Genomic DNA, 57074 nt, shown 5'->3' on the forward strand with positions numbered 1-57074 from the left:
GCCCCATGGTCAGAGGGCCTGACCCCCCTGGACGCCCCACTCCACCACCTGTCCGCCCTCCCCGAAGCAGTCACCACAACCATCTCCGCCCTGACCACCACCACCTGACCCACTCAAGGGCACAGGCAAGTCGCGAACGAGCCCAGCCACAGGCAGTCAAGAGCGGCCCCACGGGCGACGGCAGGCGCAAGGCACACGAAGGCCGTCACACACCCAGACACCCACAGCAAGCCCACTCACCGCACAGGGAGCCGCCGACAAGGCCAGCCGCAGGCAGCCGAGAGCGGCACGGCAGGCGCAAGGCACGCTCAAAAGGCCGTCACACACGCGGACACCCACAGCGAGCCCACTCAAGGGCGCGGGTCGTCAAGAGGCGGGCAGGAGGCACGGGCCGCCGAGGGCGCGGGCAGGGGGCGCGGGCAGGGGGCGCGGGCTGCCGAGAGGGCATGCAGGGGACGCGGGTCGCCGAGGGGGCGGACAAGGGGCGCCGGTCGCCGAGGGGGTGGGCAGTCGAGGGTCGGAAACGGCCTGGTCAGGTGGCGGCGACGATACGGCCCTGGACGACCCGCCCCAAACCGTCGAGCGCCACAAGAGCGGTGACAAGGTCCTGCGCAGGCGCCGTCCCTCCGGCCCAGCTCACCGTCACGTAGTGCCCCATCGCCCGCGCCTGGGCCCGACTCCCAGCGGGCTCGAACGCGATGTCCTGCCGCACGAACCCGTCCTTACCCAGCGCCGACACCAGCGCATCAGCCGCCCGCCCGTCACTCAGGTTGAAGATGACGAACTGACCCGCCACCGCACTCCCCTTGTACGTCGCCTGGAGCGCCTGCGTGCAGCCCGTCGCCGAGACCCCCGAGAGGACCTCATCACAGTCGCTGAACTGCCGCGTGGCGTCCAGGCGCATGGCGCCCAGGGTCTGGGTGGTGGGGGTGAAGACCTCGTTCAGGGTGAGGGGCGCGGCGTCATTCTGGCGGGTGTCGATAGCGGCGTAGAAGGCGGAGGTGGGCTCAGCGTGGAAATTGGCAGGTCTGGGATCCTCACGCCGCAACCACAACCACCCGGCCACCGCGACAACCGCCACGACAGCGACCACAACGGGAATGACAACACGACGCGACATCAGCAGGCCACCTCCGGATCCGCGACGACGCCCCGAGTCCTCAGCCGACCACCCTCCACAATCGCCACAACATCCCCAGCCCTCAAGCGGCCACCCTCGATGCTCGCGACGACACTCCCGGCCCCCGAGCGACCGCGTTCCGCGATCACCACAACGCCCTCGGACCCCGAACAACCACCCTCAGGGATCGTGACGACGTCACGGAACGTCTCGCCACGACCCACCGCGCCCGGACGTGACGCCGTCAGCCGGTGCGAGCGCCAGCCAACGACTGGACCTGGTGTTGCGGCAGGTGTGAAGCAGCCGACACCCCGGTCGGGTCGGCTCAGCCGGCTCGACCAGCTTGGACGACTTGTGCCCGCTGGGCCGGTTGGGCCGGTTGGGTGGCGCCGGGTGTGGGCGTGGTTCGGGGGCTTGTGGTTCGGCATCAGGAGGACGGTCCTGTGATCGTGGCGACGCGGCGGTAGACGGCCTTCTCCGCCCCACGCATCGCCAGAGTGAGCGAGACGAAGTCGTCCTTGGCGCCGGGATCCGTGCCGTCGACCTTGCCCAACCACACCAGGCCGACGTAGTGGCCGAGGGCGTAGCCGCCCGCCTCCGAGTAGCCGCCCGCGGGGAACGTGGCCTTGGCGGACTCCAGGGGGCGCGTCCAACCGCCCCGGTAAAGCGTCTTCAATTGCTCCACCAGGTCGGCGGCCGACTTGCCGTCCTTGAGGTTGAGCAGCGTGTACTGGCCGACGTACCTGCCGTCGGAGGTCGTGTAGAGCCCTCGGGCGGCTTGGGTGCATTCGGCGTCCGACACCAGTTCGAGGAGGTTCTTGCCCCAAAGCACCGCCGAGCAGTCGGTGTCGAGTTTCTTGGCCACGAGCTTGAGCTTTAGCTTCTTGGACACGACGAGCTCGCTCTGGCCGAACACCTCCTTCTCGGTCAACGCCCGCTGGTCCTTGGCCCTGTCCGTCACAGGGTCGAACAGCTTGGGCGAGCCCCAGCCTCTGAAGATGCGCGGGAGCGCCGTCTCCGGCGCGATCACCGCGGCGCTGGTCCGCTGCTCCGGGGAGTAGTCGCCGATGGAGTTGATGGCGACGACCAGCCCGGTCCCGCCCGCCAGCACGCCGATGATCGTGGCGATGATGACGATCAGCCGCTGCTGCTTGGGTTGCAATCCCATGCCGGTGAGCAGCGGGAACTGCCAGTCAGAACGCGGTGGACGCCGTCGCGTACGCGAGAACTTCCCCGGCCGTCCGCCGTCATCGGACTCCCGCTCGCGAGCCTCGGAAGCCGAAACACCATCATCGGCCCCGAACCCGAACCGGCCATCGTCGGCGAACCGATCGTCCTCACCCTCGACCACCGACCAACCGCCGTCGGCCCCGGCCACCAATCGGCCACCCTCGACCCCGGCCACCGAGCGACCGCCGTCGCTCTCAGCCGCCGAACGGCCGCCATCCGCCCCGGCCGCCGAACGGCCACCTTTGGCCCCACCCGCCGCGCGACGACCGCGGCCTCCGGATGCCGAACGACCCCCGTCGGTCTCAGCCGCCGAACGACGGCCACCGGATCGGCGGGACCCGGTCCCGTCGGTGACGGACCGCATACCGCTGACCGTCCAGTCGCCACCGACCGCATCAGCCGCGGAATCGTCACCTTCGGCCGCCCAGTTGCCACGGCCGGCGTCGCCCGCCGACCGGTCATCGGCACTGTGGCTCGCCTTCGCTCGCCTTCGCCCGGCACGCTTCTCACCACCGTTGCCGGATGGCAGACGACCGCCACCGGTCGCCTCAGCCAACAGCCGACCGTCGTCGCCAGACTGCCACTCCCCAGCACCCGCACCAGCGCCGCCAGCACCAGCCCCGCCAACTCCAGTGCCACCCGCTCCGGCACCAGCAGCAGCACCGCCAGTGGATCCAACACCAGTACCGCCAATGGCCCCAGCACCAGCAACGGCGCCACCGGTGGCCCCAGGGCTGGCATCGGCACCAGCGCCGGGCCTGCCCTCGTTGCCGCCATGTCGACCACCCGCACCGGCTGTCGGCTGACCGCCGCCGCCCGACTGCCAGCCGCCGTCCGCGCCTGCCGCCGACCAGCCGCCGGCTGCGTGGCCGCCACCCTCCGGGCCTGCGGACGACCGAGTGTGACCGCCCCGCCCGGCGTCGTCCGTGCCCGCCGACCGGCGACCACCGGCACGACGAGTGCCCCGCGCCTCCGAGGCGGGCTGGCCACCAGCCCGGCCGGCGTCATCCGAACCGGATCCCCGGCGCCCACCAGCACCACCGGTGTCCTGGACATCTCGCGCAGGCCAGCTACCACCCGCGTCCCGCATATCCCGCGCAGGCCAACTACCACCCGCATCCTGAACATCACGTGCCGGCCAGCTACCTCCAGCTCGGCCCGCTCCATCCGAGCCTGACGCCCGGCGCCCACCAGCACCACCGGTGTCCTGGACATCCCGAGCGGGCCAACTGCCGCTCGCGCCCTGGGCCTCCCGGGCCGGCCAGCTACCGCCCGCGTCCCGCATATCCCGCGCAGGCCAACTACCACCCGCATCCTGAACATCACGGGCCGGCCAGCTACCTCCAGCTCGGCCCGCTCCATCCGAGCCTGACGCCCGGCGCCCACCAGCACCACCGGTGTCCTGGACATCCCGAGCGGGCCAACTGCCGCTCGCGCCCTGGGCCTCCCGGGCCGGCCAGCTACCGCCCGCATCCCGCATATCCCGCGCAGGCCAACTACCACCGGCGTCCTGGACATCACGGGCCGGCCAACTTCCGCCTGTGTCCCGCACATCCCGCGCGGGCCAGCTACCACCCGCGTCCTGGACATCCCGTGCAGGCCAGCTGCCACTCGCGCGGCCGCCGGTGGTGTCGGCTGGGGGCCAGGCGTCGCTGTCCGGGCCTGGCGTCGGCTGGCCGGTGCCTTGGGGGGCGGAGGTGTCCTTGTCTCTGCCGGCCGAGCGGCCGCCGCGGGTGCGGCCCGTGCCGTCCTGGCCGGAGGAGGATCTGCCGTGTCCGCCCGATCCGGCTCTCCTGCGGGCCATCACAGGCCCGCCGCGCCGATCAGGTTGCCGAGGCCGAACGTGACCCCCGCGGCGACCACGCCCACCACGAGCTGGCGCAGCCCTGAGTACCACCAGCTCCGCGCTGTCACCGCCGAGACCAGCGCCCCCGCCGCGAACAGGGCCACGCAGGACACCGCGGCCGACAGCGCCAGGTCCCTGGCACCCAACAGGAATGGCAGCAGGGGCAGCAACGCCCCCAGGCTGAACGACAGGAACGACGACACCGCCGCCAGGGTCGGTGAGGGCAGGTCGCCGGGGGCGACGCCCAGCTCCTGCTGGGCGTGGATCTCCAGCGCCCGGTCCGGGTTGCGGGAGATCTGCCTGGACACCTCGGCGGCCAGGTGGGGCTCCACACCCTTGTCGACGAACGTCTGTGCCAGCTCCGCTTGCTCGTCGTCAGGGTGGCGGGCGATCTCGCGCCGTTCCACGGCGATCTCGGCCTGGGCCAGCTCGCGCTGGCTGGAGACCGAGACGTACTCGCCGCCCGCCATGGACAGCGCGCCGGCGGCGAGCCCGGCGACGCCTCCGAGGGCGATGACCTTCGTGTTGGTCGTGCCGCCCGCGACACCCGCGATGAGCGCGAAGTTCGACACCAGGCCGTCCATCGCGCCGAACACCGAGGGCCGCAACCAGCCCCCGGTGACGTCGCGATGCTGGTGGTGGATCTCCGCGCGACCGCTCATCGCGAGTTCTTCTCCTTCTTCACGACTTCGGCATCGGATGCCTCTACCCCGTCGGCGGGGGGCACATCATCCGCCGGAGTCGAGTCGCCGGCCGGAGCTGAGTCGCCCGCCGCAGTCGGGTCGCCAGCCGGGGCCGGGGCCGGGTCATCCGCCGCTTCGCCGTCCTCCGCCTTCTCGGACGCCGCTTTCTCGACCGCCGCCTTCCCGGTTGTGGCCTTCTCGGACGCCGGTGAGTCGTCCGCGGGGCCGTCGGAATCCGCAGGGCCGTCGGGCTCGGCCTTCTGGTCTGCGGTTTCGCCGTCCTTGGACGCTGCGTCCGCGACCTCGCCGTCCTTGGACCTCTCGTCCGGTGGTCGGGTGTCCTCGCCGTCGTCGGTCGAGGTGGCCGTCTCGCCGGGCCCGTCCTCCGACGACCCCTCCGAGCCCGCATCCGGCGGGCCGTCAGGGGACACGACGATCTCGACGGTGTCCTTGTTCCTGGCCAGCCAGAAGTACGCCAGCGCCGCCACGAACAGCACGATCGACGTCCACTGGTTGATCCGCAGCCCGAGGAGCGTCACCGCGTGGTCCACGCCGCCGACCGGGTCGATGCGCAGCCCCTCGATCCAGAAGCGGCCCAGCGTGTAGCCGGCGACGTAGAGGGCGAACAGCCGCCCGTGGCGCAGGGCGAAGCGCCGGCCCATGAAGAGGAGCACGAAGCCGAGCGCCACGTCCCACAGCGACTCGTACAGGAAGGTCGGGTGGTAGAGCACCCCCGGCTCGCCCCCGTGGTCGGCGTCGATCTCCAGACCCCACGGCAGCGTGGTCGGCGAGCCGTAGAGCTCCTGGTTGAACCAGTTGCCCCAGCGGCCGATGGCCTGGGCGAAGATGATGCCGGGCGCGACCGTGTCGGCGACGGCGCTCATGGAGATGCCGCGTTTGCGCACGGCGAACCAGACGCCGAGCGCGCCGAGCGCGACCGCGCCCCAGATGCCGAGGCCGCCCTCCCAGATGAACAGCGCCTGGATGGGCTCCTTGATCGCGCGGCTGCCGAAATAGGTCTGCCAGTCGGTGATGACGTGGTAGAGGCGGCCGCCGATCAGGCCGAAGATGACCGCGGGGACCGCGATGTCGACGATCGTCCCCTTCTGGCCACCGCGGGCTTGCCAGCGCCGCTCGCTCAGCCAGACGGCGACGATGACGCCGAGCACGATGCATAGCGCATAAGCCCGGATCGGGATGATTCCGAGATACCAGACCCCCTGAGAAGGGCTGGGAATCGAGGCAAGGGGCATGTCAGGTGAGGGTAGCGGAAGAGAAGCTACTTGGCCGCCTTCGTAATCTCTTCGCGAAGATCCTGCGGGCTGAACAGTACGGGATTGTCGATTTCCTGGCCGTTCAGTTTCACCGTCGGCGTATGGTTGATCTTCTGCGCCTCGATGACCTTCTTGCTGAACGCGAGCTGCGCGTCGGCGTTCTTCCCCGAGGTGACGCACTGGTCGAAGCCGGGCGCGGTCACCCCTGCTTCCTTGCCCCAGCTCTTCAGCTGGTCGGGCGTGAAGCCGGCCTCGGTCTCGGACGGCTGGTTCTGGTAGAGCAGGTCGTGGAAGGCCAGCCACTGCTTGCCGTCGGCGACGCACCGGGCGGCGCTGCCCGCGCGTACGGAGTTGGACTTGGTCGGCTCCTGCGAGAAGATCGTGATCGGGTGGTAGACGACCTTGGCCTTGCCCTCGGCGGCGAGGTTCTTGAAGGTCTGGCCGCTGACCCGCTCCAGCTCCTTGCAGGCGGGGCACTGGAAGTCCTCGTAGATGTCGACCACGGGCTTGGTGACGCCCTGGTTGGCCATCACGACCGAGCCGTCGGGCTGCACCGTGACCGACGCGAGCGCGCCGGCGGCCTCCTCCGACTGCGAGTTGCTGGCCGCGTACAACCAGCCGAGCCCGACGGCGGCCACCGCGACCGCCGACGCGGTCACGTACGTGGCGATGCGCCGGCGCCTGTCGCGCAGGCGGGCCTCGGCCTGCTGTTCCCTGATCTTCTCGCGCGCCGACTTCGTCTTGGTGCGCTCAGCCTTGCTCATCGTCGTCATCCCCTTCATCACGATTATCGCCCCCCAGTCCGAGGGCCCCGTCGAGCGCGAACCGGCCCGGCGGGAAACGCGTAGCCCAGGCGCCGAGCAGCACGAGCCCGAAGTCGCGCAGGATGTCGAGCAAGTACGTCGGCTCCTCCCCTACCCCTAGCTGGCCCCCGCCACCGAAGCAGCCGCAGTCGATCCGCAGGCCGTGCGCCCAGGCCCAGGCGATGCCGAAGACGAAGGCGAACATGAGCAGCCCGGCGATCACCGCGGCCACCCTGGTCAGCAGACCGACGACCAGCAGCAGGCCGACGACGATCTCCAGGATCGGCAGGGTGTAGCCCACCGTGACGGCGATCGACTCGGGCAGCAGCTGGTAAGCCTTGACCGCCACGACCGAGTCGGCCGGGTTGCCGATCTTCAGCCCACCCGCCGCGATCAGCACCCCGCCCAGGACCAGCCGGGCGACGGTCGTCACCCAGGGTATCGCCGAAATCTCTCTGCGTGACGATAGTGACGCGTCCACACGCCATCTCCTCTTTCTCCGTGCCGGGATGGGCACAGTACCGGGAATCCATCTGACCACGCGGCGGATAAGCATCGGCTAAGCCGTGTTTCTTGCGGGAATTACACACCCAAGTTAAAGTTTACTCATGCAGGTAACTGTCACGGGCTCTGCCAGAAGGGCGCAGATCGTGACGGCCACCATCGCCACGATCGCCGAGCTCGGCTACCACCAGGCGTCGTTCGCCCGGATCGCCGAGCGTGCCGGGCTCAGCAGCACGCGCCTGATCTCGTACCACTTCGAGGGCAAGGACGAGCTGATCGGCCAGGTGATCGCGACGATCCACGAGCGGCTCTCGGCGTTCATCACCGAGCGGGTGAGCGGCCGGCGCACGGCCGGCGCGGCGCTGGAGACGTACATCCGCTCGATGGTGGACTACATCGGCGAGCACCGCGCCGAGATGCGCGCCGCCACGGAGATCTTCCACAACTCGGCCACCGGCCCGCCGGCGCCGTCCCCCGTCGAGCGGCTGCTGGCGTGGGGGCAGGAGAGCGGCGAGTTCGGGACGTTCCACGTGCGGGTGACCGCGATGGCGGTCCAGCGGGCGCTGGACGGGCTGCCGTCCCTGTTGGAGACCGACCCGGACGCCGACCTGGCCGAGTACGCCGACGAGCTGGCCGGGCTGTTCGCCAGGGCGGTGCGGGCATGAGCGAGCCGGGTTCACGAGGGTGACGGGCCCGAGTCGGGTTCACGACGGTGACGGGCCCACGACGCACGTGAATCTGGCCTCGCCCCAGTCGGCGTGGTCGTTGCCGTTCCCGTCGCCGCCGTCCCCGGCCACCAGGTCCACGTAACGGGCGCCCGACAGGTCGGCGCTCAGCTCGTACGGCGCGTCGGCGGCCCGCAGGACCGGGCTGCGCGCCTTCTCCACACCGTCAGCCACCACGGCGAACTGCACCGACCCCCGCGTGGCCTGCACGTCGTCGACCCCGACGAACGCCGTGAACCCCGTACACGCGCCACCCAGGTAGAACCGGACTTCGGCCGGCGCGTGCGTGCCCAGGCCCTTGGCGAACGTCCGCCCGCCGACGACGATCGGCCCGCCGTCGGCCTCGCCGGTGTCGCCGTTGGACCGGTCGCGCTCCACCGGCCCCCAGCCGTTGACCGCGCTGACCCACTCCAGGTCGCTCGCGTAGGCGTCCCCGCCCGGCGGCGGGGGCAGGGTGCGCACGGTCGCGGACGCGGTGAGCCGCTTGGCCACCCCGCCGGCGGTGTAGCCGGCGGCGGCCCCGAGCGGGAAGCCGCCGAAGGCGTCGGCAGGCGGGGTGACCTGCCAGGTCGTGGTCAGCTTCCCGCCGGGCGCGACGGTGCCGCTCCCGTCGCCGGCGGCCGTCCACCCGTCCGGGACGTCCAGTGTCACCCGCACGTCCGTGGCCGGCGTGTCCTCGAGGTTCGTGAACGTGGTGACGACCTCGTTGGCCCTCCCCTGCTCGAACACGGCGGCGGGCGCCACGTCCAGCGACGCGCACGCCTGCGCCTCCGGGGCGGCGCCGAGGTCGGTCACGGAGAAGTCGTCGAGCACGAAGTCGGCCCCGGCCTGCTCGGCCTTGAGCGAGCGCAGCCCGACCCACACGTCGCCGCACCCGGCGATCACCCGCTCCTTGAACGTCGCCGTGCTCCGCCGCTCGGGGATGGGCGTGCGCCGGGTCTCGACGCCGGCGCCGCCCTTGTCGTAGCCGGTGACCCACGCGTACGTGCCCGCCTGCGCGCTCTGGTAGGCGAAGGACACCTCGTACGCGTGCCCCGGCTCGAACCGGGCGGTCCACGGCAGCGTGCGGTAGATCAGCCCCTGGCGCTCCTCGTGCGCCTTCAGCGACCAGTCGCCGCTGAGCACGTCGTCGATCGTCTTGCCGTTCCACCCGGCCTGCGTGTACGGCTCGTGCCGCTCGGACAGGTGCGTGCGCGCGTCGAACGACCCGCCCGCCTCCCCCTTCACGAACGGCCCCCAGCCGGGCTCGGCCGACTCGAACGTCTCGACCGCGCCGGCCGGCTCCCGCTCGAACACCCGCACGTCGTCCACCCGCACGTCCCCGTCGGCGGCGGCGGCCGTGATCCGCAGGGTGGCCGACGTGCCGGGCGCGGTGAAGGTCACCCCGGCCCGCTGGAAGAAGGTGTCGTGCTTCTCGTCGGAGGCGATGTAGTTCCTGGCCGTGGACCGGCTGACCGTCACCGCCCGCCCGGCGACCTCCAGGGTGGTCTCGCGGGTCCTGCCCGGCTCGACCTCGACGAAGGCGGAGGCGGAGTACGTGCGGCCGGGCCGCAGGCCGGTCAGCCGCTGCTCCAGCACCGCCCGCGCCCCGCCGGCGAGCAGCGCCACCCGCTGGCCCAGGTCGTTCCGTCGGACGCTCACGGGGCCCGTGGCGGTCCATCCGGCGAGCCGGTCGCCGTTGAAACCGGGGTCGCGCACGCCGCCGCCCTGCCCCCAGCCCGGGTCCGCCTGCCGGGGCGCCCCGCCGGGGTAGAGCACGTACGGCACGCCCGCCTCCGCCCGCAACGTGATCTTCCCGTGGTCCGGGGTGACCGTGCCGGCGGCCACGCGGCCCTGGTCGGTGAGCCGGTAGACGGTCATCGGCCGGTCGGCGTCCCAGGTCGTGACCCCTCCGGCCGGGTTGTAGTGGTAGTACTTGCCCTGCCACGGCAGCAGGTAGGCGCCCCCGTCGAGCACCTTGTGCCCGCCGGCGAACAGCTCGCGCCTGCCGTCGCGGTACGTGCCCCGCACGCCGCCGGTGAAGACGATCTCGTCCGGGTTCCAGTCCATGATCTTGTAGTGCTGCAGGAACTTGGCCGGCAGGTTGTGCTCCCAGATGTTGCGGTAGAACGCGGTGAAGTCGTTCTTCGCCTGCCAGCCCTCGAACTCGACGATGCGGGCGTTGCCCAGGATCGGGTGGGCGTTCCAGACGTCCTTCTCGTCGTTGCGGATGAACCGGATGATCTGCGAGTTCAGCCCCTTGTTGGTGACCCCGCCGTAGTTGAGGTCATTGGCCCAGTGCGACCACAGGGACGAGCGTTCCAGCTTGTCCGACCACTCGGTGCTCACCTGCCAGCCCTGCTCGCGCAGCTCGGCCAGCGTGCGGTCGGCGACCCAGCCGAACGGCCTGAACACGTCCACGTACAGCACCGCGAGGTTGCGGTCGGTCTCGGCGCGAAGCTGCGCGAAGCGCCTGGCCAGGGTGCCCCTGGTGAGGTCGCCGCGCTGGTCGATCAGGTACGCCTGGTCGAGCCAGTTCCAGCCTTTGGCGGCCTTGTCGACGAGCTGCTCGCTGAAGTTCCCGGCCTCGGGGTAGGACTCGGTGGCGTTGACGTGGGCGCCGAACGTGGCGTTCCAGCCCTTGCCGGCCTTGAGCAGCGTGTTCAGGTCCTTCAGCCCGCCCGCGCGCCGGTTGTAGTTGCCGCCGTAGTCGGGGTGCGCCGCGTCGTGGCCCTCCGACTGGTAGCCCTTGAGCAGCGCGAGCTGCCCGAGGCCGTCGGTGGCCAGGGAGATGCGCTTGACGTCGTCCAGGGTGCGCAGGAACGGGTGCGTGGCCTGGCTGGAGAAGTTGAAGGGGATGTGCGTGACCACGCGGTCCCCGGTCTGCTCGGCGCCGGGCGCCCTGACGGCGATGCTCCTGAACGCCACCGCGCCGTCCTGCCAGTCCAGCGTCCCGTCGCCGTTGGCGTCGGGCGTGACCACGACCTTGGCCCAGGGCGGCTCCTCGGTGAACGGCGACCCGGTCGCGCGGTGCGTCCACTGGCCGCTCCACACGCCCACGGTGACCGTGCCGGCGGCGTCCTTCCTGGCCTGGTGCCAGATCCTGGCGGCGTCCCGGTCGGTGACGCCCGAGGGGCGGTCGTAGGTGGAGTTCGTCTCGACCGCGGCGGCCAGCCGGTCGGTGTTCACGATCGCGTACGTGGCCCCGACCGGGTTCGCGTCGGGCGCCGTGCCCGGGGTGACCTGGGCGAAGACGTCGGCGGTGCGGGTCGAGTCGGGATCCAGCCGGGTGAACGCGCCCGCCGCGCCCGGCTGCGCGCTCGACACCGAGACCAGGTCGTGGCCGGGCAGGTCGATGGTGTTGACCCGGAACGCCTCGGTGTCGGCCACCGAGTCGATCCTGAACGTCGTCACCCGGTCCTTGACCCCGATGCTCGCCCCGAGCGCGACGCCGTCGAGGCCGGGGAAGGTCAGCCGGTAGCGGGCGCTCGCGCCGTCGCTCCCGGTCAGCGCCACGGTCGCGGCCCGTGCCTGGCCGTTGAGCACGACGGCGGGCACGCCCGCGCCGCCGCCGAGCGTGGCGCCGCTCGCCCGGTCGGTGTAGCTCAGGACGCGCGGGAAGTCCGGGTCGAGCTCCACGCGCAGCGCCGGCGACGAGATCGCGATCGAGCGGGCCACGCGCGCCGGCCTGGGCGGCTCGTTCTGCGCGGTGGGCGCGGGCGGTGGAGCGCCGGTCGAGGGCGCCTGCGGGGAAGGTAGCTCGTACGTCGGGGTGGTCGCCGGTTCGGGATCGTCGGCGGAGGCCGGTGCGGTCATGGCCGTGACCGCGAGTGCGAGGGCCGCTGCGAAGGTGACGGGACTGGGACGCATCGGTGTCCTTTCGGGGTCATGCGTCACACCGCTTCGGGGCCCCGATCATCACCCGCCCCGGACCGCACGCCAAGGACTTTTCGCGCCAGATCCTGAAATTTCGTCAAATAAGCGGTAAAGCTCGTTGGACCTTCCCCGACGTACGCCGGCGAAGGTCCTTTTGAGCTGTCTCAGCGGCGGACCCCACGGGCCATGTCCCCGGCCAGAGCGGCGATGGCGGCGCGGCCCTCGGCCTCGTCGGGCGCGTCGAGGATGCGGCGGATGAACGCCGACCCCACGATGACCCCGTCGGCGTAGGTCGCCACCTCGGCCGCCTGCGCGCCCGTGCCCACGCCGAGGCCGACGCACACCGGCAGGTCCGTGTGTGCCCGGGTCCGCTCGACCAGGCCCTCGGCGGCGACGTTGACGCTCTCCCTGGCGCCGGTGACGCCCATCAGCGAGGCCGCGTACACGAAGCCCGTGCAGCAGTCGACGACGGCCTTGATGCGCTGCTCGGTCGAGCTGGGCGCGACCAGGAACACCGTGTCGATGCCCGCGGACGCCGACGCCGCCCGCCACGGCTCCGACTCCTCGGGCGTCAGGTCGGGCGTGATGGTGCCCACGCCGCCCGCGTCGGCGAGGTCGCGGGCGAAGCGCTCGGCGCCGTACTTGTCGATCGGGTTCCAGTACGTCATGACGAGCGTGGCGGCGCCGGTGGCCGCGACGCCCTCGACCGTCCGCAGCACGTCGGCGATGCGCGTGCCGTTGACCAGCGAGCGGTGCACCGCGTCCTGGATCGTCGGCCCGTCCATGAGCGGGTCGGAGTAGGGCAGGCCGATCTCGATGACGTCGCAGCCGGCCTCCACCAGGGCCGCGGCCGCGGCGACGTCGCCTCCCTTGGAGGGGAAGCCCGCGGGCAGGTAGCCGACGAGCGCGGCCCGGTTGTCCGCCTTCGCCTTGGCGAAAACCGTCTGAAGAGTCGTCATGTCTGTCCGTTTCGAAGGTCGAGTCCCACCTGTTATCCCCCGGCGCGAGGCCCCGCGCCGGGGTGGTGGCTCGTCAGAGGTTGAAGTATTTCATCGCCGTGCCCATGTCTTTGTCGCCCCGCCCGGAGAGGTTGACCAGGATGGTGGCCTCGGGGCCGAGCTCGCGGCCCAGCTCCAGCGCGCCCGCCAGGGCGTGGGAGGACTCGATGGCCGGGATGATGCCCTCGGTCCTGGCCAGCAGCGAGAACGCGGCCATCGCCTGGTCGTCGGTGACGCCGTGGTAGGTAGCGCGGCCCGAGTCCTTCAGCCAGGCGTGCTCGGGGCCGACGCCCGGGTAGTCGAGCCCGGCCGAGATCGAGTGGGACTCGATGGTCTGGCCCTCGTCGTCCTGCAGCACGTAGGTGCGCGAGCCGTGCAGCACGCCGACCGAGCCGGCGGTGAGCGTGAGCGCGTGCTCGCCGGACTCCAGGCCGTGCCCGGCGGCCTCGTAGCCGTGCAGCTGCACGCCCTCGTCGCCGATGAACGCGTGGAAGATGCCGATCGCGTTGCTGCCGCCGCCGACCGCCGCGCACACCGCGTCGGGCAGGCCGCCGGTCAGCTCCTGGATCTGGCGGCGGGCCTCGACGCCGATGATGCGCGCGAAGTCGCGCACGATCTCGGGGAACGGGTGGGGCCCGGCGACCGTGCCGAACAGGTAGTGGGTGGTGTCGACGTTGGTCACCCAGTCGCGGAACGCCTCGTTGATGGCGTCTTTCAGCGTCTGGGAGCCGTTGGTCACCGGCACCACGGTGGCGCCGAGCAGCTTCATCCTGGCGACGTTGAGCGCCTGGCGCTCGCAGTCGACCTCGCCCATGTAGATCACGCACTCCAGGCCGAGCAGGGCGGCCGCGGTGGCGGTGGCCACGCCGTGCTGGCCCGCGCCGGTCTCGGCGATCACGCGCTTCTTGCCCAGCCGCTTGGTCAGCAGGGCCTGGCCGAGCACGTTGTTGATCTTGTGGGCGCCGGTGTGGGTGAGATCTTCGCGCTTGAGCACGATCCGGGCGCCGCCGGCCTGCTCGCTGAAGCGCGGCACGTCGGTCAGCGTGGTGGGCCGGCCCGCGTACGTGCGCAGCAGATGGTCGAACTCGCGCAGGAACTCCGCGTCGTTCTTGGCCTTCTCGTAGACCGCGGCCACCTCGTCGAGCGCCGGGATGAGCGCCTCGGGGACGAACCGGCCACCGAAGATGCCGAACTTGCCGTGCACGTCGGGGTCGTCGCCGTGCGGGCCGTTGCCCGCCAGGTCGGCGGCGGTCAGGATGGAGCCTTCGTGTGCCACTGCTATCCCTCTGCTGAGTGGTCGGGGCGCGTCGACGGATGGGCGCCGGCGGTCACCAGGGCCTCCACTGCCTTGCGCGGGTCCTTGCCGGTGACCAGGCTCTCCCCCACCAGGACGGCGTCGGCGCCGGCCCTGGCGTAGGCGAGCAGGTCATGCGGGCCACGCACGCCCGACTCGGCAACCTTGATCACATTATCGGGGATCTTGGGCGCCAGCTTCGTGAAGACCTCGCGGTCGACCTCGAGTGTCTTCAGGTTGCGGGCGTTGATCCCGATGACCCGGGCGCCGGCGGCGACCGCCCGCTCGAGCTCCTCGTCGGTGTGCACCTCGACCAGCGGGGTGAGCCCGATCGACTCGGCCCGCTCGATCAGCGACACCAGCGCCTCCTGCTCCAGGCAGACGACCATCAGCAGCGCCAGGTCGGCGCCGTGGGCCCTGGCCTCCCAGAGCTGGTAAGAGGTGAGGATGAAGTCTTTACGCAGGATCGGGATGTCGACCCGGGCGCGCACCGCCGCCAGGTCGTCGAGGCTGCCGCCGAACTTGCGGCGCTCGGTCAGCACGCTGATGACGTGGGCGCCGCCCTCTTCGTAGTCGGCCGCCAGCGCGGCCGGGTCGGCGATCGCGGCCAGCGCGCCCTTGGACGGGCTCGACCGCTTGACCTCGGCGATCACCGAGATCCTGTCGCCCCCGAGCGCGGCCATGGCGTCTCTGGGGGCGTGGGCGCGCTCGGCCCGCCGCTTGAGCTCCTCAATGGACACGGCCTGCTGTCGTGCGGCGAGGTCGGCGCGCACCCCGTCGAGGATGTCGTCGAGGACACTCGGCCCTTCCGTCCGCTCACTCACGCGCTTGAGGTCCCTCCGGTCGACTGTGGGGGCGGCGGAGAGTTCGCGTCGCGTCCGCTCTCTGCCTTGTCCTGCGATGGTATCGGCCCACACGGGGTCACCTCACCACAGGCCCCCCGAGTGGCAGGCCCTACGGAGCGAGGAACGCCCCGAACGGCAGGTTACGGACGACCCAGTAGACCATGACGAGGGTGAGGAACGCCCACAGCCACGCCGGATGGGCGAGCGTGGTGCGTCTCGGCCGGCCCTGCCAGGCGCGTAGGACCCATCTCCCCCACCAGAACAGCAGGAACGGCATCATGGCCACGGCAAGAGGGTTCATCCCGAGCGCGGTGGCCGGGTCGAGATGGGCGAGCGCGTGGATGGTCCGCAGCGTGCCGCAGCCCGGGCAGTAGAGGTGGGTGATCGCCAGGAACGGGCAGGTCGGGTAGTGGCCCGGCTGGTTGGGGTCCACCATCCCGACGAACGCGAACACGGCGGCCGCCGCGCCCGCAACACCGAGCGGCGCGAGCAGGCCCTTGAGGCGTGCCGCGCCGCGCCGCTCGGTGGTTGCGATGCTCATGCTTCCAGTATCCGCCTTCCGGCCTCAGTAACTCGAGCTCGGGACGCTGGCAGCCAGGAGGACGAACACCACGACGTAGAAGAGGATGACCAGCACCCACCAGATGGCGCCGGCGATGAGGGACCGCTTCCACCAGGTCTTCGCCTCCTCGCTCGCGAGCGCGGCGCCCTGGTAGTCGCCGACCTGCCACTTCGAGTTGACCTGCGTCGACTTGACGATCGACACGATGCCCAGCGGAAGGCAGCAGAACAGGGTGGTCAGGATGGCCGCCACCAGGTGGTTGTCCGGCGGGTTGCCGCCGGCCGGGGGCTGCTGGCCGTAACCGCCGCCGTAGCCGCCACCGCTCGGAGGCTGCTGACCGTAACCACCGCCACTCGGGGGCTGCTGGCCATAGCCGCCACCGCTGGGGGGCTGCTGGCCGTAGCCACCGCCGTAGCCGCCACCGCTCGGAGGCTGCTGGCCATAACCGCCACTGCTCGGGGGCTGCTGACCGTAACCACCGCCGCCGGGGGGCTGCTGGCCGCCGTAGCCGCCACCGGGCGGCTGCGAACCATAGCCGCCGTCGCCCTGGTTTCCGTAACTCATGAATGACCTCTCATGTCGTTCTCTATGGCGAGTTGCGCGCGGCAGCCTAGCGAGGTTATGCCTCCCACGTGGAAGAACGTCCATTTTGCGGACAATTCGTAATCGGACCGCAAGCGGGTCGTCACGGTGCGGCCATGCTCGCGGAGGGTTACCGACCGGTTAGTAGTCGTACGAGGACGACGTGGCGGCGGCGCTCAGCCCGATCATGGACAGGATGAATCCGCCGAAGATGAGCCAGCACAGCACCCAGATCACGACCGTGATGTAGGACGTGACCAGACCCCCGACGGCCATGCCCGAGCCCTCCTCGCCGGTCTTCTTGATCCGGTTGAGGGCGATGTGGCCGAGGATCACGCCCGGGATGCTGGTGATGCCGCAGAAGATCAGGCCGATGATGCCCAGGACGAGCGAGGCCACCGCCATGCCGTTGGTGGACCTGGGCTGCTGGGGCGGCATGCCGTAACCCTGCTGCCCGTAGCCCTGTTGCCCGTAGCCCTGCTGGCCATAGGCCTGCTGGCCGTAGCTGGGCGGCTGCTGGCCATAGCCGCCCGCGCTCGGGGGCTGCTGGCCGTAGCCGAGGGGCTGCTCGTAGCTGGGCGGCTGCTCGCCGTATCCGCCCTGACCGTAGCCGCCCCCGCTGGCCGGCTGCTGACCGTAGCCGCCTCCGGCCGGGGGCTGCTGACCGTAACCGCCCCCGTGGCTGGGCGGCTGCTGACCGTACCCGCCGCTCCCGCTGGGGGGCTGCTGGCCGTATCCTCCGCCGGGCTGCTGCGCGCCGTAGCCGCCGCTGCCGCCCTGATCCCCGTAGCTCATGCGCTTGGCTCCTAAGTGTTCGTGGCGAGTTGCAACGGCAGCTTATTGAGGAAACGTTTGCCAAGCAGACACAGGTTCAGAACAGTAAAGAAATCGTCATAGCGGCGGGCCCGCCCCGGGCGTGGTCAGCGGGGGTCGGTGGGGTCGTCGCCGCGGTCGAGCGCGTCCCACAGCGCCCTGTCGTCCTTGACCTCGGCGCGGGCCTTGCCGGCGCCCCGGTCGTAGCGCGCCGACATCCCCGCCCACCTGCCGCCGCGCACGATCGCGACGATCCCGCCGGCGGTCACCAGCAGCGCCCCGGCGGCCGTGACCGCCGGCCAGAGCGGGGCGATCTCCCAGGGCAGGTCGGCGGCGCCGCGCAGGACGTTCTGCTCGCGCAGCCAGGCGGTGACGGTGTCGCCGGCCAGCGCCGCCCACGTCCCCGCCGCCGCGCCCAGCCCGCACAGGGCGATCAGCGCCCCGACGACGCGGCGCCCCGCGCCCTTGGTGGCCAGCACCGCCACGACCCCGGCCAGCGCGGCCAGGGCGACGGGGGTCAGCACGGGGCTGAGCCCGCCTCCGGTGGGCGCCGTCACGCCCGCCTCCAGGATCCGTGCCCAGGTCTGGCCCGCGCCGAACAGCACGAGCGCGCACCCCAGAACGGTCGCCCCGACCCAGCCCCACAGCTCTCTGTGCCCCATGCGGCCTGCTATCCGAGCGGGATCTCGAGCTGGTCGGCGTCGAAGCACGTGCGGTCTCCGGTGTGGCACGCGCCGTCGACCTGGTCGACCTTGACGAGGACGGCGTCGCCGTCGCAGTCGAGCGCCACCGCCTTGACGTGCTGGACGTGGCCGGAGGTGTCGCCCTTCACCCAGAGCTCGGCGCGGCTGCGGGACCAGTAGGTGGCCCGGCCGGTGGTGAGCGTCCGATGCAGCGCCTCGTCGTTCATCCAGGCCAGCATGAGCACCTCGCCGGTGTCGTACTGCTGGGCGATGGCGGCGACGAGGCCGTCGGCGTCGCGCTTCAGCCGCGCGGCGATCTTGGGGTCAAGGGACATGCGTTCCATTCAACCAGCCTGCCCGCGCGCCCGGTTTACCGGGCACGCGGGCAGGACGTCACGTTCGGTCAGGAGCGGGCCGCCGACACCCACGACGCGTGCAGGTCGGCGTAGACGCCCGGCTCGGCCACCAGCTCGGCGTGCGGGCCGCGCTGCACCAGGCGGCCCGCGTCGAAGACCAGGACCTCGTCGGCGTTCTCCGCCGTCGACAGGCGGTGCGCGATCGAGACGGCCGTACGGCCCCGCGTCACGCCCTCCAGCGCCCGCGCCAGCCGTACCTCCGTGGCCGGGTCCACCGCCGAGGTGGCCTCGTCCAGCAGGAGCAGGTCGGGGTCGGCCAGGTACGCCCGCGCCAGCGCGACGAGCTGCCGCTCGCCCGCGGAGAGGGACTCGCCGCGCTGGCCCACCGGGGTGTCCAGCCCGGCGGGCAGGCCCTCCAGCCAGTCGGCCAGGCCCAGCTCGGTCATCGCCAGCCGGATCTCCTCGACGGTGGCCGACGGCTTGCCGAAGCGGACGTTCTCCGCCAGCGTCCCGTCGAACAGGAAGCCGTCCTGCGGCACCATGACGATGCGCTCGCGCAGCGAGGAGAAGCGGACGTCGCGCAGGTCGTGGCCGTCCACCGTGACGCGGCCCGCGGCCGGGTCCATGAGGCGGGTCAGGAGCTTGGCGAACGTGGTCTTGCCCGACCCCGTCTCCCCCACCACCGCGACCCGCGAGCGCGGCGGGATGTCCACCGAGAGCTCGCGCAGCACGGGCGCGCCGCCGGGATAGGAGAAGTGCACGTTCTCGAAGGCGACCGAGATGGGGCCGCGGGGCAGGGTCACGCCCTTGTCGCCGGGGTCGGCCACGTCGGCCGGCGTGTCGAGCACGCCCAGGATGCGCCGCCAGCCGGCGATGGCGTTCTGGGCCTCGTTCAGCACCTCGGTGGCCGTCTGCAGCGGCGAGACGAACAGGGTGACCAGGAACAGGAACGCCACCAGCTGCCCCTGCGTGATGTCGCCCGACAGGCCGAGCCGGACACCGAGCAGCACGATCCCGGCGATGGCGACGGCGGCCACGATCTCGGTCAGGGGGAAGACGAAGCCGACGATGGTCTGCGCCCTGACCTGGGCGCCGCGGTTGGCGTCCACGGCCGTGTCGATGCGCTCGGCGGTGCGGCGCTCGGAGGCGTACGCCCTGATGACGGTGGCCCCGACGACGGACTCGCTGACCGCGGCCAGCATGTCGCCGGTGCGCTCGCGCACGATCGTGTAGGCCCGCGACAGCAGCCGCTGGAAGCGCGGCAGCGCGATCATCAGCGGGATGAAGCAGACCCAGACGAGCAGCGTGAGCTGCCAGGAGTAGACGAACATGAGCACGGTCGCCACGAACAGCTGCCCGAACGCCACGATGATCATCAGCCCGCCCCATTGCATGAACGCGCTGATCTGGTCGATGTCGTTGGTGACGCGGGAGACCAGGGCGCCGCGCCGCTCGGTGTTCTGGGTGAGCACCGACAGGTCGTGCACGTGACGGAAGCCGCGCACGCGCAGGGTCGCCAGGGACGACTCGGTGGCCTTGTAGAGGCGGACGTTCATGATGTACGCGGCGAGGGCGGTGAGCAGCACCGCGGCCGCGCAGATAAGTACGGCCGTGGTGATGTACGGAATGTCCGGCGAGCCGCCCTTGAGCCCCGTGTCGATCGTCTGCTGGACCGCGATCGGCACGATGATCTTGCCGATGGTCGCGACGACGGCCAGCGCCAGCGTGCCCGCCAGCCCCTTGCGGAACTCGGGCGTGAGCGAGAGCCCCTGCCGGATCGTGGCCATCGCCGAACGTTCGGAGTTGCCCTGGATGCTCTGCGCCGTCATGCGCTGACCTCTTCTTCCTCTTCTGCCTGCACCTCGATGGCGGCGCGCTCGGCCTCCTCGCGCTCGTAGGCGGTCACCAGGTTGCGGTAGCCCTCGCAGCGCTCCAGCAGCTCATCGTGCGTCCCGCGGTCCACGACCCGGCCGTGGTCGAGGTAGACCACCTCGTCGGCCAGGGCGATCGTGGCCATCCGGTAGGCGACGACCACGACGGTCGACGCCTGGGCCGCGTCCCGCAGCCCGTACAGGATCTTGGCCTCGACCTGCGGGTCCACGCTGGAGGTGGCGTCGTCGAGGATGAGCAGCCGGGGCCGGCGCACGACCGCGCGGGCCAGCGCGAGGCGCTGGCGCTGGCCGCCGGACAGCGTCGCGCCGCGCTCGCCGACCCGCGTGTCGAGCCCGTCGCCGAGCCTGGCCACGAACCCGTCGGCCTGGGCCAGCCGCAGGGCCGCCCACACGTCCTCGTCGGGGGTCTCCAGCCCGAGCGCGATGTTGCCGCGCACGCTGTCGTCGAACAGGAACGTCTGCTGCGGCACCAGCGCCACCGACTCGGCGATGCCGCCGTAGGCCAGCTCGCGCAGGTCCACGCCGTCGAGCAGCACCTGTCCCGTGCCGGGGTCCACGAGCCGGACGAGCAGCTGCACGAGCGTGGACTTGCCCGATCCGGTGGGCCCGACCAGGGCGACGGTACGGCCGGCGGGCACGTCGAAGGTGACGTCGTGCAGCACCTCGGCCTCGCCGTAGGCGTAGGAGACGTCCGAGATCTCCAGCGCGGCGGGGGTGGCGGAGGCCGGGGCGCTCACGCCGCCGTACTCCATGGAGCCGGTGGCCTCCAGCACGGCCTGCACCCGCTGCCAGCCGACGACGCTGCGCGGCAGCTCGGCCAGCACCCACCCGAGCGCCCTGATCGGGAAGGACAGCAGCGTGAACAGGTACGCCACCTGCACCAGGTCCCCGGAGTCGATCGCGCCGGCGGACAGCCGCGTCGCGCCGACGGCGAGCACCGCGAGCACGCCGATCGTGGGCAGCGCCTCCAGCAGCGGGTCGAACAGCCCGCGCACGCGCCCGACCGCGATGTTGGCGTCGCGCAGCTCGTGCGCGCGCCGCCGGAACCGGTCGGTCTCCAGTTCCTCCCTGCCGAGCGTCTTGACGACGAGCGCGCCGTCGAAGCTCTCGTGCGCGATCTCGCTGACCTCGGCGCGCAGCTGCTGCGCGCGGGTGGCGAGCGGGCTGAGCTTGCGCTGATAAATCAGGTTAAGTACGGCGATAGCTGGAAAGATCAGGAACCCAACCAGTGCGAGCACGAGATCCGTGAACAGCATCGCGATCGCCGCCGTGAACAGCATGACGATCACGCCCACGGCCATCGGCAGCGGCGCGAGCGGCGCCCAGGCGGCCTCGGCGTCGGCGCTGGCGTTCGACAGGAGCTGCCCGGTCGGGTGCCGGTGGTGCCAGGACAGCGGCAGCCTGAGGTACTGCTTGGTCACGTCCCTGCGCGACCTGGCCTGCATGCGGTACTGCATGACCCCCGCCAGGATGCGGCGCCCGGCCACGCCGACCGCCTTGAGCAGCGCCGTCCCGACGATGAGGAGCACTCCCGTCCACAGCGCCCCCGAGGCGATGCGGCCCGACCCGAAGGCCGGCAGCACCACGTTCTGCGTCGCCCATCCGAGCGCCCACGCGGACGCGACGGTCATGCCGCCGTAGACCGCGCTGGCCAGCACCGCCAGCGCGAACACCGCCTTCTCCGTGCGAATGGCCACCCCAAGGACACGCAGCCCTTGACGCATCACGGCCGAGGTGACCTTGGTCGCCACGCGGCACGTTTCCCTTCAAGTCGTTTTATATCTGCCTAAGTCACTATCACTCCAGATAGGCACGTTATTCCCACGGGTAGGGTTGACCACGTGACGTACGCTCGCGACGAACGCTCCGCGCTCTGCGATCTGTTCGACCGCCTCGGCCCCGACGCCCCCACGCTCTGCACGGGCTGGACCACCTACGACCTGGCCGCCCACCTCGTGCTGCGCGAGCGCAGGCCCGACGCGATGGGCGGCATCGCGCTCAAGCCCCTCGCCGGCTACACCGCCTCGGTCCAGGACGACCTCAAGGCCCGGCACCCCTACCCCGAGCTGGTCGACCTGGCGCGCACGCCGGGCGGCGTCTACGGGCTGCTGCCCTTCCTCGACGACGCCGTCAACACGCTGGAGCTCTTCGTCCACCACGAGGACGTCCGCCGCGCCCAGCCGTCGTGGGAGCCCCGCGAGCTGTCCGACGACCTCGAACGGCTCATCTGGAAGCGGGTCGCCTCCGGTGCCCGGCTGATGCTGCGCAAGGCGCCGGTGGGCGTGGTGCTGCACCGGCTCGGCGGCGGCGTGGCGCTCGGCGGCCCCCGCGGCGGGGCGCGGGTCGAGGTCACCGGCAGGGCGGCCGAACTGCTCATGTTCTGCTTCGGGCGGCAGCGGCACGCCAGGGTCGAGCTGACCGGCGATCCGGAGGCCGTCGACCGGCTCCGCGACGCCTCCCTCGGCGTCTAGGTGATCCAGAAGACCTATCACGGAAATCCCGGTGAACTAGGGGCTCACGCCAGACCTTCTGCGCTTACCATTGGCCTAGTAAGGAAGCCCCCCGGTTAGGATCATGTACATCTTCACAGAAGATGCCGATGATCGCCCAGATCCGGGTATATACGGCTGGGAATGGACTGCAGGAGGCCCCCATGCAGGTCAAGAAGGTGATCACCTACGTGGCTGTCGCGTTCGTGGTGTTCTACCTGTTCACCAAGCCGACCCAGGCTGCGGCGGCGGTCAACGGAGTGTTTGAAGGCATCCTTCACGGAGCCGACCAATTGGCTGTGTTCTTCACAAATGTTCTGACCTGACGCGAGGCTTCTGTCTGCGCCAGATGCTTCCCCGCGCTGCCGGATCGTGTTACGCAGGCAGGATGAGAGATCGCCCGAGCGGCACCAAGATCAATCAGCTCGATCCCAACGCGCGGCGGATCCTTGAGCGAACCGAGCTCGAGGGCATCGAGCTGATCCGTTTTCTGTACGCCGACCACGGCGGCGTCATCCGGGGCAAGGCCGCGTCCCGGTCGCGGTTGGCCGAACGGCTCGGCACGGGCATCGGGCACACGGTGGCCATGATGGCGATGAACATGCTCGACCAGCTCCAGGACGTCGAGCACATGGGTCCGGTGGGCGAGGTTCGCATTGTCCCCGACCCCGCCACCTACGTCCCGTTGCCCCACGCACCGGGCGCGGCGGCGATGCTGTCCGACCTGTGCCTGCCGGACGGCACACCGTGGGGCGCCTGCGCGCGCACCTTCCTCAAGGACGCCATCGCCGAGCTCGCCACCGAGGGCTACACGCTGGTGGCGGCGTTCGAGCCGGAGTTCACGCTGGGCCGCCGCCTGCCCGACCCGGCCGGCGGCCCCGACCGGCTGGTCCCGCTCGACGACTCGCTGTGCTACGCCAACCTCGGCTTCGACACGGCCCATGACTACACGATCAAACTCGTCCGCGCCCTGGAGACGCAGGGGCTGCGGGTGGAGCACTACCACCCCGAGCTGGGGCCCGGCCAGCAGGAGCTGTCCGTGCGCCACGCGCCCGCGCTGCGCGCGGCCGACAACCACGTCCTCTACCGCGAGACCGTGCGCGGGACGGCCCTGCGCATGCAGATGTGGGCCACGCTGGCCCCCAAACCGCTGGCCGACCAGGCGGGCAACGGCGCCCACCTGCATCTGTCCCTGTGGAAGGACAACCGCAACGTCTTCGCCGAGGACGGCGAGGTGCGCGACGGTTTCATCGGCGGACTGATGGCCCACCTGCCCGGCCTGACGGCGCTGACGTGCGGGAGCGTCAACAGCTTCCGGCGGCTGGCGCCCCGCACGTGGGCGAGCGCCTACGCCGTCCACGGGCCCGACAACCGGGAGGCCGCGGTACGCGTGTGCTCCCCGCTCGGCGAGAGCGGCGAGCCCAACCTGGAGTTCAAGCCGTCCGACTCCTCCGCCAACCCGTACCTGTCGCTCGGGGCCGTCATCCACGCCGGTCTGGACGGCATCCGGCGCAAGCTGGACCCGGGGCCCGCGGTGGACGTGGACCCGGACACGCGGCCCGGCCAGTACACCCGCCTGCCCGCGTCACTGGACGAGGCGCTGGACGCGCTGGAGGCCGACGAGGTGCTCATGGAGGCGCTGGGGCCGCTGCGGCGCAGCGCGTACCTGGCCGTGAAGCGCTCGGAGGCGGCGGCGTTCGCCGCGAAGGACGTGGCGTACGAGCTGTTCCACCACCTGCGGGTCTTCTGACGGATGCGCGCAGGCGGGCCCGCTGACCCGCCCACGCGCGCGACGCCCCGCGGGCTAGCGGACCGGGTGGCCCGCCAGCCGGAGCGTGTCCTTGACCTCGGAGATCTTGAGCGTGCCGAAGTGGAACACCGACGCCGCGAGCACCGCGTCGGCGCCCGCCGCCACCGCCGGAGGGAAGTCCTCCAGCCGGCCGGCGCCGCCACTGGCGATGACCGGCACCCGCACTGCGGCGCGGACCGCCCGCAACATCTCCAGGTCGTAGCCGTCGAGCGTGCCGTCGCCGTCCATCGAGTTGAGCAGGATCTCACCCACCCCGAGCTCCTCGCCGCGGGCCGCCCACTCCACCGCGTCGATCCCGGTGCCGCGGCGACCGCCGTGCGTGGTCACCTCGAACCCGCTGGGGGTGCCGGGCGCGCGGCGGGCGTCCACGGACAGCACGACGCACTGGGCGCCGAACCGCCGGGACGCCTCCGTGAGCAGCTCGGGCCGGGCGATGGCCGCCGTGTTGAGCGACACCTTGTCGGCCCCGGCCCGCAGCAGGCGGTTGACGTCCTCCACCGCACGCACGCCGCCACCGACGGTGAGCGGGATGAACACCTGCTCGGCGGTCCTGCGCACCACGTCGAGCATGGTCTCCCGCTCGCCGGACGAGGCGGTGATGTCGAGGAAGGTCAGCTCGTCGGCGCCCTCCTCGTCATAGCGCCTGGCCAGCTCGACCGGGTCGCCCGCATCGCGGAGGTTCTCGAAGTTGATGCCCTTGACCACGCGGCCGGCGTCCACGTCGAGACAGGGGATGACTCTTACGGCTACGGTCATGCTCGGTGTGCCTCGATTTCGATCTCGACCAGCATTCTCGGGTCGACCAGCCCGGCCACCCTGACTCCGGTGCAGGCGGGACGCACCTTGCCAAAGACCTCGCCGATGGCCTGCCCGACCAGGTCGAAGTGGCGCTGCTCCACCACATAGTAACGGACCATGACCACGTCATCGCTGGTCAGGCCGCCCATCAGGACGGCCTCCAGCGCGATGTCGATCGCGGTCAGGCTCTGCCTGTAGGCGTCGCCGACATGGCGCACCTCCCCGTCGACCGTCGCGGTGCAGCCGGACACGATCACCCGGTCACCCGCCACGACGGCACGGGCGTAGCCGTACCTCTCCTCCCAGATGCCGCCGGAGAACACCCTGCGCCCGGTACTTTCCATTCCAGAGATGCTGACGCTCATCTCGCCCCCTCCCGGCAAGAGCTACACGCGTACTGCGGCAAGCGCGTCTCCCAGTGTGAACGCGTGAGCGTAGAGCGCCTTACCCACAATGGCGCCTTCCAGCCCATCGGGGACGAGGGACGCGAGCGCGACCAGGTCGTCGACGGACGACACGCCGCCGCTGGCCACGACGGGCCGGTCGGTGCGGGCCAGGATCCGGCGGTAGAGGTCGAGGTTGGGGCCCTTGAGCATGCCGTCCTTGGTCACGTCGGTGACGACGTAACGGGGGCAGCCGTCGGCCTCCAGGCGGTCGAGGACCTCCCACAGGTCACCGCCCTCCTCGGTCCAGCCGCGGGCGGCCAGCGTGGTGCCGCGCACGTCGAGCCCGACCGCGATCCTCTCGCCGTGCTCGGCGATGACCTTCCGGCACCATTCGGGATTCTCCAGGGCGGCGGTGCCGATGTTGACCCGGCGGCAGCCGGTGGCCAGCGCGGCGGCCAGGGAGTCGTCGTCGCGGATGCCGCCGGACAGCTCCACGTTCACGTCGAGCCGTCCGATGACGTCGGCGAGCAGCTCACGGTTGGTGCCCCGGCCGAACGCGGCGTCCAGGTCGACCAGATGGATCCACTCGGCGCCCGCCTCCTGCCAGGCCAGCGCGGCGGCCAGTGGCTCGCCGTAGCCGGTCTCGGTCCCGGCCTCGCCCTGCACCAGGCGTACGGCCTGGCCGTCGACGACGTCCACGGCGGGCAGCAATACGAGCGACATTCAGATCCTCCGGTCGAAAGCGAGGGTCACGACAACGGGCACCAGCAGCAGGGAGAAGACCAGGACGGCGAGGCTGAGCGGGAAGGAGCCCCACACCAGCCACACGATGGCCTGGACGAACAGGAAACCCAGCGCGACCACGATGTTCTGGGCGCGATGGCGGCGGGCGAGCAGGCCGCCCTGGCGGTAGAAGCGCACCGGGCGCGGGGTCAGCCGGGTCACGAGGGCGCGGCGGCGGGCCCGGCGGGCCTGCCGCTCCTCGTTGGCCCGGATCGCGCGCGCCCGCTCCGCCTCCCGTTCGGCCCGCCGGCGCGCGCGTTCCTTGCTCATGAGAGCCCGGATCGGGTGCTCAGGGCGCTCACAGCGTGCCGAGCCAGTTCTTCAGCAGCACGGCTCCGGCGTCGCCGGACTTCTCGGGGTGGAACTGGGTGGCCTTGAGCGGGCCGTTCTCGACGGCGGCCACGAACGGCACGCCGTGCTCGGCCCAGGTGACCAGCGGCTCGGCGAACCCCTCGCCGGTGCGCAGCTCCCACTCGCGCACCCCGTACGAGTGCACGAAGTAGAAACGCGTCGCGGCGTCGAGCCCGGCGAACAGCACGCTGTCGGCGGGCGCCTTGACCGTGTTCCACCCCATGTGGGGCAGCACGGGCGCCTCCAGCCGCTCCACCGTGCCCGGCCACTCGGCGCAGCCCTCGCTCTCCACGCCGTGCTCGACGCCCCGCGCGAACAGGATCTGCATGCCCACGCAGATGCCCAGCACCGGACGCCCGCCGGACAGGCGCCGCCCGATGATCCGCTCGCCGCGCACGCTCTTGAGCCCGGTCATGCACGCCTCGAACGCGCCCACGCCCGGGACCACCAGCCCGTCGGCGTCCATGGCGGCGTCGAAGTCGGCGGTGACGGTCACGTCGGCGCCGACCCTGGCCAGCGCCCGCTCGGCCGAGCGCAGGTTGCCCGAGCCGTAGTCGAGCACCACGACCTTCTTGCCTACCACCACAGCACCCCCGCCGTGATCGCCATCGCCGCGCCCAGCGCGCAGACGGCCGCACCGATCTTCAACCCCTGCCTGAACAGCGAGAACACGCCGCCGATCAGGAACAGCCCGATGAACACCATCGCGATGGCGAGGACGTTCTCGGTCATAGGACGCCCTTGGTGCTCGGCACGCCCGTGGCGCGCGGATCGAGCTCCGACGCCTCGCGCAGCGCCCTGGCCAGCGCCTTGAACTGGGCCTCCACGATGTGGTGGGCGTTGCGCCCGTAGGGCACGTGGACGTGCAGGCAGATCGCGGCCTGCGCGACGAGCGACTCCAGGATGTGGCGGGTCATCGTCGTGTCGTACTCGGGGCCGATCATCGGCGCCATGCCCTCGGGCTCGGAGTGCACGAGGTAGGGACGGCCGGACAGGTCGACGGTGACCTGGGCGAGCGACTCGTCCAGCGGGCACGACGCGCTGCCGAAGCGCCTGATGCCCGACTTGTCGCCCAGGGCCTCACGGAACGCGGCGCCCAGCGCGAGCGCGGTGTCCTCGATCGTGTGGTGGGAGTCGATGTGCAGGTCGCCCTCGGTCTTGACCGTCAGGTCGAACAGCCCGTGCTTGCCGAGCTGGGCCAGCATGTGGTCGAAGAAGCCGACCCCGGTCGACACCTCGACCCGGCCGGTGCCGTCGAGGCCGACCTCCACCAGGACCGAGGTCTCCTTCGTTACGCGCTCGACGCGGCCTACGCGACTCACAGGACTCCTTCCAGGGCGGCGCGGAAGGCCGCCATCTCCTCACCGGTGCCGATCGACACACGCAGCCATTGTGGCGGGCCCACCTCGCGGATGAGCACCCCGCGCTCCAGCAGCCCCTCCCACACCTTGCGCCGGTCGGGGAAACGCCCGAACAGCACGAAGTTCGCGTCGGAGTCGGCCACGGCCAGACCCTTGGAGCGCAGCCACGCGACCGTGTCGTCGCGCTCGCGCCGCAGCGCGTCGACCGTGCCCAGCAGCTCGGCCCGGTGCCGCAGCGCCACCCGCGCCGCCGCCTGGGTGAGCGTGGACAGGTGATACGGCAGGCGCACCAGCAGCAGCGCCTCCACCACGGCCGGGTGGGCGGCGAGGTAGCCGAGCCTGGTGCCCGCCATGGCGAACGCCTTGGACATCGTCCTGGTGACGATCAGCCTGGGGTGCTCGGGCAGCAGGGTGAGCGCCGACGGCGTGCCCTCGCGGGCGAACTCGGCGTAGGCCTCGTCGACCACCACCATGCCCCGCGCGGCGGCCAGGACGGCCTCGATGGTCTCGAGCGGCTGGGCGGTGCCCGTCGGGTTGTTCGGCGAGGCCAGGAACACGATGTCGGGCTGGAGCTCCTCGATCGCCGCCGTCGCCTTGCCGGGGTCGATCGAGAAGTCGTCCTCGCGGCTGGCCGCGATCCACTCCGTGCTGGTGCCGCTGGTGATGATCGGGTGCATCGAGTACGAGGGCTCGAACCCGATGGCCGTGCGGCCGTGGCCGCCGAACGCCTGCAGGATCTGCTGGAGCACCTCGTTGGAGCCGTTGGCGGCCCACACCTGCGCGGTGGTCAGGCCATGACCGAGGTAGGCGGCCAGGTCGGCGCGCAGGGCCATCGCGTCCCTGTCGGGATAGCGGTTGAGCTCGCCCGCGCTCGCCCGGACCGCCTCGGCCAGGTCGGCGACCAGCTCGGGCGAGGGCGGGTAGGGGTTTTCGTTGGTGTTGAGCCGGACGGGGACGTCGATCTGGGGCGCGCCGTACGGCGACTTACCCCGGAGGTCGTCCCGGATGGGCAGGTCGTCGAGGTTCACGCGGTCTCCGTGGGAATCTGCCAGTCGAATCGGGCGCGGATCGCGGCGCCGTGGGCCGGGAGGTCCTCGGCGTCCGCCAGGACCGACACATGGGCCGCCGCGCCCGCGAGGGCGTCGCGGGTGTAGTCGACGACGTGGACGCCGCGCAGGAACGACTGCACCGACAGGCCGCTGGAGTGGCAGGCGCATCCGCCCGTGGGCAGCACGTGGTTGGACCCGGCGAGGTAGTCGCCGAGCGACACGGGCGCGTACGGGCCCACGAAGACGGCCCCGGCGTTGCGGATCCTTCCGGCGACCCGCGCGGCGTCCGCGGTGTGGATCTCCAGGTGCTCGGCCGCGTACGCGTCGACGACCTTGATGCCGTCGTCGACGGAGCCGACCAGCACGATGCCCGACTGCCTGCCGCCCAGCGCCTCGGCGACGCGCTCGGAGTGCCTGGTCGCCGACACCTGGCCCGGCAGCTCCTTCTCGACCGCGTCGGCCAGCTCGACGCTGGTGGTGACCAGCACGGCGGCGGCGATCGGGTCGTGCTCGGCCTGGCTGATCAGGTCGGCGGCCACGTGGACCGGGTCGGCCGTCTCGTCGGCCAGGATGGCGATCTCGGTCGGGCCCGCCTCGGAGTCGATGCCGATGCGCCCCTTGAGCAGCCGCTTGGCCGCCGCCACCCAGATGTTGCCGGGACCGGTCACCATCGTGACGGGCGGGCACTCCTCGGTGCCGTAGGCGAACATGGCCACCGCCTGCGCCCCGCCCACCGAGTAGACCTCGTCCACGCCGAGCAGCGCGCACGCGGCCAGGATCGTGGGGTGCGGCAGCCCGCCGTGCTCCTTCTGCGGCGGGCTGGTCACGGCCAGCGAGGCGACGCCGGCCTCCTGGGCCGGGACGACGTTCATGACCACGCTGGACGGATAGACCGCGCGGCCGCCGGGGACGTAGAGGCCCACGCGCTCGACGGGCACCCACCGCTCGGTCACGGTGCCGCCGGGCACGACCTGCGTGGTGACGTCGGCGCGCCGCTGATCGCGGTGGACCAGCCTGGCCCGCCTGATCGACTCCTCCAGCGCCGCCCTGACCTTGGGGTCGAGCTCGCGCAGGGACCTGTCGATGGCCTCGGCGGAGACCCGGGTGGTGGCGATCTCGACGCCGTCGAACCTGGCGGTCAGCTCCCGTACGGCTGCCGCCCCGCGATGGCGCACGTCGTCGCAGATGGGCCGCACCTTCTCCAGGGCGGCCTCGACGTCGAGCTCGGCGCGGGGCAGCACGTCGCGCAGGTTCTCCGGAAGAGAACCACGCATGTCAATACGGGAAATCACCATCACAGTCTACGGAGTCCGGCCCCTGAATCAGGTTCTGTCCACCATCCGGACGGCGCGCCGCCGCCCGCGGGAGCGGCCGTGGGCGGCGCTCACCGACGTCGCGCCCACGGCCGCCATCACCCCGGACCGGGCCTTGCCGGGGGCACTGCCGTGGCCGTCACGGGGGCACGGCCACGGCCGGGAAAGCCGAGAACCGTCACCACTGCCCGTCCTGAGCCCCCGCTAACAGAGGACGCCAAAAAGGCGCCAATTTCCTTTTACCCAGACGCCGGCGGCCCATGTCGAGCCAGAACCCCGAGCCCGCCCATGAGGTCCACGCCCGCACGGTCACCCGATGGCACGGCGGCGGGCGCTTGACCATCTGCAGACCCCCGCCGGCCGCTGTCGATCAGCCCGGCGGGTACGGCATGCACCATGGTGCGGCTGCCGGCCTACGCGCCGATGCTGGCGCAGCCCGGCACCCTGAGCTCCGTCCAGGGTGCGGACTGGGCCGTGGAGATGAAATGGGACGGCGTGCGCGCCCTCGCCTACATCGAGGGCGGCGCCGTCCGCCTGATGTCGCGCAACGCCAGGAACATCACCCCCGCCTACCCCGAGCTCCAGCTCATGGCCGGCGCCGCCCACGGGCACGCGGCCGTGATCGACGGGGAGATCGTGGCGTTCGACGAGAGCGGGCGGCCCAGCTTCGAGGCGCTGCAGCCCCGGATGCACCAGCGCAACCCGGCGGCGGTGGCCGCGCTGGCCAGGTCGGTGCCGGTGACGTTCATGGCGTTCGACATCCTGCACCTCGACGACGACAGCACCGTCTCCCGCCCCTACACCTCGCGCAGGGAACTGCTCGAGACCACGTTCACGCCCGGCTTCCGGTGGGAGGTGCCCGTGTGGTTCGCCGACCACGCCGGGCACGCGTTCGACTCCTCCCGGCAGCTCGGGCTCGAAGGGGTCGTGTGCAAGCGGATGGGCTCGCCGTACCGGCCCGGCAGGCGCAGCGGCGACTGGACGAAGGTCAAGAACGTACGCACCGCCGAGGTCGTGATCGCCGGCTGGAAGCCGGGAGGCGGGCGGCGTTCCGGGATGATCGGGTCCCTGCTGCTGGGCGCCTACGACCTTCGGGGGCGGCTGCGGTTCGTGGGGCACGTCGGGACGGGGTTCACCGAGGCCATGCTGCGCGACCTGGGCGAGCGACTGGCGCCCCTGGAGCGCCCCGATCCGCCGTTCGGCGAGCCGGTGCCGCGCGAGCACGCCAGGGAGGCGCGGTGGGTGGAGCCACGCGTGGTCGGCGAGGTGCAGTACGCCGAGGTCACCGGCGACGGCCGCCTGCGCCACCCGTCCTGGCGCGGGTTGCGGCCCGATCGCGAGCCCTCCGAGGCCGGCACCGCCGAGTTCCTGCCCGCGGGCCGCGGCGACGACGCCGCGGCCGGCTGAACACCCGCGCCAGGCGGGGGGAGCAATGGCGACACGGGGCCCCTAACTACACTTCGTCTGCATTTCGTAACCTAGAGTGATCGAGACGTTGCCGATTCACTCAAAGGGGACACCGTGCCGAAGGTCCTGGTCACCACGCTCACCACGCTGGCCGGCGTCGCACTCGCGCCGCCCGCGACCGCCGGGCAGCCCCCCTTGACGCCCGTGCAGGACAGCGTCCTGGGTGTCGCGTCGTCCCCGCTGATGCGCCCCGCCCGCGCCGTGCGCTACTGGACCGCGGACAAGCAGGCCCGAGCCAATGCCGCGGAGCTGCCGAAGAGCCTGCGGGGGCCGGTCCCGGGCGCCGAGCGGCGCAGCGTGCCGGAGAGCAAGCGGATCACCCCGGGCGGGGACGCCAACGGCTACGCCCCCATGCGCCGCCCGTACAGCGCCGCGGAGCAGAGCCGCGTCACCGGCCGGCTGTTCTTCGTCAACTCGGCCGGTCAGGACGACTCCTGCAGCGCCTCCGTGGTGCGCTCGGCGGTCGGGCTGCTCATCGTCACCGCCGCCCACTGCGTGTACAGCGTGCCGCCGGGCGCGTCGGCCGGCCAGTGGCACACCAACTTCGCGTTCGTGCCCGCGTACGACGGGCGGGCCACCAGCGTGCGGCAGCGCGAGCCCTACGGGCGGTGGGGCGCCCGGCAGGCGTGGAAGCCCGACGCCTACACCGGCATGAGCGGCGGCGACTGGAACTCCAACTTCGACATCGCCCTCCTGGAGGTCGGCAGGAAGAACCGCACGCTCCAGGAGGCCGTCGGCGCCTTCACCCCGATCCGCAACCAGGGCGGCAAGTACACCGTCGCCACGACGGGCTACCCCGGCGTGGCCGGCAGGAAGCCGTACGACGGCGGGGAGCAGCTCTGGTGCCTGGCCAGGACCGAGCCGGCCGGCGGCATCGCCGAAACGGGCACCCTCCTCGTCTCCCGCATCAGAGCCACGTCGGAGGGCGGGCGCATCGAGACGCACAACTGCCACCTGTTCAAGGGCCACAGCGGCGGCCCGTGGCTGCTCAGAGGCACCGGAGACCTGGTCGGCGTGCTGTCGGCGGGCACCGAGGACGGCGGGGCGGAAGGCTACTCCGTCGCGAACGCCCTCAACGCCGAGAGCTACGGCACGATCATCAAACGCGCCGACCCGCAGGGACTGTACGACGCGCTGTCCATCAGCGCGTCGAGCCCGCACCGCCCGGTCAGGCGCGGCGGCGTCGCCGCCGTCAGGGCCACCGTGACCATGCGCGGCCTGATGGGCGCCGCCGACGTGCCCGTCACGTTCGACCTGCCGGCCGGCACGAGCCTGACCGGGGTGAACGGCGCGCCGTGCCGGCGCTCCGCCCGGCACGCCACCTGCACGATCGCCACCCTCCACCCCGACCACCCGGTCCAGCTCACGGCCCGCGTCCGCGTGACCCGCCGGGCCGCCGCCTTCCCGCTCGTCACCGCCCACGTGGACTCCACGCGCCTCGACCCGACCCAGCGCGACAACACCAGCACCGTCGCCCTGCCCACCTACCGCCGATAGCCGGGCGGGCCCGCCCGGCAGAGCACGGGAGACCGCCGCACCCCGGCACGCCGGAGTCAGGCGGCGGGCTCCGGCACCGGCTCCTTCAGCGTCCGGGCCAGCAGCCAGGCCAGCACCGGGAAGACGATCAGGCAGGCCAGCGCCGTCCGCAGCGTGGTGGCCTCGGCGACCGCGCCCACCAGCGGGCTGGCCAGGCCGCCCACGCTCACCGCGAGCCCCAGGGTCACGCCCCCGGCCGTGCCCACCCGGGTCGGCAGGAAGTCCTGGCCCAGGGTCACATGCAGGGAGAACGGCGCGTACAGGGCGATCGACGAGGCCGCGACGAAGACGTACGCGACAGGTCCAGGCGCCAGCACCACCCCCGCGACCGCCGGGACCGCCAGCGCGTAGGCCAGGCGCATCGTCCGCATCCGCCCCCACCGCGCCGCCAGCCTGCCGCCCAGCACGGTCCCCACCGCCCCGCCCGCGAACAGCACGAACAACGCCACCGCGCCCGCCGCCCCGCCTCCCATGTAGAGGGCCACGAAGGCGCTCAGCCCGACGTACACGACCGAGCGGAAGACGATCACCAGCGTCAGCCGGACGAACGACGGCCAGTCGTCCCGGCCGGACACCGGCTCCGCGGCCCGCGCCGCCCGCCCTCCCCCGGCCAGCGCCCGCACCGCCGGGAGCGTCGCCACCGCCCCCAGCACCGCCGGCGCGGCCAGCAACGGCGAGGCGCCCAGCCCCCACCCCGCCAGCAACGGCGTCACCAGCACCGGAGCCGACGCGAACCCCAGCGTCCCGCCCAGCGAGAACCAGCTCATCCGGACGTGGCTGCCCTCGCTCGCGATCCTGGCCAGCCGCGCGGACTCCGGATGGTAGGCCGCCACCCCGAGGCCGGACAGCGCCACGGCCAGCCAGGTCAGCACGTAGGAGTCGCTCACCCCGCCCAGCGCCACCCCGGCGCCCGCGACGAGCGTGCTCACCGGGATCAGCCACGGCATCCGCCACTTGTCCGTCAGCACGCCGAACACCGGCTGCACGACCGACGACAGCAGCGTGGCGGCCAGCACGATGCCGGACACGGCGACGTACCCGTAGCCGCGATCGGCCACCAGGAAGGGCACGAGCGCGGGGACGGCACCCTGGTAGAAGTCCACGGCGGCGTGGCCGGCGGCGAGCATCGGGGTCCTGTTCACCCTCCGATCCTGTCCCGGGGCCGGCTGGCCCGCTTCCGATAAAATGCCAATCTATGACGGCAATCCGCCATCTCCCCGAGGCGCCGACGGGGCGGCGGCCGCTGGCGCCGGGCGCGGGCATCGACGCGCACCGGCACGACACCCACCAGATCGTCTACGCCTGCCGCGGCGTGGTCTCGGTCACCACCAGCGCGGGCACCTGGGTCGCCCCGGCCAACCGCGCCCTCTGGATCCCGGCCGGCACCGTCCACGAACACCGCGCCCACGGCGACACCGACCTCCGCCTGGTGGGCCTCGCGGACAACCCCCTGGGCCTCGGCCACCCCGCCGTCCTCGCCGTCGGCCCCCTGCTCCGCGAGCTGATCATCGCCTACACCTGCGACACCGACCCCGCACCGGCCCCCCACCCTGACAGTCGCGCGAGGAGCTCCGGGGACGGAGGAGAGCGCGAGCGGTTGTGGGCCGTGCTCGTCGACCGGCTCAAGCGCGCCCCCGAGCACCCCCTCCACCTGCCCACCGCCCGCGACCCCAGGCTGGCCGCCGTCTGCGCGATCCTGCACCGCGACCCCGCCGACGGCAGGACCCTGGCGCGGCTGGCCGACCAGGCGGGCACCAGCGACCGTACGCTGGCCAGGCTGTGCCGGCGCGAGCTGGGCATGAGCTTCCCGCAGTGGCGCACCCAGCTCCGCCTGCACCACGCGCTGCTCCTGCTGGCCGACGGCGTCTCCGTGACCGCCGTCGCCCACCGGTGCGGGTGGGCCTCCGCCAGCGCGTTCATCGACGTGTTCAAGCGGGCGTTCGGGTACACCCCCGGCAAGGCCTTTACATTGTAGATTCGCTACAATGGGGTCCCGTGAGCAAATCGAAAGGCAAGGGCGGCACCCCGGCCACCATGGCGCTGACCAAGGCCAAGGCCGAGTTCACGCTCCACCCGTACGAGCACGACGCCGCGGCCCAGGCTTACGGCGAGGAGGCCGCGGACGCGCTCGGCGTCCCCTACGAGCGGATCTTCAAGACGCTGGTGGCCGAGGTGGAGAGCGGGCTGGCGGTGGCGGTCGTTCCCGTGTCGGGCAAGCTCGACCTCAAGGCCCTGGCCGGCGCCCTCGACAGCAAGCGGGCCGCCATGGCCGACGCCGCCAAGGTGGAGCGCGTGACCGGCTACGTCGTGGGCGGCATCAGCCCGCTCGGCCAGCGCAAGCAGCTCCCGACGGTGGTCGACTCCTCGGCGCTCGACTTCGAGACGATCTACTTCTCGGCCGGGAAGCGCGGCCTCCAGATCGAGACCGCGCCCGACAACCTCATCACGCTCACCAGGGCCGTCACCGCCCCCATCGGCAAGCCCTCCTGACCGCCCGTCACCGGCGCGGCCGCTCGGGCTCCGCCTCCATGGGCGACTGCCCGACGAGCCACTCGAAGAGCCGCCGCCGCCAGAAGAACGGGTGGTCGCCGCGCCCCCGCCCGCCCTCCGCCTCGCGGCGCTTGCGCTCCTCCTCGGCCAGTGCCTGCTCCAGCCCCGGCGTGTTGCCGCCGCCGAAGCGGGCCATGTCCGGCCCCGTGAACCCCTTGGGCTCGACGCTGCTCAGCGCCGACTCCATCGACTCCACCCAGATCGGCCCGGGCAGCGAGGCCCCCTGCACCGATCCGTAGTAGCTGTCCCCGATCTGCACCCCCTGCAGCGGGAACCGGTACGACCCCCGGATGTCCCCCACGCTGACCGCCGCCGCCAGCGAGGGCGTGTAGCCGGCGAACCAGGCCGAGGTGTACCCGTTGTTGGTGCCCGTCTTGCCGGCGGCCGGGCGGCCGATGCTCTGCCCCTGCATGGTCCCCTTGTCGAAGACGCCCTGCAGCACGTGGTTGACCGCGTCGGCGACCTCCTCCTCCAGGGCGCGCTCGCAGGAGGGCGGCACGTGGGTGCGCCGCCCGTCCCTGCCGACGATCTCCACGATGGCCAGCGGCCGGCAGTAGATCCCCCTGGCCGCGAACGTCGCGAACGCCGCCGCCACCGTCACCGGGTCCATCTCGTTGACCCCCAGCGTGAACGTCGGCACCTCCTTCAGCGGCTCCCCGTCCGCCCTGCTGATCCCGAGCGCCTTGGCCGTCTGCACCACGTTGCAGAGCCCGACCTTGCGCTCCAGCATCATGTAGAAGATGTTCACCGACTTCCAGGTGCCGGTCTCGATGCTGTGCGGGCCGCCGGAGCCCTCGCCGGTGGCGTTGAGTATGCGGGTGTCCGGGTCGTTCACGGCGCGGCCCGCGCAGTCGCGGTAGCCCTGCGAGGGCACGAGCTCGCCCGGCGTGTTGAAGCCGTCGCCGAACCGCCACCCCTGCTTGAGCGCCGTGGCCAGCGTGAACACCTTGAACGTCGACCCGGCCTGGAAGCCCTGACCGCCCCCGTGCGCCACGTCGGCGGCCAGGTTGAAGGTGGTCTTGGGTCCGTTCTTGCGGTTGCCGGGGTTGCGGCCGAAGCGCTTGCTGGCCGCCATCGCCCTGATCCGCCCGGTCCGCGGCTCGACCATGGCCTCGGCGGCCACCTCGGTGTCCTCCGGCCAGACGTGGCGGCGGATGGCCTGCTCGGCGGCGCGCTGCGCGACCGGGTCGAGGCTGGTCCTGATCGTCAGGCCGCCCCTGGACATCCGCGTCCGCCGCTCGGCCGCGGTGTTGCCGAACACGGGGTTCGACAGGAGCTCGCGCTGCACGTAGAGGCAGTAGAAGGGGTAGGAGCTCTGCTCGCACCCGCCGGGCTCGGGCCTGAGCTTGATGCCGAGCGGTGCGGCCTTGGCGCTCTCCGCCTCCTGCCGCGTGATCAGCTTCAGCCCGGCCATGCGGTCGAGGACGAGGTCCCGCCGCAGCTTCAGGCGGTCGCGATGGTCCCGCCCGAGCGAGGGGTCGGTCGAGTACGGCATGCGCACCGCCCCCGCCAGCGTGGCCGCCTGGCCCAGGGTCAGCAGGGAGGCCGACGTGGAGAAGAAGCGCCTGGCCGCCGCCTCCACGCCGTGGGCTCCGGCGCCGAAGTAGGCGATGTTCAGGTAGCGCTCAAGGATCTCGTCCTTGCGGTACTTCTTCTCCAGCGCCAGCGCGAGCCGCAGCTCGGTGATCTTGCGGGCCAGGTTCGGGGCACGGGCGCGGTCGCGCTCGGCGTCGGTGCGGGCGCCCTCGACCAGGATGTTCTTGACGAGCTGCTGCGTCAGGGACGAGCCGCCCTGCTTGATGCCGCCGGCCTGCGTGTTGGTGAGCAGCGCCCGGAACGTGCCCCGGACATCGAGGCCGCCGTGCTCGTAGAAGCGGGCGTCCTCGATGGCCACGATCGCCTTGCGCATCATGGGCGCGACGGAGCGCAGCGGGACGGTCGTCCGGTTGGCCTCGTAGAACTGGGCGAACGTCCTGCCGTCCTTGTCCAGCAGTCTGGTCACCTGCTCCAGCGGCTCCTCGCGCGGGGCCGGCGGCAGGTCGACGAAGGTGTTCGCGACGCTCTTGGCGGCGATGCCGCCCCCGCTGACCACGGGCGCGGCCAGAGCCGCGGCCAGCACCCCCCCGAGCGCCCCCGCCAGCCCGAGCGCGCCGACGGATCTGAGTACGGTCACGTCACATGATCTGCGACGTCCGCATCCGCGCCAAACGCCCGCTTGTCACCTGTTTACCGTTGCCTGCGGATGTGCAGACCGAGCGAGGCGAACTGTTCGAACGGCCGGTGGTAACCGCGTTCGATGTGGTGCACCCCGCGCAGCGTGGACGGCCCGTCGGCCACCGCGGCCGCCAGCACGGCCGAGAACCCCGCCCGGATGTCGGGCAGCGTCACGTCGGCGCCCTTGAGCTTGGACACGCCGCGCACGACGGCCGAGTGCCTGGCGTTGGTGTCGTGGTAGCGGCAGGCCGGGCCGCCCAGGCACTGGTCGAACACCTCGATCTCGCAGCCCATCTTCTGCAGCGCCGGCACGTACACCAGGCGGTTCTCGAAGACCGTCTCGTGCAGCACCGACATGCCCTGGCTCTGCGTGAACAGCACCATGAGCGGCGTCTGCCAGTCCGTCATGAACCCGGGGTGGGTGTCGGTCTGCACGGCCGCCGAGCGCAGCCCCTCCGGCGGCGCGGTGGCGCACAGGTACTCGTCGTTGATGTCGAACTGGGCGCCCATCCTGGCCAGCGTGGTGATCGCGGTGACCAGGCGGTCCTGCGGGCAGCCGTGCACCCGCACCTCGCCGCCGGTGACCAGCCCCGCCGCCAGGTACGAGAACGCCTCGATGCGGTCGCCGGTCAGCCAGGTGGAGGCGCCGCGCAGCTGTTCGACGCCCTCGATGACGATCCTGCGGTCGGGCGAGAGCTCGATCCTGGCGCCCATCCGCTGCAGGAACAGCGCCAGCTCCACCACCTCGGGCTCCATGGCGGCGTTCTTCAGCACCGTCTTGCCCTCGGCGAGGACCGCCGACATCAGGATCGTCTCCGTGGCGCCCACGCTCGGGTACGGCAGCTCGATCCTGGTGCCCGTCAGGCGGTTGGCCTTGGCGAAGATGCCGGTGTCGCCCACCTCCACCTCGGCCCCCATCGCGCGCAGGGCCTCCACGTGGAAGTTGACCGGCCGGCGCCCGATCGGGTCGCCGCCCACCAGCGGCACGAACGCCTCCCCCGCCAGGTGCAGGAGCGGGCCGAGCATGAGGATGGGGATGCGGTTCAGGCCCGTGAAGGCGTCGGGCACCCTCGGCTCGATCGTCTGACCTCGCGCGATCCTGATCTCCGTCCGGGAGATCTCGACATGGATGCCGAGCGCCCGCAGCATCGCGGCGGTGATCTCCACCTCGCCCACCTCGGGGGCGTTGTGGATGCTGCTCTCCCCGCCGCCCAACATGGCGGCGACCATGTGCTTGGAGACTCCGTTCTTGGAGCCGCGTACTTCGACGTCCCCCCGGAGCGGGCCGGAGGGTTCTATCAACCAGACCTCTTCTGCAATCACGAAGCGAGCCTAGCCGGGGGATACCATCGAGCTGATTCGGACACACATGTAAGGGGGAGTGGCGTGACGAGGGAAGTGCGCGCTTTCGCGGTAACTGTCCTCGCACTTGCCACTCTCGGGGCGGCCGCCGGGCTGCTCTGGTCAGGGATCACGCCACGGGCGCCGTACCAGGTCACGGATCAGGGAACGGTCCTGGCCGACCCGTCCACGCAGGCGCTGATCGCCGCCGACGGGTGGTTCGCGGTGATCACCGGCGGGCTGGGGCTGCTGTGCGGCGGGGTCGCGTGGTTCGCCGCGCGGCGGTGGATGCTGGCGGTGCTGCTCGGGCTCTGCGTGGGCGGCGTCCTGGCGGCGATGCTGACGCTGTGGGTCGGGTCCACGTTCACGATCGGGGCGGTCGTGGTCGAGGCCGCCGCCACGCCCGGGGTGAAGGTCGTCCCGGGCGCGCTGAAACTGACCGCCTCCGGCGTGGTGGTGTCCTGGCCGCTGCTGGCGGTGGGGCTGTTCGGGCTGCTGGAGGGCATGCACGGCTATCGCGAGTCGCCGCTGCGCCACCCGTACGGCGACCCGCCCGAGCCGCTCTGACCCGCCTCAGAGGGGCGGACGGCGCAGGCCGTACCCGGTGGCCCGCTCGAACGCGCGGGCCACGCGCAGGACCCTGGCGTCCTCGAACGGCCGGCCCACGATCTGCACCCCCACCGGCAGCCCGTCCGCCGTGAACCCGGCCGGCACGGACGCGGCCGGGGCGTGCAGCACGCTGATCCAGTACGCGGAGCGCATCCAGGCGAGGTAGTCGGGCATCGGCTCCCCGTCGACCTCGCTGACGTGGGGCTGCTCGACCGGGAACGGCGGCACCTGGCTGACGGGCGCGATCAGCACGTCGTAGGTGTCGAAGAACGCGGCCATCCGCTGGTAGAGGCGGCTGCGGGCCCGCTCGGCCCGGGCCAGGTCGGCGCCGGTGACCTTGCGGCCCTGCTCGACGTTCCACGCGGTGTTGGGGCCGAGCCCGGTCAGGTCGCCGAAGGACAGCGCGTAGTTCCACGCCCGGTAGGTCCTGAACGCGTCTTCGGCCTCTGACAGGTCCAGCTCGACCTGCTCGACCCGGGCCCCCAGGCTCTCGAACACCGGCGGCGCCGCCGCGGTGACCTCCGCCGTCCTCGGGTCCACCGGCAGGCCGCCCAGGTCCGGGCTCCATGCCACGCGCAGCCCCCGCACGCCCTCCTCCGGCTCGGGGGCGAAGACCTCCTTGATCGAGTACGGGGACCGGCGGTCGAACCCGGCGATCGCCCCGAACATCAGCGTGACGTCCTCGACCGTCCTGGCCATCGGGCCCTGCACGGACAGCGTGTACCAGGCGTTGGTGTCGGACGGGTCGGGGACGCGGCCCGGGGTGGGGCGCAGGCCGACGACGTTGCAGAAGGAGGCCGGGTTGCGCAGCGAGCCGCCCATGTCGGACCCGTCGGCCAGCGGGACCATGCCGGTGGCCAGGGCCGCGGCGGCGCCCCCGCTGCTGCCGCCGGCGGACTTGGACAGGTCGTAGGGGTTCCTGGTGGCGCCGAACACCTCGTTGACGGTGTGGGAGCCGGTGCCGAACTCCGGCGTGTTGGTCTTGCCCATCGTGATGGCCCCGGCGGCGCGCAGCCGCCGGACGATCACGTCGTCCTGGGCCGGCACGTTGTCGGCGAAGAGCGGCGAGCCGTAGGTGGTGCGGATGCCGGCCGTGTCGACGAGGTCCTTGTGCGCCACGGGCAGGCCGTGCAGCGGACCGGCCGGCTCCCGCGCGTCGGCCGCCTTGGCCGCGTCGAGCGCCTGCTCGGCGACCAGGGTCACGATGGCGTTGACGCGCGGGTTGACCTGCTCGACGCGGTCGAGGTGGGCTTGGACGACCTCGACGGCGCTCACCTGCCCGGTCCTGATCAGGCGGGCCAGCTCGGTCGCGGTCAGGTAGTGCAATTCGCTCACCCTTCGATCCTGCCCCACGGGCCGCGGCCCGACGACGGCGAGGGTTGCCCACCCCGGCCGGGGCCGCTCGTCGGATCACCACCGCTCAGGAACTCTCCCTCGCCAGCCCCTGTTCCAGGGGCGCGGTGCGGCCGTCGCGCCGCCTGGCCAGGATGAGCAGGCCGGTGACGGTGAGCGTGCAGGTCACGATGACGAGCTGCACACCGTACTGGATGTCCTGGGTCGGGAGCAGGATGTTGCCGGTGTGGAGGCCGGTGTGCACGCCGACCGCCATCCACACCGCTCCGGTGCGCGCCCGCGCCGCCGCGCAGGCGAAGCCGAGCCCGATCGCCTGGAGCACGTAGAGCAGGCGTTCGACCGGGGTGTCCGCCGCGCTCTGGGAGATGATGTGCAGCGCGCCGAAGCACACGGACACCACGATCATGACCGCCTTCGGGGACAGCCGGCCCGACAGCGTGTCGTACAGATGGCCGCGCCACAGCAGCTCCTCGGGGAACGCCTGGCCGAGCAGGGCGATGACGACGGCGAACGGCACGTAGGGGAGCTGGGGGCGCACCAGGTCCCATGGCACCCAGGTGGCCACGCCGAGCGCCACCGACAGCGCGCTGGAGGCGATCACCGCGACCGCGCCCGCCAGGACGCCCGCCAGCAGGTGCGGCACGGCCCGCCAGGTCCTCGTGAGCCCGACGCCCCGCCACGACTGGCGGCCGAGGAAGCGGCGGATCAGGTAGACGACCGCGAACGAGGCCAGCGTGATCCCGACCACGCCCACCGGCTGATAGAGGAGGTCGCCCGGGTCGAAGAGCAGCGTCGCGGGCCGGGAGCCGCCGAATATCATCGCGAACATCGCGGCGACGGTGATCAGCACGGCCCATGCGGGATGAGTGGCTTTCATGGACCGCCACGCTAGGAAGCCCTGGGACGGCCGCGCATCGGCCCGCGGGCGGAACCCGTCATGACCTTCGTCATGGGTCCTCAAGGAGGATCACAAAGCCCTCGCGGGTAACTATGGTCGAAGCCATGCAGCGTCGTCTGGCCCGGCTGCGCGTCCCCGACCGGCCGGTCCTGTTCACCGTCGTGTTCTGGGTGGTGCTCGTCGCCACCGGGGCCGTCGCGTACGCGGCCGATCCCTCGACGCCGCTGTGGGCCGCGCCCTTCGGCGCCAACCTGGCGCTCGTGGCCGTGCTCTGGCTGCTGCTGCCCTGGCGGCGCTGCGAAGGCTGGCGGCGGCCCCTGCCGGTGGTGTTCCTGCTGGCGACGTTCGCGCTGGGATTCACGGGCTCGGCCGAGATCCACCAGTTGCTGACGCTCCTGGCGATCGCCAATGTGGCGTTCGTCCACGGCCTGCGGACCGCGACCGTCATCGTCGGCTGCGTGGCGGGCGCGCTGTTCGTCATGGTCCTGACGGTGTACGGCCGCGGCCTGGCCGAGGCCACCGCGCAGACCGTGCCCATCATCGTCTTCGCCACGTTCGTGCTGGGCATGACGTCGGCCGTGCTGGAGGCGCGGCGCAGGCGGGAGGAGGCGCAGCGGCTGCTGGCGCGGGTCAGGGAGCTGACGGTCGCCCAGGAGCGGGCGCGGATGGGCGCCGAGATGCACGACTCCGTCGGCCACCACCTGACGGTGATCAAGCTGAGCCTGGAGAACGCCGAGCGGTTCCGCTCGCGCCGCCCCGAGGCCGCCTGGGACGAGGTGCGCCAGGCGAAGGAGCTGACCGTGGCGGCGCTGGCCGACGCCCGCCGGTGGGTGCGCGCGCTGCGCCCGCTCGCGCTCGAAGGCCGCGTCGGCAGCGCGGCGCTCGAGCGGCTGGCGGCCTCCTTCGACGGCACGGGGCTGGCGGTGTCCTTCGAGGTGGTGGGCAGCGAGGCGGCCCTGGAGCCCGACGTGGAGCTGGTGCTCTACCGCGTGCTGCAGGAGGGGCTCACCAACGCCGTCCGGCACGCCGGCGCCCGCCGGGTGAGCGGCACGCTCACCTTCTCCCGCGAGGCCGTCGTCCTGGCGGTCGCCGACGACGGCCACGGCCGCGACCGCGGGGCGCGCGGCGGGTTCGGCCTGAGCTCGCTCACCGAACGCGCCCGCGCCGTGGGCGGCACCCTGATCGCGGGCGACCGGCCGGGCGGCGGTTTCGAACTGCGGGCGGAGCTCCCGGTCCGCGCGAAGGCGACGACATGAGACCGGAGCTGTGGGTCCGCGCCAAGGTGACGACATGAGGGCGATGCTGCCGGTCCGCGCGAAGGTGACGGCATGAGAGCGATCAAGGTGCTGCTGGTCGACGACCAGCAGCTGATGCGGCAGGGCCTGCGCAAGATGCTGGAGATCGAGGACGGCATCGAGGTGGCGGGCGAGGCCGCCGACGGCGAGGAGGCGCTGCTGGTGGCCGGGGAGTGCCGCCCGGACGTGGCGCTGGTGGACGCCAGGATGCCCAGGATGGACGGCGTCGAGCTCATCTCCCACCTGTCGGCCCGGCACCCGGGGGTGGCGTCGATCGTGCTCAGCACCTTCGACGAGGACGACTACATCTTCGGCGCGCTGCGCGCGGGCGCCGTCGGCTACCTGCTCAAGGACTGCACGCCGGAGGATCTGGTCGACTCCGTCCGCCGGGCCGGTCGCGGGGAGACGGTGCTGGCCTCGCCAGTGGCCGCCCGCCTGGTCGCCGAGATCCGCCGCACGCCGCCCACCCCCGCCGTGCCCGCCGCGCCTGGGGACGGGGCGCGGTTGTCGACCCGGGAGGCGCAGGTGGCGGCGCTGATCGCCGCGGGGGCCTCCAACCGGGAGATCGCGGCCCGGCTGCGCCTCACGGAGGGCACGGTCAAGAACCACGTCTCCAGCCTGCTCCGCAAATTCGGCCTCCGCGACCGCACCCGGCTCGCCCTCCACCTCAAGGACACCCCGGACTCCTGACGCCCGCCACCCGACCCTGACCTGGCCCGGACGAACGACCGCCGTCAGCGGGCCACCCTCACGACCTGTCCGAGACGATGACGTCGGCCGTCAGCGGGCCGCCCGATCACGACCTGGCCCAAGACGATGGCGACGGCCCGTCACGCTTGCGGGCGGGATCGCGACCCCACACCGGCCGCCGCGACCCCACCGGCCACGGTGCCGGGCGTCGTAGGGCGCGACGGCCGCCGTAGGGCGCGGGCCGGATCACGGCGTGGCGGCGGTGGGTGCCTGGCTGACCACCGTGAATGGCCGTCCGGTCTCCATGGGTGCCCGGGTGGCCGCCGTTGGTGCTTGGGCGGCCGTTGCGGGTGCACTGCTCGGGCGGTTGACGACTCGCCACCCAGATGGCCCACTGTGCGCGCGTCACGGCGGCCCGCCCCGCCCACCCGGTGAGCGTCCCCCTGGACAGGGCCCGGCCACGTGCGGCGGGTGGGCCCTCCCGTGCGCAGCCGTAAAGGCTGGTGAGGGACGGCGGGCCACAGCGGCGGGAGAGCCCGGGGCCAGGCCCCAGCACGCGACGGCGGGAGCCGGGGCCGGGCCTCAGGTGGGGTTACGCGCCCAGGCAGGCCGGGCCCAGAAGTTGTTTCAGGTCGCCCATGAGGGCGGGCGAAGGAGTGACGCGCAGGCGGTCGTCGACGCGCACCACCGTGGTCTTGGGGCCGTTGTGGACCTGCAGGTGCACCTCCGACGTCCCCGGATGCGTCGTGAGGATCTCCTTCAGCCGCCCCACCACCGGCGGCGTGCAGCGGGTCAGCGGCAGGCTCACCAGCAGCGGCCCGCCCGCCTCCTGGGTCAGGTCGGGCGCCGTCACCTCCATGGCGATGATCTTGGCGACGTCCTCCCGCTTGTCGATCCGCCCCTTGACGAAGACGATCGCGTCCTCGGCCAGGATCGTCGAGCACAGCTGGTACGACGACGGGAAGATCATCACCTCGATCGAGCCTGCGAGGTCCTCCAGCTGGGTCAGCACCCAGGTGTCGCCCTTCTTGGTGACCTTGCGCTGCACCCCGCTCAGGATGCCGCCCACGGTCACCACCATGCCGTCGGCCCGGCTCTCGTCCTGGACGGCCGCGATCGAGCAGTCGGCCCCGGCGGCGAGGATGTGCTCGACGCCGAACAGCGGGTGGTCGGAAACGTAGAGGCCGAGCATCTCCCGCTCGAACTGCAGGAGCGTGTTCTTGTCCCACTCCCCCACCGGGATCTGCACGTCGAAGGTCTGGTCCTCGCCCCCGTCGATGGCCCCGAACAGGGAGTCCTGGCCGATGGCCTCGTTCTTCTTGATGTCGATGATCGCGTCGACGGCCTGCTCGTGCACCATGACCAGGCCCTTGCGGACGTGGCCGGCCGCGTCGAACGCGCCCGCCTTGATCAGCGACTCGATCACGCGCTTGTTGCAGACGATGGCCGGCACCTTGCGCAGGAATTCCTTGAAGTCGGCGAAGCGGCCCTTCTCCTTGCGCGCCTTCAGGATGCCGTCGACGACGTTGGCGCCGACGTTGCGGATGGCGGACAGACCGAAGCGGATGTCGGTGCCGCGCGGCGTGAAGTCGAAGTCGGAGTCGTTGACGTCCGGCGGGAAGACCTTGATGCCCATGCGGCGGCACTCGTTGAGGTAGAGGGCCGACTTGTCCTTGTCGTCCTTCACCGAGGACAGCAGCGCGGCCATGTAGGCGGCCGGGTAGTTGGCCTTGAGGTAGGCGGTCCAGTAAGCGACCAGGCCGTAGCCGGCGGTGTGGGCCTTGTTGAAGGCGTAGTCGGAGAACGGCAGCAGGATGTCCCACAGCGCCTTGATGGCCGCCGCCGAGAAGCCGTTGTCCTGCATGCCCTTCTCGAAGAACTCGAACTGCTTGTCCAGCTCGGACTTCTTCTTCTTGCCCATCGCACGCCGCAGCAGGTCGGCGCCGCCCAGCGAGTAGCCGGCCACCCGCTGCGCGATGGCCATGACCTGCTCCTGATAGACGATCAGGCCGTAGGTCGTGTCGAGGATGTCCTTCAGCGGCTCCTCGAGCTCGGGGTGGATCGGGGTGATGTCCTGCTGGGCGTTCTTGCGCAGGGCGTAGTTGGTGTGGGAGTTGGCGCCCATCGGGCCGGGGCGGTAGAGCGCGAGGGCGGCGGAGATGTCCTCGAAGTTGTCGGGGCGCATGAGCCGCATGAGCGAGCGCATGCCGCCGCCGTCGAGCTGGAAGATGCCGAGCGTGTCGCCGCGGGCCAGCAGCTCGTAGGACTTGCGGTCGTCGAGCGGCAGCTTCAGCAGGTCGATCTGCTCGCCGGAGGTGGACTCGATCATCTTCAGGCAGTCGTCGATGATCGTGAGGTTGCGCAGGCCCAGGAAGTCCATCTTCAGCAGGCCGAGCGTCTCGCAGGTCGGGTAGTCGAACTGCGTGATGATCGCGCCGTCGGAGTCGCGGCGCATGACCGGGATGTAGTCGGTCAGCACCTCGGACGACATGATCACGCCGGCGGCGTGCACGCCGGTCTGCCTGATCAGGCCCTCCAGGCCCTTGCCGAGGTCCATCGTCGCCTTGACGTCGACGTCCTCGTCGTAGAGCTTGCGCAGCTCGCCCGCCTCGGCGTAGCGCTGGTGGTCCTTGTCGAAGATGCCCGACAGCGGGATGTCCTTGCCCATGACGGCGGGCGGGAACGCCTTGGAGACGCGGTCGCCCAGCGCGTAGGGGAAGCCCAGGACGCGGCCCGCGTCCTTGATGGCGGCCTTCGCCTTGATGGTGCCGAACGTGGCGATCATGGCGACCTTGTCGGCGCCCCACTTCTCGGTCACGTAGCGGATCACGTCGCCGCGCCTACGCTCGTCGAAGTCGATGTCGACGTCGGGCATGGACACGCGCTCGGGGTTGAGGAAGCGCTCGAAGATCAGGCCGTGCGGGATCGGGTCGAGGTCGGTGATGCCCAGCGCGTACGCCACCAGCGACCCGGCGGCCGAGCCACGGCCGGGGCCCACCCGGATGCCGTTGCTCTTGGCCCACATGATGAAGTCGGCGACCACGAGGAAGTAGCTCGGGAAGCCCATCTGGATGATGACGCCCAGCTCGTTCTCCGCCCAGGCGCGGTGCTCCTCGTCGACGCCCTCGGGGAAGCGCCACTCCAGGCCCTTCCAGACCTCCTGGCGGAAGAACTGCTCCTCGGTCATCCCCTCGGGGATGGGGAAGGTCGGCATGAGGTTCTTGTGCTGGAAGAACCCCTCGGGGTCGACCTTCTCGGCGACCAGCAGCGTGTTGCGGCAGCCCTCGGCCCACAGGTCGGAGGAGTCGACCGCGCGCATCTCATCGGCGGTCTTGATGTAGTAGCCGCTGCCGTCGAAGCGGAACCGGTCGGGGTCGGACAGCTGCTTGCCGGTCTGGATGCACAGGAGGGCGTCGTGGGAGGGGGCGTCGGACTCGTAGGTGTAGTGCGAGTCGTTGGTGACCAGCGGCGGGATGTCCAGCTCTTTGCTGATCCTGGTCAGCCCGTCGCGGACGCGGCGCTCGATGTCGAGCCCGTGGTCCATGATCTCCAGGTAGAAGTTGTCCTTGCCGAAGATGTCCTGGTATTTCGCGGCGGCCTTGACCGCCTCGTCGTACTGCCCCAGCCGCAGCCTCGTCTGCACCTCGCCCGACGGGCACCCGGTGGTGGCCATCAGGCCCTCGGAGTGCTCGGCGAGGGTCTCGGCATCCATCCGCGCCCACTTGCGCACGAACCCCTCGGTGTAGGCGCGGGAGGACAGGCGCATCAGGTTGTGCAGGCCCGTCCGGTTGCGCGCCCAGATCGTCATGTGGGTGTAGTAGCCACCCGCGGAGACGTCGTCCCGCTTCTGGTGCGGCTCGCCCCACAGGACCGGCTTCTTGTTGTGGCGCAGCTCCGGCGCGACGTATGCCTCGATGCCGATGATCGGCTTGATCCCGGCGCCCGTCGCCTGCTTGTAGAAGTCGTACGCGCCGTGCATGTTGCCGTGGTCGGTGATCGCGATCGCCGGCATGCCCAGGTCACCGACCTGTTTGAACATCTGCTTGAGCCGGGCGGCCCCGTCCAGCATCGAGTATTCGGTGTGTACGTGCAGATGGACGAACGAGTCGCTGGACGACATGGAGCGGCGCCTCCCGGTCTCGATGGGGTTGTGAGCTCCGACTCTAGTGGTCCGGGCCGACATCCTGATGCCCGCGCCGCGCCCCCGTCCGGACCGGCGCGCCGGGACCCCCGCGACCATCAGCACCGATATCGTCGTTTGCACTGTAAGTAGTTGAGGAGACACTCGGTGCGCACGCAGACCGACGAAGGCTACCGGCACGCGCTCGGCAACCGCCAGGTCCAGATGATCGCGATCGGCGGGGCGATCGGCGTCGGCCTGTTCCTCGGTTCGGGGGGCCGGCTGGCCGCCACGGGGCCCGGTCTGGTGCTCTCGTACGCCGCCGCCGGCGCGGCCGCGTTCTTCGTCATGCGGGCGCTCGGCGAGCTCGTGCTCTACCGCCCGGTGGCGGGGTCGTTCGTCGAGTACGCGGGCGAGTTCATCGGCCCGTGGGCGGCCTTCGCCAGCGGCTGGATGTACTGGATCAACTGGGCCTTCACCGGCATCGCCGAGCTGACCGCCATCGCCGCCTACATCCATTACTGGGCGCCGGGGTTCCCGCAGTGGCTGACGGCGCTGATCGCCCTGGGCTTCGTGATGTCGGTCAACCTGGTGTCGGTCCGGCTGTTCGGCGAGCTGGAGTTCTGGTTCGCCATGCTGAAGGTGCTGGCGATCACGATCTTCCTGGTGGTCGGCCTGGTGCTGGTGGTCTTCGCGATCGGCCAGGCGACCCCGCACAACCTCGTCTCCCACGGCGGCCTGTTCCCCAAGGGCTTCCCGATGGTGCTGATGAGCCTGCAGTCGGTCGTGTTCGCGTACGCGTCGATCGAACTGGTCGGCATCACGGCGGGCGAGACGGCCAGGCCGCACGAGGTCATGCCGAAGGCCATCAACGGCGTGGTGTGGCGCATCGCGATCTTCTACGTGGGCTCGGTGGCGCTGCTGGCGATGGTCCTGCCGTGGACCGCGTACCGGGCGGACACCTCGCCGTTCGTGACGGTCTTCTCGGGCCTCGGCATCCCGTGGGCCGCCGACGCGATGAACCTCGTCGTGATCACCGCCGCGCTCTCGTCCTGCAACTCCGGCCTGTACGCCACGGGCCGCATCCTGCGCTCGATGGCCATGAAGCAGGAGGCGCCCCGGTTCGCGGGCACGCTCAGCTCCAGGTACGTCCCGATCGGCGGCATCGTGTTCACGGCGGCCATGTTCCTGGCCGGGGTGGCGCTGTTCTACTTCCTGCCCGAGCGCGCCTTCAACATCGCCACCGCCGTCGCCTCCCTCGGCGTGATCACGACGTGGGGCGTGCTCGTCTGGTGCCAGATCAGGCTGCGCCGGTCGGGTCACCTGTCGGTGTTCCCGATGCCCGGCTCGCCCTACACGAACTGGCTCACGCTGGCGTTCCTGGTGCTCGTCATCCTGCTGATGCCCTTCGCCGACCGCGACCAGCGGGTGGCGTTCTTCCTCATCCCGGCGCTGGCCGCGGCCATCGCCCTCGGCTGGCGGATGGTCAGCCGCCGCCGGACGGTCAACGGCGGCCGCCCCTGACTGAGTACTCTCGATGGTGCCGGCAATAGGCCGCCGCACGGGGAGGCAGCACTGGACGGGGCGACACGACAGACGCCGAAGTGGACCAGTCGGGCGATGGTCCGGATCGTGGCCGCGGTCGCCGCCGGCGTCACGCTCGCCGTGGCGTGCGTGCCGTTGGGCGTCTTACCGAAGCTGGCCTGCGCCGTGCTGGACGCGAGCTGCCCGACCGGCCAGGAGCAACGCGGCAGCCTGCCGCAGGTGACCCGCCTGACCGCCGTGCAGGTGGCGCAGAGCGGCATGTACGTGGCGCTCGGCGACTCCTACTCCTCCGGCGAAGGCGTCTGGGACGCCGGCAACGAGCCGCTCAACGACGGCGCCGACCGCTGCCACCGCGCGACGGGCTCGTACGTGCCGCTGGTGGAGCGGGCCTACCGCTTCGGGGGCGGCACCGCCTTCTACGCCTGCAGCGGCGCCACCACCGGCCAGATCCTGTCGGGCCAGTACGGGCAGAAGCCCCAGATCACCCGCGTCGGCCCCGCCACCAGCCTGGTGACGCTGAGCATCGGCGGCAACGACGCCGGATTCACCAAGGTGCTCACGGCCTGCATCGTCAAGCTGCCGTGGTCGTCGGCGTGCGTGGAGCAGGACGCCGCCGTCGCCCGCCGCATCGACGAGCTGCGCCCCAGCCTGCTCAAGGTGCTGGGCGAGCTGCGCACCCGGGCGCCGAACGCCCGCATCATCGTCCTCGGCTACCCCCGGCCCTTCCCCAAGGACCCCGAGGTGACCGTCGACAACCTGAGCGCCGAGGACCAGAACTGGATCAACGGCATGACGCGCCGCCTCAACGACGCGGTGGGCTCGGTGGTGTCCGACTTCGACCGCGGGATCGCCGCCTTCGGCGCCCCGGGGAGCGCGGAGTACGTGGACGCGTACGAGGCGTTCACGGGCCACGAGGTCGGACGGCCGCAGCCGTACCTGAACGGGCTGAACGTGAACGTGGAGGAGCTCAAGGTCAACGCCCGCAGCTACCACCCGACGGGCGACGGCTACCGCCGCTTCGCCGAGCTCATCACCAAGCAGATCGCCGCCGGGCCGGGCCGCCCCATGAACAACTTCCACGTGTCCGCTCCCTGAGCCGCCCGCTCACTCGGCCGAGCGCTCCTCGGCCAGGTGGAGGCCCGCCTCGATGACGGCGTTCATGATGGGCGCGAGCCGGTCCTCCCCCAGCGACGGCGCGCGCAGCGCCATCCGCGCCACGAGCGCGCGCTCCCGAGCCAGGTCGCGCCCCGCGAACCCGCCCACCGGCTTGATCCGCTGCACGATGCCCGCCAGCGCCGCCCGCCGTTCGAGGAGCGTGGCCAGCGCCGCGTCCACCCGGTCGATCGCCTCCCGGCACTCCGGCAGCGTGGCCGGCGCCTCGTGCCGCACCAGGGCGCCCACGACCGTCACGGCCTCCTCGGCCGCCCGCATCGCCGACGCCGGGGAGGTCTCCTGCCGCGGCTCGGCGGGGCTCCCCGGGCCCACGAACTCCAGCGCCCCGCTCTTGGAGGGCTCCGCCGCCTTCGCCCCGGCGTAGGTCCCGAGCTTGGCCGCCCCACCGACTGCTGGGCTGGCAGAGTCCACGACGAGCCCGTCGGCTCCCGCCGCGACCGCCGCCGCCGACAGGGCCGCGTTCCGCGAGACGTCGGCGAGCACCGGGCGCCCCGAGGCGGCGCGGGCCGCCCGCATCAGCCCGAGGTCCAGCCGGCCGCCCTCGCACAGCAGCACCTGCCCGTCCCCTTCCCGCGCGCAGTAGTCGGCCAGCTCCAGCCACTCCTCCAGCGAGGCGGCGGGCCGCCGCTCCACCACGACCGGCAGCCCCAGCCCGGCCGCCGCCCGCACCAGCGGGATGTCGCGCGTCCACGACGAGCCCACCACGACCGCGTCCGCCCGCTCGGCGATGGCCGGCAGATCGGCGGCCGAGTACGGCTCCACCAGCGTGGCGCGCTCGCCCAGCACCTCGTACGCGTCGCTCTCCCCGCGGTAGGCCCGCAGGCTGACCCGGCCGCCGATCACCACGGCGGGACCCTCGCCCACGAGCGTTCCGCCCACCGCCACGGCGTGCCGTTCCAAGATCGATGACATCTTCGACTCCCCAACTCGGGCCGGCCCTGCGAAGCCGGCGAGAAAACCAAAAAAGGCAGAGACGGTGGCGTCTCTGCCTCGTGCCGGCTCCAGGTGGTCGCTAGCTGACGACCGGCTCTCCCGGAGCCGGCTCGATAAACGCGTAGCGACAAGTCATGTCTGAAACACTACACCCATGCCTTCACCTGCTGGACGACCCTTCTCACATCACGGACTGTCCTTCAGGCGAGTCGCTGTTGATCCCTCTCTATGGGAGTATTTCTTGGCCTAGAGGAGGGTTTGAGGCCGTTGATGTCGGATCGCAAGCAGGAGGGACGCCGCATCGCCGGCCGCTACCAACTGCAGGAACCCATCGGCAGGGGCGGGATGGGTATCGTCTGGCGCGCCTACGACGAGCTTCTTGACCGCACCGTCGCGGTCAAGGAGGTCAGGTACGCGGCCGCCCTGGGCGAGGAAGTACAGCTGCTCAACCGGCGCACGATGCGCGAGGCGAGGGCCGCGGCGAGGTTCGAGCACCCCAACGTGATCGTCGTGCACGACGTGATCGAGGAGGATGACCGGCCCTGGATCGTCATGCAGCTCGTCCAGTCGCGCTCGCTGGGCGCCGTGATCAAGCAGGACGGGCCGCTGTCGCCCAAGCGGGTGGCCGAGATCGGCCTGGCCATGCTGGATGCGCTGCACCGCGCCCACGAGGCCGGCGTGCTGCACCGCGACGTCAAACCCGAGAACGTGCTGCTGGCCGACGACGGCCGGGTCGTGCTCACCGACTTCGGCATCGCCACGCTGGAGACAGAGACGCAGCTCACCGTGACCGGCCTGGCCGGCACGCCGGCGTTCATCGCGCCCGAGCGGCTCAAAGGGCTGCCCGCGCGGCGCGAATCGGACCTGTGGTCGTTAGGGGCTACGCTGTACACGGCCGTGGAGGGCCGCTCCCCGCACGAGCGGGGGATGGCTCTGGCGACCATGCACGCCGTGCTGACCGACGAGCCCGATCCCGCTTCGCACGCGGGCCCGCTCACCGATGTGATCACGGGCCTGCTGTCCAAGGAGCCGGTCCAGCGGCTGACGTACGAGGAAGCGCAGCGGATGCTGCGGCAGGTCATCGCGCAGACGAGCCCGCCGCCGACCGCGCAGTTCCCCGCGACCCACACGGTCCGCGTGCCGCGGCCCACCACGCCGCCGCCGCCGCGCAAGGCCCCCGCCCCGGCCGAACCTCCGTCGCAGAGCGAGGCCTCCGCGCAGGGCAAGGCCGCCGTCCAGAACAGGTTCCGCGCCCTGGGCAAGCTGCGCCAGGCGCCGCCCGTGGTCGACGACACGCCGACCGACCCTGACCTGGTCGCCACCCCGATCTCGACCCCCAAACCGGCCGTTCCCGAGACCGGGTCGCGGATCACGCCCGCGCCGACCGCGGACCCGGCACCCGTCGCCGAGTCCACGATGGACGCGGCCAGGACGGACCAGCGCCGGGCCGGGCCGGTCATCGCGGCGGCCTTGGCCGTCGTGCTCGTGGCCGTGATCGGCGGCTACCTCGGCCTGAGCTCGGCCCCCGAGGAGGGCGGCCCGGACAAGGACGCGTCCCAGGCCACGGTGCCCACGGGGACCCCCTCGCCGGCGTCGCCGAGCGTGTCCTCGTCGGGCTCCGCCGAGCCGAGCGCCTCACAGCCGCCGTCGCCGACGGCCACGGCGGCGTCGACCCCGGCCCCCACCCCCGAGAAGACCGAGAAGAAGGAAAACCCGCTGCCGGCCGGCTGGAAGATGTACAAGGACAAGAAGCTCGGCTTCTCCATCGGCCTGCCCAAGGGGTGGGACGTGCTGACCCGCGGCGGCAAACAGGTCAAGTTCAGGGGCCCCGGCGCGGCCTCCAACGCCTACCTCATGATCGAGGACGGCGGGAGGTCCAGCAAGGACCCGTACGACGACTGGAAGAAGCAGGAGCCGTCCCTCAAGAACAACTTCGGCGGCTACAAGAAGATGGACATCAAGCGGGTGGACGGCTTCCAGAAGGCCGCCGCGGACTGGGACTTCACCTGGAACACCAACACCGGCAAGACGCGGGTCCGCAACCGGGGCTTCATCACCGAGAACGGGCGGGCGTACGCGATCTACTGGCACACCCTGAAGAGCCACTGGAAGGCCGACTACAGCTTCTTCGAAGGGTTCTGCGCCACGTTCGAACCGGCCAAGTAGGCTTCACGGCGTGGAAAGGCAGGTCGGCAACCGCTATCGCCTCATCGAGCCGCTCGGGGAGGGCGGCATGGGCGTGGTCTGGCGGGCCTACGACGAGCTGCTCGACCGCACGGTGGCGATCAAGGAGGTCCGCTACACGGGCGTCGGCGACGCCAAGCGGGCCGAGCTCAACAGCCGGACCATCAGGGAGGCCAGGGCGGCGGGCCGCCTCGACCACCCGTCGGTGATCGTCATCCACGACGTCGTCGAGGAGGACGGCCGCCCGTGGATCGTGATGCAGCTCGTGCGCTCGCGTTCGCTGGCCGAGGTGGTGCGCGAGCGCGGGCCGCTCACGGTGGGACAGGTCGCGGTGATCGGCGGGCGGGTGCTCGACGCGCTGCGCGCCGCGCACGCCACCGGGGTGCTCCACCGTGACGTGAAGCCGGAGAACGTGCTGCTGGCCGACGACGGCCGGGTCGTGCTCACCGACTTCGGCATCGCCTCGCTGGAGGCCGAGGCGGGGCTGACGGCGACCGGCGGGCTGGTGGGCACGCCCGCGTACATGCCTCCCGAGCGCCTCAACGGCGAGCCCGCGCGCCCCGAGTCGGACCTGTGGTCGCTGGGGGCGACGCTGTTCGCGGCCGTCGAGGGCGAGCCGCCGTTCAAGCGCGACTCGTGGGCCGCGACGGTCGCGGCGGTGCTGCGCGACGTGCCCGAGCCGCCGGCGCGGGCCGGCGCGCTGCGGCCGGTCATCATGGGGCTGCTGCGCAGGAACCCGGACGAGCGCCTGCCCGCCGCGGAGGCCGCGAGGCTGCTGTACGAGGCGGCGGCGGGCCCCTCGGCCCATCAGACGTCCCCCGCGGCCTTGCGGCCGGCGACCGGCGGCGCCGCGCAGACGGCCGAGGGGCCGCACCCCACGCTCCCGGCACGCCCCCGGCGCGGCAAGGCGCTGTGGATCGGCCTGCCCACCGCCGTGGCGGTGCTGGGCGCGGGCGGCTTCCTGCTCTCCAACCACTGGACGGGCGCCTCCACGCCCACACCCACCCCCACCACCGAACCGACTACTGGGCCGACCACATCGAGCACCCCCACCCCCACGCCCACCCCCACCGTCACATCCACGCCTGAGCCCACCACGACGGCGCAGCCGGTGCCCGCGGGGTGGCGCGCGTACAGGAGCACCCAGGGCCGCTTCGGGATCGCCGTCCCCGAGGGGTGGCGGGCCGAGAAGCACGCCACCAGGGACAGCATCTCGATCAAGGGCCCCAGCACCCCCGGGACGATGATCGTGGAGTGGACGGTGCCCGAGTTCGCCTGGGCGGATCCGGCCAGGCAGTGGGCCAGCCTGGAGAAGGAGATCAACGCGAAGGGCGAGTTCGCCCGCTACAAGCGGATCCGCATCACCTCCACCCGCTACCTCGGGCTCCGGGCCGCCGACTGGGAGTTCACCAGGGTGCGCGACGGGCAGGTGATCCACGTGATCAACCGCGGCTTCCGCACCTCCGACGGCCGCCCGTACGCCCTCTACTGGGAGACCACCGACGCCCGCTGGGCCGCGGACCGGCGCTACTTCGAGACGTTCGTGAAGACCTTCCGGCCCCTATGAAAGAGCAGGCCCGCTTCTGGCGGCACCCGGCGGTGCCGGGCACCGACCTGCTCAAGGCCCGCTACGTCACCCATCGCTTCACCCGGCACGTGCACGACGGCTACGCCATCGGCATGATCGTCAGGGGCGTGGAGGAGTTCGACTACCGCGGCACCCTGCACCGGGCGGGCGCGGGCGAGGTGGTGCTGGTCAACCCCGAGTCGGTGCACACCGGCCAGGCGGGCACGCCGGACGGCTGGTCCTACCGCATGCTCTACCCCTCCATCGAGACGCTGGCGGGGGTCGCCGCCGAGCTGGGCGTGCCGTACGCGACGCCGCACTTCCCCAGGCAGGTGGTGCGCGACGACGAGGTGGCGCTGCTGCTCGGCAGGGCGCACCAGGCGGCCGAGCGCGGCGACGCGCTGGCCGCCTCCACGCTGAGCCGCACGCTGTTCGCACGGCTGGTGACCCGCCACGCCACGCCCAGGCCGACGGCGCTCCTGCCCGCCGAGGGCCTGCGGGCCGTGCGGGAGGCGCTCGACCTGCTGCACGACAGCCTCGTCGACCCGCCGACGCTGGACGACCTGGCGCAGGCGGTGGGCGCGCGGCCGTTCGCGCTGCTGCGGGCGTTCAAGGCCGAGACGGGGCTGCCACCGCACGCGTACCTCACCTCGCTGCGGGTGCGCCAGGCGCGCCGCCTCCTGCAGTCCGGGGTACGCCCGGCGCAGGTGGCCGCCGAAGTGGGCTTCACCGACCAGGCCCACCTCAACCGGCATTTCAAGCGCATCGTGGGCGTGCCGCCCGCGGCGTACCAGCGTGCTGCAGGAACGTACAAGACCGGCGCTTCCCCCACGTCCTAGCCTCTTGCGGCATGGAACAGACAACTCACCGTTCCGCCGCCGTGCGGGACGGCCTCGGCGTGGGCGTGGCCGTGGGGCTGTCGGGGCTCGCCTTCGGCGCCGCCGCGATCACCGCGGGCCTGAGCGTGCCGCAGGCGTGCGTGCTGAGCCTGCTGGCGTTCACCGGGGCCTCGCAGTTCGCGCTGACCGGCGCGGTGGGCGCGGGCGGCGACCTGGTGGCCGCCACCCTGGGCGCACTGCTGCTGGGCGGCCGCAACACGCTCTACGGCCTGCGCCTGGCCGACCTGCTGCGGGTACGCGGCCAGCGGCGACTGCTGGCCGCCCAAGGGGTGATCGACGAGACGACGGCCGTCAC

General features: G+C 71.8%; 51 protein-coding genes (2 of these 51 running past the window's edge). 18 read left to right on the forward strand and 33 right to left on the reverse strand.

All coding sequences use genetic code 11. The features are described 5' to 3' along the window. On the forward strand, nt 1-108 hold the end of the coding sequence (locus tag ABZS69_RS01810; RefSeq protein ID WP_355364754.1) for a bis-aminopropyl spermidine synthase family protein. Its footprint begins 1437 nt before the window's first position; only the last 108 of its 1545 coding nucleotides appear in the window; its start codon lies off the left edge, out of view; the stop codon is at nt 106-108. 424 nt (nt 109-532) lie between these two features. Here ABZS69_RS01810 and ABZS69_RS01815 read toward each other — a convergent pair whose 3' ends face one another. The 6 genes from ABZS69_RS01815 to ABZS69_RS01840 form a co-directional block, all read right to left on the reverse strand. Continuing rightward, nucleotides 533-1120, reverse strand: a complete 588-nt coding sequence (locus ABZS69_RS01815) for a hypothetical protein (protein WP_355364757.1) — start codon at nt 1118-1120, stop codon at nt 533-535. Nucleotides 1121-1547: 427 nt separating this feature from the next. After that, on the reverse strand, nt 1548-2498 hold the full coding sequence (locus tag ABZS69_RS01820; RefSeq protein ID WP_355364760.1) for a hypothetical protein: 951 nt from the start codon (nt 2496-2498) through the stop codon (nt 1548-1550). A gap of 1655 nt (nt 2499-4153) precedes the next feature. Beyond that, nucleotides 4154-4858: a VIT1/CCC1 transporter family protein gene (locus ABZS69_RS01825; RefSeq protein ID WP_355364763.1), complete on the reverse strand. Its 705-nt coding sequence runs from the start codon at nt 4856-4858 to the stop codon at nt 4154-4156. Further along, entirely contained in the window at nt 4855-6132 is a 1278-nt protein-coding gene (gene lgt / locus ABZS69_RS01830; protein WP_355364765.1) for a prolipoprotein diacylglyceryl transferase, read from the reverse strand. The genes ABZS69_RS01825 and lgt overlap by 4 nt, the downstream gene beginning before the upstream one ends. Before the next feature lie 26 nt (nt 6133-6158). After that, a complete protein-coding gene (locus ABZS69_RS01835) occupies nt 6159-6917 on the reverse strand; it encodes a thioredoxin domain-containing protein (protein ID WP_355364768.1) in 759 nt (252 codons plus the stop codon). Further along, nucleotides 6904-7389: a MauE/DoxX family redox-associated membrane protein gene (locus tag ABZS69_RS01840; RefSeq protein WP_355364771.1), complete on the reverse strand. Its 486-nt coding sequence runs from the start codon at nt 7387-7389 to the stop codon at nt 6904-6906. Before ABZS69_RS01840 ends, ABZS69_RS01835 begins: the two co-directional genes overlap by 14 nt. 175 nt (nt 7390-7564) lie before the next feature. Here ABZS69_RS01840 and ABZS69_RS01845 point away from each other — a divergent pair, with 175 nt between their 5' ends. Next, nucleotides 7565-8125: a TetR family transcriptional regulator gene (locus ABZS69_RS01845; RefSeq protein ID WP_355364774.1), complete on the forward strand. Its 561-nt coding sequence runs from the start codon at nt 7565-7567 to the stop codon at nt 8123-8125. A 39-nt stretch (nt 8126-8164) separates the two neighbouring features. Here ABZS69_RS01845 and ABZS69_RS01850 read toward each other — a convergent pair whose 3' ends face one another. The 11 genes from ABZS69_RS01850 to ABZS69_RS01900 form a co-directional block, all read right to left on the reverse strand. Continuing rightward, complete coding sequence (locus tag ABZS69_RS01850) at nt 8165-12034, reverse strand: endo-alpha-N-acetylgalactosaminidase family protein (RefSeq protein WP_355364777.1); 3870 nt, start codon at nt 12032-12034, stop codon at nt 8165-8167. A 170-nt stretch (nt 12035-12204) separates the two neighbouring features. Further along, on the reverse strand, nt 12205-12999 hold the full coding sequence (gene trpA, locus ABZS69_RS01855; RefSeq protein WP_355364780.1) for a tryptophan synthase subunit alpha: 795 nt from the start codon (nt 12997-12999) through the stop codon (nt 12205-12207). A 73-nt stretch (nt 13000-13072) separates the two neighbouring features. After that, nucleotides 13073-14278, reverse strand: a complete 1206-nt coding sequence (gene trpB / locus ABZS69_RS01860) for a tryptophan synthase subunit beta (RefSeq protein WP_355365314.1) — start codon at nt 14276-14278, stop codon at nt 13073-13075. Between the two features lie 38 nt (nt 14279-14316). Next, nucleotides 14317-15156, reverse strand: a complete 840-nt coding sequence (gene trpC / locus ABZS69_RS01865) for an indole-3-glycerol phosphate synthase TrpC (protein ID WP_355364783.1) — start codon at nt 15154-15156, stop codon at nt 14317-14319. 130 nt (nt 15157-15286) lie between these two features. Then, nucleotides 15287-15718 carry a DUF2752 domain-containing protein gene (locus ABZS69_RS01870; protein ID WP_355364786.1) on the reverse strand — a complete coding sequence of 144 codons (432 nt, stop codon included), beginning with the start codon at nt 15716-15718 and terminating at the stop codon, nt 15287-15289. A 24-nt stretch (nt 15719-15742) separates the two neighbouring features. After that, on the reverse strand, nt 15743-16303 hold the full coding sequence (locus ABZS69_RS01875) for a CD225/dispanin family protein (RefSeq protein ID WP_355364789.1): 561 nt from the start codon (nt 16301-16303) through the stop codon (nt 15743-15745). Nucleotides 16304-16462: 159 nt separating this feature from the next. Next, nucleotides 16463-17116, reverse strand: coding sequence for a DUF4190 domain-containing protein (locus tag ABZS69_RS01880; protein WP_355364792.1), 654 nt, complete (start codon nt 17114-17116; stop codon nt 16463-16465). A 125-nt stretch (nt 17117-17241) separates the two neighbouring features. Further along, nucleotides 17242-17796, reverse strand: a complete 555-nt coding sequence (locus ABZS69_RS01885) for a Trp biosynthesis-associated membrane protein (protein ID WP_355364795.1) — start codon at nt 17794-17796, stop codon at nt 17242-17244. Between the two features lie 8 nt (nt 17797-17804). Next, the gene (gene hisI / locus ABZS69_RS01890; protein WP_355364798.1) at nt 17805-18161 is read right to left on the reverse strand and encodes a phosphoribosyl-AMP cyclohydrolase; all 357 of its coding nucleotides are present in this window, start codon (nt 18159-18161) and stop codon (nt 17805-17807) included. A 59-nt stretch (nt 18162-18220) separates the two neighbouring features. Beyond that, on the reverse strand, nt 18221-20002 hold the full coding sequence (locus ABZS69_RS01895; RefSeq protein ID WP_355364801.1) for an ABC transporter ATP-binding protein: 1782 nt from the start codon (nt 20000-20002) through the stop codon (nt 18221-18223). Further along, nucleotides 19999-21789, reverse strand: a complete 1791-nt coding sequence (locus ABZS69_RS01900) for an ABC transporter ATP-binding protein (protein ID WP_355365317.1) — start codon at nt 21787-21789, stop codon at nt 19999-20001. Before ABZS69_RS01900 ends, ABZS69_RS01895 begins: the two co-directional genes overlap by 4 nt. A 117-nt stretch (nt 21790-21906) precedes the next feature. Between ABZS69_RS01900 and ABZS69_RS01905 the strand changes: the two genes are divergently transcribed. From ABZS69_RS01905 to ABZS69_RS01915, 3 genes are all read left to right on the forward strand, one after another. Continuing rightward, nucleotides 21907-22536, forward strand: coding sequence for a TIGR03085 family metal-binding protein (locus ABZS69_RS01905; RefSeq protein WP_355364804.1), 630 nt, complete (start codon nt 21907-21909; stop codon nt 22534-22536). A 128-nt stretch (nt 22537-22664) separates the two neighbouring features. Beyond that, complete coding sequence (locus ABZS69_RS01910) at nt 22665-22880, forward strand: hypothetical protein (RefSeq protein WP_185079467.1); 216 nt, start codon at nt 22665-22667, stop codon at nt 22878-22880. 62 nt (nt 22881-22942) lie between these two features. Then, nucleotides 22943-24304: a glutamine synthetase family protein gene (locus ABZS69_RS01915; RefSeq protein ID WP_355364807.1), complete on the forward strand. Its 1362-nt coding sequence runs from the start codon at nt 22943-22945 to the stop codon at nt 24302-24304. A 54-nt stretch (nt 24305-24358) separates the two neighbouring features. Here the strand turns inward: ABZS69_RS01915 and hisF are convergent, their stop codons facing one another. The 9 genes from hisF to hisD are packed head-to-tail and all read right to left on the reverse strand — an operon-like array spanning nt 24359 to nt 30384. Then, nucleotides 24359-25120 (reverse strand): imidazole glycerol phosphate synthase subunit HisF, encoded by a 762-nt coding sequence (gene hisF, locus ABZS69_RS01920; RefSeq protein WP_355364810.1) that lies wholly within the window; start codon nt 25118-25120, stop codon nt 24359-24361. Further along, nucleotides 25117-25506 (reverse strand): Rid family hydrolase, encoded by a 390-nt coding sequence (locus ABZS69_RS01925; RefSeq protein ID WP_355364813.1) that lies wholly within the window; start codon nt 25504-25506, stop codon nt 25117-25119. The genes hisF and ABZS69_RS01925 overlap by 4 nt, the downstream gene beginning before the upstream one ends. A 42-nt stretch (nt 25507-25548) precedes the next feature. Beyond that, nucleotides 25549-26271: a bifunctional 1-(5-phosphoribosyl)-5-((5-phosphoribosylamino)methylideneamino)imidazole-4-carboxamide isomerase/phosphoribosylanthranilate isomerase PriA gene (priA, locus tag ABZS69_RS01930; protein ID WP_355364816.1), complete on the reverse strand. Its 723-nt coding sequence runs from the start codon at nt 26269-26271 to the stop codon at nt 25549-25551. Then, on the reverse strand, nt 26272-26601 hold the full coding sequence (locus ABZS69_RS01935; protein ID WP_355364819.1) for a hypothetical protein: 330 nt from the start codon (nt 26599-26601) through the stop codon (nt 26272-26274). It abuts the gene before it with no gap. Nucleotides 26602-26629: 28 nt separating this feature from the next. Continuing rightward, nucleotides 26630-27268 carry an imidazole glycerol phosphate synthase subunit HisH gene (gene hisH / locus ABZS69_RS01940; protein WP_355364821.1) on the reverse strand — a complete coding sequence of 213 codons (639 nt, stop codon included), beginning with the start codon at nt 27266-27268 and terminating at the stop codon, nt 26630-26632. Then, nucleotides 27259-27414, reverse strand: coding sequence for a hypothetical protein (locus tag ABZS69_RS01945; protein ID WP_355364824.1), 156 nt, complete (start codon nt 27412-27414; stop codon nt 27259-27261). Before ABZS69_RS01945 ends, hisH begins: the two co-directional genes overlap by 10 nt. Next, nucleotides 27411-28004: an imidazoleglycerol-phosphate dehydratase HisB gene (gene hisB, locus ABZS69_RS01950; protein ID WP_185073043.1), complete on the reverse strand. Its 594-nt coding sequence runs from the start codon at nt 28002-28004 to the stop codon at nt 27411-27413. Before hisB ends, ABZS69_RS01945 begins: the two co-directional genes overlap by 4 nt. Beyond that, entirely contained in the window at nt 28001-29071 is a 1071-nt protein-coding gene (locus tag ABZS69_RS01955; RefSeq protein WP_355364827.1) for a histidinol-phosphate transaminase, read from the reverse strand. The genes hisB and ABZS69_RS01955 overlap by 4 nt, the downstream gene beginning before the upstream one ends. After that, nucleotides 29068-30384 carry a histidinol dehydrogenase gene (hisD, locus tag ABZS69_RS01960; protein ID WP_355364830.1) on the reverse strand — a complete coding sequence of 439 codons (1317 nt, stop codon included), beginning with the start codon at nt 30382-30384 and terminating at the stop codon, nt 29068-29070. Before hisD ends, ABZS69_RS01955 begins: the two co-directional genes overlap by 4 nt. A gap of 417 nt (nt 30385-30801) precedes the next feature. On the opposite strand from hisD, the gene ligD reads away from it, so the two are divergent. Both ligD and ABZS69_RS01970 read left to right on the forward strand, forming a co-directional pair. Continuing rightward, complete coding sequence (gene ligD / locus ABZS69_RS01965; RefSeq protein ID WP_355364833.1) at nt 30802-31812, forward strand: non-homologous end-joining DNA ligase; 1011 nt, start codon at nt 30802-30804, stop codon at nt 31810-31812. Between the two features lie 114 nt (nt 31813-31926). After that, nucleotides 31927-33369 (forward strand): trypsin-like peptidase domain-containing protein, encoded by a 1443-nt coding sequence (locus ABZS69_RS01970; protein ID WP_355364836.1) that lies wholly within the window; start codon nt 31927-31929, stop codon nt 33367-33369. A gap of 56 nt (nt 33370-33425) precedes the next feature. Here ABZS69_RS01970 and ABZS69_RS01975 read toward each other — a convergent pair whose 3' ends face one another. Then, the gene (locus ABZS69_RS01975; protein ID WP_355364839.1) at nt 33426-34550 is read right to left on the reverse strand and encodes an MFS transporter; all 1125 of its coding nucleotides are present in this window, start codon (nt 34548-34550) and stop codon (nt 33426-33428) included. 53 nt (nt 34551-34603) lie between these two features. On the opposite strand from ABZS69_RS01975, the gene ABZS69_RS01980 reads away from it, so the two are divergent. Next, complete coding sequence (locus tag ABZS69_RS01980; RefSeq protein WP_355364842.1) at nt 34604-35383, forward strand: helix-turn-helix transcriptional regulator; 780 nt, start codon at nt 34604-34606, stop codon at nt 35381-35383. A gap of 59 nt (nt 35384-35442) precedes the next feature. Next, nucleotides 35443-35898 carry a Cys-tRNA(Pro) deacylase gene (ybaK, locus tag ABZS69_RS01985; RefSeq protein ID WP_355365320.1) on the forward strand — a complete coding sequence of 152 codons (456 nt, stop codon included), beginning with the start codon at nt 35443-35445 and terminating at the stop codon, nt 35896-35898. Between the two features lie 7 nt (nt 35899-35905). On the opposite strand, the gene ABZS69_RS01990 is transcribed toward ybaK, so the two are convergent. Together ABZS69_RS01990 and murA are read right to left on the reverse strand one after the other, a co-directional pair. Beyond that, entirely contained in the window at nt 35906-38131 is a 2226-nt protein-coding gene (locus ABZS69_RS01990) for a transglycosylase domain-containing protein (protein WP_355364845.1), read from the reverse strand. Between the two features lie 53 nt (nt 38132-38184). Beyond that, entirely contained in the window at nt 38185-39495 is a 1311-nt protein-coding gene (murA, locus tag ABZS69_RS01995; protein ID WP_355364848.1) for a UDP-N-acetylglucosamine 1-carboxyvinyltransferase, read from the reverse strand. A 63-nt stretch (nt 39496-39558) separates the two neighbouring features. Here murA and ABZS69_RS02000 point away from each other — a divergent pair, with 63 nt between their 5' ends. Further along, nucleotides 39559-40080: a hypothetical protein gene (locus tag ABZS69_RS02000; protein ID WP_355364851.1), complete on the forward strand. Its 522-nt coding sequence runs from the start codon at nt 39559-39561 to the stop codon at nt 40078-40080. A 6-nt stretch (nt 40081-40086) separates the two neighbouring features. Here ABZS69_RS02000 and ABZS69_RS02005 read toward each other — a convergent pair whose 3' ends face one another. Then, nucleotides 40087-41457: an amidase gene (locus ABZS69_RS02005; protein WP_355364854.1), complete on the reverse strand. Its 1371-nt coding sequence runs from the start codon at nt 41455-41457 to the stop codon at nt 40087-40089. Between the two features lie 85 nt (nt 41458-41542). Further along, complete coding sequence (locus tag ABZS69_RS02010; RefSeq protein ID WP_355364857.1) at nt 41543-42352, reverse strand: type II CAAX endopeptidase family protein; 810 nt, start codon at nt 42350-42352, stop codon at nt 41543-41545. A gap of 125 nt (nt 42353-42477) precedes the next feature. Between ABZS69_RS02010 and ABZS69_RS02015 the strand changes: the two genes are divergently transcribed. Next, nucleotides 42478-43629, forward strand: coding sequence for a sensor histidine kinase (locus ABZS69_RS02015; protein WP_355364859.1), 1152 nt, complete (start codon nt 42478-42480; stop codon nt 43627-43629). 72 nt (nt 43630-43701) lie between these two features. Further along, nucleotides 43702-44358, forward strand: coding sequence for a response regulator transcription factor (locus ABZS69_RS02020; RefSeq protein ID WP_355364862.1), 657 nt, complete (start codon nt 43702-43704; stop codon nt 44356-44358). 592 nt (nt 44359-44950) lie between these two features. Here the strand turns inward: ABZS69_RS02020 and dnaE are convergent. Then, nucleotides 44951-48478, reverse strand: coding sequence for a DNA polymerase III subunit alpha (dnaE, locus tag ABZS69_RS02025; protein ID WP_355364864.1), 3528 nt, complete (start codon nt 48476-48478; stop codon nt 44951-44953). A gap of 168 nt (nt 48479-48646) precedes the next feature. Here dnaE and ABZS69_RS02030 point away from each other — a divergent pair, with 168 nt between their 5' ends. Both ABZS69_RS02030 and ABZS69_RS02035 read left to right on the forward strand, forming a co-directional pair. Beyond that, nucleotides 48647-50002: an amino acid permease gene (locus ABZS69_RS02030; RefSeq protein WP_355364867.1), complete on the forward strand. Its 1356-nt coding sequence runs from the start codon at nt 48647-48649 to the stop codon at nt 50000-50002. 96 nt (nt 50003-50098) lie between these two features. Then, nucleotides 50099-51118, forward strand: a complete 1020-nt coding sequence (locus tag ABZS69_RS02035; protein ID WP_355364870.1) for an SGNH/GDSL hydrolase family protein — start codon at nt 50099-50101, stop codon at nt 51116-51118. Nucleotides 51119-51127: 9 nt separating this feature from the next. Here ABZS69_RS02035 and ABZS69_RS02040 read toward each other — a convergent pair whose 3' ends face one another. Then, complete coding sequence (locus ABZS69_RS02040; protein WP_355364873.1) at nt 51128-52108, reverse strand: chorismate mutase; 981 nt, start codon at nt 52106-52108, stop codon at nt 51128-51130. Nucleotides 52109-52399: 291 nt separating this feature from the next. Here ABZS69_RS02040 and ABZS69_RS02045 point away from each other — a divergent pair, with 291 nt between their 5' ends. The 4 genes in view from ABZS69_RS02045 to ABZS69_RS02060 are tightly spaced (at most 11 nt apart) and all read left to right on the forward strand, a layout consistent with a single transcriptional unit that may run on beyond the window. Then, nucleotides 52400-54295: a protein kinase gene (locus ABZS69_RS02045; protein WP_355364875.1), complete on the forward strand. Its 1896-nt coding sequence runs from the start codon at nt 52400-52402 to the stop codon at nt 54293-54295. A 10-nt stretch (nt 54296-54305) separates the two neighbouring features. Next, nucleotides 54306-55880: a serine/threonine-protein kinase gene (locus ABZS69_RS02050; protein ID WP_355364878.1), complete on the forward strand. Its 1575-nt coding sequence runs from the start codon at nt 54306-54308 to the stop codon at nt 55878-55880. Further along, the gene (locus tag ABZS69_RS02055) at nt 55877-56719 is read left to right on the forward strand and encodes an AraC family transcriptional regulator (protein WP_355364880.1); all 843 of its coding nucleotides are present in this window, start codon (nt 55877-55879) and stop codon (nt 56717-56719) included. Before ABZS69_RS02050 ends, ABZS69_RS02055 begins: the two co-directional genes overlap by 4 nt. Before the next feature lie 11 nt (nt 56720-56730). Next, a protein-coding gene (locus ABZS69_RS02060) for an AzlC family ABC transporter permease (protein WP_355364883.1) crosses the window boundary here: on the forward strand, nt 56731-57074 show its 5' portion. Its footprint extends 331 nt past the window's final position; only the first 344 of its 675 coding nucleotides appear in the window; it begins with the start codon at nt 56731-56733; its stop codon lies off the right edge, out of view.

The organism is Nonomuraea sp. NPDC005650, assembly GCF_040605375.1.
GTDB lineage: Bacteria > Actinomycetota > Actinomycetes > Streptosporangiales > Streptosporangiaceae > Nonomuraea.

Bases quoted from the DNA above. Each gene is read 5' to 3' on its own strand.
- dnaE (WP_355364864.1), bottom strand. From the start codon at position 48,478: ATGTCGTCCAGCGACTCGTTCGTCCATCTGCACGTACACACCGAATAC.
- ABZS69_RS01880 (WP_355364792.1), bottom strand. From the start codon at position 17,116: ATGAGCTACGGGGATCAGGGCGGCAGCGGCGGCTACGGCGCGCAGCAG.
- ABZS69_RS01835 (WP_355364768.1), bottom strand. From the start codon at position 6,917: ATGAGCAAGGCTGAGCGCACCAAGACGAAGTCGGCGCGCGAGAAGATC.
- ABZS69_RS01895 (WP_355364801.1), bottom strand. From the start codon at position 20,002: ATGACGGCGCAGAGCATCCAGGGCAACTCCGAACGTTCGGCGATGGCC.
- ABZS69_RS02045 (WP_355364875.1), top strand. From the start codon at position 52,400: ATGTCGGATCGCAAGCAGGAGGGACGCCGCATCGCCGGCCGCTACCAA.
- ligD (WP_355364833.1), top strand. From the start codon at position 30,802: ATGGTGCGGCTGCCGGCCTACGCGCCGATGCTGGCGCAGCCCGGCACC.
- ABZS69_RS01870 (WP_355364786.1), bottom strand. From the start codon at position 15,718: ATGAGCATCGCAACCACCGAGCGGCGCGGCGCGGCACGCCTCAAGGGC.
- hisI (WP_355364798.1), bottom strand. From the start codon at position 18,161: ATGGAACGCATGTCCCTTGACCCCAAGATCGCCGCGCGGCTGAAGCGC.
- ABZS69_RS02015 (WP_355364859.1), top strand. From the start codon at position 42,478: ATGCAGCGTCGTCTGGCCCGGCTGCGCGTCCCCGACCGGCCGGTCCTG.
- ABZS69_RS01825 (WP_355364763.1), bottom strand. From the start codon at position 4,858: ATGAGCGGTCGCGCGGAGATCCACCACCAGCATCGCGACGTCACCGGG.
- ABZS69_RS02040 (WP_355364873.1), bottom strand. From the start codon at position 52,108: ATGTCATCGATCTTGGAACGGCACGCCGTGGCGGTGGGCGGAACGCTC.
- ABZS69_RS02010 (WP_355364857.1), bottom strand. From the start codon at position 42,352: ATGAAAGCCACTCATCCCGCATGGGCCGTGCTGATCACCGTCGCCGCG.
- priA (WP_355364816.1), bottom strand. From the start codon at position 26,271: ATGTCGCTCGTATTGCTGCCCGCCGTGGACGTCGTCGACGGCCAGGCC.
- ABZS69_RS01815 (WP_355364757.1), bottom strand. From the start codon at position 1,120: ATGTCGCGTCGTGTTGTCATTCCCGTTGTGGTCGCTGTCGTGGCGGTT.
- ybaK (WP_355365320.1), top strand. From the start codon at position 35,443: ATGGCGCTGACCAAGGCCAAGGCCGAGTTCACGCTCCACCCGTACGAG.
- ABZS69_RS01885 (WP_355364795.1), bottom strand. From the start codon at position 17,796: ATGGGGCACAGAGAGCTGTGGGGCTGGGTCGGGGCGACCGTTCTGGGG.
- ABZS69_RS02035 (WP_355364870.1), top strand. From the start codon at position 50,099: ATGGTCCGGATCGTGGCCGCGGTCGCCGCCGGCGTCACGCTCGCCGTG.
- ABZS69_RS01980 (WP_355364842.1), top strand. From the start codon at position 34,604: ATGACGGCAATCCGCCATCTCCCCGAGGCGCCGACGGGGCGGCGGCCG.
- ABZS69_RS01945 (WP_355364824.1), bottom strand. From the start codon at position 27,414: ATGACCGAGAACGTCCTCGCCATCGCGATGGTGTTCATCGGGCTGTTC.
- ABZS69_RS02020 (WP_355364862.1), top strand. From the start codon at position 43,702: ATGAGAGCGATCAAGGTGCTGCTGGTCGACGACCAGCAGCTGATGCGG.
- trpA (WP_355364780.1), bottom strand. From the start codon at position 12,999: ATGACGACTCTTCAGACGGTTTTCGCCAAGGCGAAGGCGGACAACCGG.
- hisF (WP_355364810.1), bottom strand. From the start codon at position 25,120: ATGACCGTAGCCGTAAGAGTCATCCCCTGTCTCGACGTGGACGCCGGC.
- ABZS69_RS01935 (WP_355364819.1), bottom strand. From the start codon at position 26,601: ATGAGCAAGGAACGCGCGCGCCGGCGGGCCGAACGGGAGGCGGAGCGG.
- lgt (WP_355364765.1), bottom strand. From the start codon at position 6,132: ATGCCCCTTGCCTCGATTCCCAGCCCTTCTCAGGGGGTCTGGTATCTC.
- ABZS69_RS01915 (WP_355364807.1), top strand. From the start codon at position 22,943: ATGAGAGATCGCCCGAGCGGCACCAAGATCAATCAGCTCGATCCCAAC.
- ABZS69_RS01850 (WP_355364777.1), bottom strand. From the start codon at position 12,034: ATGCGTCCCAGTCCCGTCACCTTCGCAGCGGCCCTCGCACTCGCGGTC.
- ABZS69_RS01910 (WP_185079467.1), top strand. From the start codon at position 22,665: ATGATCGCCCAGATCCGGGTATATACGGCTGGGAATGGACTGCAGGAG.
- ABZS69_RS01875 (WP_355364789.1), bottom strand. From the start codon at position 16,303: ATGAGTTACGGAAACCAGGGCGACGGCGGCTATGGTTCGCAGCCGCCC.
- ABZS69_RS01845 (WP_355364774.1), top strand. From the start codon at position 7,565: ATGCAGGTAACTGTCACGGGCTCTGCCAGAAGGGCGCAGATCGTGACG.
- ABZS69_RS01900 (WP_355365317.1), bottom strand. From the start codon at position 21,789: ATGCGTCAAGGGCTGCGTGTCCTTGGGGTGGCCATTCGCACGGAGAAG.
- ABZS69_RS01925 (WP_355364813.1), bottom strand. From the start codon at position 25,506: ATGGAAAGTACCGGGCGCAGGGTGTTCTCCGGCGGCATCTGGGAGGAG.
- ABZS69_RS02055 (WP_355364880.1), top strand. From the start codon at position 55,877: ATGAAAGAGCAGGCCCGCTTCTGGCGGCACCCGGCGGTGCCGGGCACC.